We start from the raw sequence: 55,330 nt of genomic DNA, 5'->3' as shown, positions 1-55,330 counted from the left end.
CCCGCCGGCCGGTTGCCGGTGGAGGGGGATCACACGCGTGGGAGAGACGGACTCGATGACGGACCACAACAGCTCTGCTGGCGGGGTCGACGGAGGCCAGACTTCCGGGCAGCAGGCGCAGTTCGGCCCGGCAGGTCACGCCGACGCGCAGCAGGCGCCGTCAGAACGGCCCCAGCAGCCGGCGCCCGGCCCGTACGGCGAGCCCGGCGCGGCGGCCGTACCCTCGCAACCGTTCTCGGACGCCGCGCGCGCCCAGGTGGCCGCCGCGTGGGTGCGCACCGCGCGGCCCGCCAACGTGCCTCCGGGAGAGGCGTCGGTACCGATCCTGCCGCCGCGCGCGCAGCAGTCGGCCGGCGACGCGAAGAAGGACAAGCGGGAGAAGGCGAAGGCCGCCCAGGAAGCGAAGCGGGCCGAGCGCAAGGCTGCGTACGAGAACAAGAAGGCCGAGCGCGAGGCGCGCAAGCAGGGGCGGGGAGGCAAGGGTTCCGCGCCGGTGTCGGGTGTTGCCGCCCCGGTGGCGGCCGCGCCGACGCCCGGTGCGGCCGTCTCCGGCGCCAAGGCCAACGTCCCGCTGACGGCCGCCTCGGCCGTACAGCCCGCCGCTGCCGCTCCCTCCGGCCGCGCCGACGTGGCGTTCGACGTGCCGCGTCCCGGCGGGCGTCTGCCCGCACAGGGTCGGCGTACGCACGTGGCGGTCCGCGTGACGCTCCTGGTCACCACCTGCGCCTTCGCGCTGGGTTCTTGCGGTGTCGCGGGTCTGGTCATCGGCAAGTCGTCCGTCGCGGTGCAGAGCGGTTCCCTGGACGAGAAGGACCTTCAGAAGTACCGGCTGACGGATTTCCCGGCCCAGGCCGCGGCGACCTTCGCCGAGGAGTACGTGACGCTCTGCATGACGTACTCCCCGCAGACTTACGACAAGCGCCGCGAGGCCATGACCCGCTACACCTCGGCCGGCGTGGACCGCGACTGCGGCGTCACCGGCCAGGGCAGTCAAGAGGTCCGCGGAGCGCAGTGGGACGGGACCCTGGAGGAACTCCCCGAGTACGGACCGAACGGCCGCTACTTGGGAATCCAGGTCCAGTTGTCGACCGGCCGCACCACCACTGTCTCCGTACCGGTGTACGTGAAGGACCTGGCCGCCGGGTCCGGACTGCGCATCGCGGGCGACGTCGGTGAGATGCCGCTGCCGGTGCGCGGAATCGTGCCCCCGGTCAAGAAGGACGACGAGGTCGTCGACCAGGCGCTTTCGGATCAGCTCAGGGCGCAGGTCCTGCCCGGCTACTTCAAGGCGTGGGGCGCTTCCGACACGACCGGTCTCGCCCGTTTCACCAGTACCGACGCGACCCAGTCGGCGACGGCCGGTCTGGCCGGCGCGTTGTCGACACCCGAGGTCCAGGCGGTCGTGGCGCTCGCTCCCGTCGGCAGCAAGCCCGGTACCGCGATCGTGTACGGGCCGGGCCAGACGGTGGTGGCCCGGGTGACGGTCGTCTGGGGCTCCGGTGCCGGCGCCGCCAAGGCGACCCCGGCTCCCACGTCCGCTCCCGCTGTGAAGCGTTCCTACCGGGTGACGTTGGTGAACACCGCCCAGGGCTGGTTCATCAGGGACGTCCGCGGCGGGACCCTCGACCCGACGGGCGGCAACGCGGACGCCGGGGCGACGCCGTCGGCCACCCCGGCTCCCGAGGAGAGCCGGCCGGGCCCCTCGCAGAGCGGCGGCCCGGCCCCCTCGCAGAGCGGTGCGGCGCCCGCGCAGAGCACCCCGGCTCCCGGCGGCGCCTCCGGCGCGGCCAAGACTCCCTGACTCGTACGACCTACACATCCCCTCATACACCACAACGAAAGGACCATGCCATGATCCTGGCGGTTTCCCTCCAAGACATGTTCGGCACAGTCCAGTCCATCCTCAGGGGCCTGGGCACCACCGTGGCGATCTGCGCCCTGCTCATCCTGGGCATCCGGATGCTGCTCTCGATGAAGCGCGGCGACGGCATGCGCGAGGCCTTCCAGGGCTTCGGCATGATCGCGCTCGCCGCTCTGATCATCGGCGGTGCGACCGGCCTCGCCGGCGTGCTCATCTCGCTGGGCGAGCAGATCGGCACCGGCAGCAAGAACTGATCCGGGGAGCGGCCGGGACATCCGTCCAGGCCGCACCCGCACCTCGCGGCCCGCGACCACGTCACAGAGGGGGACTGGCTGATGGCACAGGACACACCGAACGCACCCGAGCCGATGGTCGCCTACGACCACACGGATCTGCTCAACCGGCCCAAGCGCATCTGGAACTGGGGCAACATCCCGCTGCCCGGCCTGCTGCTGCCGGCGCTGGGCGCGGCCTTCGGGTTCGGTGTCCTGTGGCTGGTGGCGCTGCTCTCGATCTCCGCGTTCCTGCCGTTCCTCGGAATCTCGATCGTGACGTCGCCCCTCTACATCGGGCCTCCGGTCGGCGTCTACTTCGTGTGGGGCCGGCCGCTTCCCTCCGCCCTCACCCTCAGCCAGCAGCTGGTGGTCTGGGCGGACTACTGGTTCCAGCCGAAGCGTTTGCAGGGGCTGTCCGCGGACCGCGAGCCGAAGGAACTGCACTGGCAGGTCATCCTCTGGCAGCCCGGTTCGCAGCGCTGGCAGCGGCAGTACGCGGAGGCCCTCGCGACGGCCGCCCGGCACGGCTCCTCGTACGCCGCACATCACATGGCCGACCGCCTGGAGGTCGGCCACCCGCAGTCCGCGCACGCACACTCCGAGACCGCAGGATGACTCCTTCATGATCATGATGATCCTTCTGGGCGGGGCGGTCGCCTTCTTCGTGATCGCCATGATCATCGCCTCCGCCGGCTCCAAGAAGGCCAAGGCCGGGCAGGGCTCCGGCGGCACACGACAGCAGGGCGGCTCCGCCGCCCGCAAAAACGCCTCGGGCCGCAATCCATCGAGCCAGTCCACGCGCCGCGAGGACATGCGGCTGCCCTACCGCTACGCCGACGACATGATCTTCGTACACGGTGAATCGGTGTGGACCGGGCTCGTGCTGCCCACCGCCATCGACGAGTACCTCAACGCCACCGAGCTCCAGGCGATGGCCGAGGGCCCCGCCCGAGGGCTGCTCAACCTGGCCCGCGGTGACCGCAACGTCGAGTGCCACTACCGCAAGGTGTACCGGCCGATCACCGCCGTCGAATGGGCCGATCAGCTCAACACCGTGGCGTGGGACCCCACCGAGAACTACAAGGCGTACAACCTCCGCAAGGCGGACTACCAGGAGCGCATCGGCGCCACCCGCGAGCGCAACATCCTGCTGGTCAAATTGGGCTCGCTGAAGCGCGGTTCGAACGGCACGGGGGTGTTGCCCGGCGGGGACGACCCGGTCGAGGACCCGAGCCTGACCGCGGCCATGCGCGGCGCCGCCGACAGGGCGACCGCGACCGCCACCGGCGTGCACGACGAGTACCTGTCCCCCGCCCTGCTGGCCCAGTGGTCCCAGGTCGCGCGGGAGGTCCACGAGAGCCTGGAGGGTCTGAACGGCGTACCGCTGAGCCGGGAGGAACTGGTCTGGCTGATCCGCAAGCCGCTCCACGGCGACCTCGCCGTACCGCCGGAGCCGGTGCTCGGCTCCCGTTCCTGGGGGCCGGACCAGTTCGACCTCGTCGTCGACTTCTCCGGGGAGAACCACAAGACGCACATCGTGCTGAACCAGTACGACGAGGTCACCGGCGAGCAGCACACCAGCTACACGACGACCCTGGTGGCCGCCAGCTGGCCGACGGAGACCCGTTTCCGGCAGTCCACCGCCTGGGCGCGCTACACGTCGCAGCACGTCGACTTCCCGGTCGAGATCGACATGCGGTTCACCCTGATCCCGTACCTGAAGTTCAAGGACCGGGCGAAGAAGATCAGCGGCAACCTCGTCGACGAGATGAACGACATGGCGAACTCCGGCAGGTCGCCCGGCACCCAGCTCGCCAACCAGGTCACGCGCGCCCAGCACCTCCTCGACGACATCGACGAGCACAAGATGCCGGGCATGGAGGCGCAGATCCGCTTCACCATCTCGGCGTCCGACCTGTCCGAGCTGGAGCGGCGGCGCCGCATCCTGGAGATGCAGTTCAAGCAGGACCTGAAGGTCACGCTGCTGCGGCCGACGCGCCAGCAGTGGCGGCTCCTGCAGTCGCAGCTGCCGGGCGACGCGCCCAAGCTGCCCGTGGCGCCGTACCTGCGCCTGCAGGAGGTCGAGCAGCTCGGTGCCGGGCTGCCCACGGCCGGGACGGAGCTCGGTGACAACCCCGAGCACCGGTCGGGCAAGCAACTCGGTTGGGTGGGCAACCTCGTCGGTTGGGCGGGGAAGATGCCGGTCCACTATTCCCTGCACGTCGGGCCGGCCCGTAACGACGGCGGTGGCCTGGCCATCGTCGGCGCGTCCGGCGGCGGCAAGTCCTCGCTCGCGCTGCAGAAGTTCTACGAGGAGTCGGAGTCGGGCGTGCGCTGCCTGGTCATCGACCCGAAGACCGACTTCGCCCAGCTCTGCTACTACCTGGCGTTCGGTTCCCAGGTGAACGACCCGGACTTCGCACAGGACGCGGACGCGGGCCTCCTCGGCTCGGAACACAGCCGTTTCCACCCGGTGAACCCGGAGTTCTGGGCGGAGACCGAGGTCGTCGACCTCCTCAAGGGCCAGGCCGGTGTGCTGGACCCGTGGGTGGTGGCGCGCGACGTCCCGTCGGGCCGTCTGCTCGCCGAGTCGATGCTCCGCGGGTTCCTCGGCGACGAGGACTACCAGCGTGTCCGACTGCCCGTGATCGAGGGCATGGCCACGGTCGTCGGTTGGTACAACTCGGCGATCCGGCAGGCCACCGAGCAGGGTCTGACCGCGCGGGAGGCCGAGGAGAAGGTGCCGAGGCCGACGCTGTGGCAGGTCGTCGACGAGGTCGTCAAGGCGTACGACGAGGCGGTGTCCACCGGGGACCGCGAGGCCGTCAAGGAGCTCAAGCTCGCCCAGATGCTCCTCACCGAGCTGCGCACCCTGCCGTACGCGCGGCTCGCCTTCGCCGAGCGCCCGCAGACCCTGTCCGCGATGCGCAAGCGCCGCACCGTCATCACCCTGCGCGGCTTCCAGTCGCCGTCGTCCTCGGACCCGCGGAACTGGAACCCGGCGGAGCGTCTCGCGGCGACCGCGCTGATGGCGGTCGTCGAGCTGGGCAGTCAGATGCTCGACGTCGGCTACGAGAAGAACCCGGTGACGGGCGAGATCGGGCTGCGTCCGAAGGCGCTCTTCGTCGACGAGGCGTACGTGGTCACCGCGACCGAGAGCGGCCGCGACCTGATGCGGCGCGCCCTCAAGCAGGGACGTTCGTACCTGGCCGTCACCGTGCTGATCACCCAGCAGGCCATCGACCTCGTACAGATCGAGGACTCCGAGGCCCGCAGCGGTGGTGCCAACCAGATCCACACGGTCTTCGCGTTCAAGCAGAAGTCGGCGCAGGAGGCCGCGCTGGTGGCCCCTCTGCTCGGCCGGCCCGAGAACGACGCGAAGGTGATCGGGGCCCTGCAGGAGCTCCGTACGGGTGTCTGCCTTCAGCGCGACGTCGACAAGCGGGTGGGCACGGTCGCGGTGGACCTGGTCTTCAAGGAGATCCTCGCGGCCACGGACACCAACGGCACGACGCGCCCGGCCCGTCAGGGCATCGACCCGCCGCCCAGCGTGTGGGACTGGACCTTCATGCAGGAGGCCGGCCAGGCGGCGGACGCCCCGACGGAGTCAACAGCCGTATAACCGCGCGACATCCCAGCTTTTTCGAACGCCTTGCCGTAGGAGACACCATGCGCCGCCTGTCCAAGACCCTCACCGCCGCCGCCGTTCTGTTGACGCTCGCCTCCCTGACCGCCTGCGGCGGTGACGGGGATACCGGTGGGCTGGACGGGATCGGCGGAATCGGCGGGACCGACGGCAAGGCGAGCCCGCCGAAGGCGAAGGACGTCGCCTCGATGGTGCGCTTCGTCAACGAGCACGCGGTGTGCAAGGACCTGGAGACGGAGGCGTCGGCGGGCGGAGCTGCCCGCAAATCCTTCGCGAAGCTGCCCGAGGGAACCGCGGGCGGGGTCAAGGAGCGGGCGTTCTGCGAGGCAGATCGTGGTGAGCCGATCGTCCTGCTGGTCGTCTCCGACATGAAGAAGTTCACGCAGGGCCTCAAGGCGAAGAAGGCGGCCGGGGAGGACGGGGTTGCCCTGGTCGGGGCGAACTTCGCCGTAGTTCCCGACGACGGTGACACCGCGCGCGCACTGACGACCGCAGGCATGCTCCTCGCGTCGTGCGATGCCGAGTTCAACAGCAAGATCCCGAGCGGGTTCACCAAGAGCAAGGGTGCCGTCGAGGGCTGCGTCCTGACGGACTTCTTCCCCGTGTGATCCGCTCCGTCTCCCCATTCGTCCGTTGCGGTATTCCGGAAGGAACCTGATGTCCGTGCGCCGTGGCGCCACGTCCCCTGGAGACCCCCCCGCCCGCCCCTCCCCCCGTGAACGGGTGAAGGCGGTCGGGCGTGCGGTGCGGGTCTGTGCGTTCGTGCTGTTCGCGCTCGTTTCGCTGACGATGGCAGTGCCCAAGTCGGCCAACGCACTCGACTTCGCTTGTGGCTTCACCGGCGATGACGACTATCAGATGGACAACCCGGGCTTCATCGAGTCGGTCTGGCCCGCTGTCAAGCAGTGGGAGAAGTCGGACCGCGGGAAGGTCAACGACACGACGGGCTTCGTGGACCACCCCACCAAACTGGGGGGTAAGCCCGAGGATTACACGATGTACGAACTCACCGGCATGCGCGGCTTGAACTGGTCCATCACCATGCGCGGTCGGGGAGACGCCTCCCAGCCCGTTAAAGACAAATGGGGAATCAGCAACGGGACCGGCGCCGACCAGTGCTCCATCATTGACTTCGTCAACAACGGCATAGCGGATTTGGTGATCGACGGCACCAAAATGCTGACGCGGGTGGCCATCTCCATCAAGGAGTACGCCTCCAACCCCAGCCCGTTCTCAGGCCTGTACACGGGGCGCGACACCGCCGTGGACAAACTCAGGGACGAGCTCTTCAGGCCTGCGGTCCCTCTCATGATCACATTGACGGGCATATGGGTGTTCGGCAAGTGGCGAAAGAATGAGATGCGAGAGGCCTGGGCGGGCGTCGGCTGGGCCGCACTCTCCACCGTTGCCGTTATCGTCATGCTGACCGGCAAGAACTACAACAACTTCATCGACACGGCGGATTCTGGCATCGCACAGGCGAACAGCGAGTTCAACCGCGTGGTCCTCACACAGGTCGCCGGCGAGATGACACCACCCTGCGACCTGCCAGCAAGCGCCGAAAACTTTGGCGTTCGGGTCAACAGCTGCGCCATTTACGACACACTGGTGTTCCGGCCGTGGGCCTTGGGACAGTTCGGCAGCGTCGGTACCAATTGCATCTTCCGAAATGACGGGGGCAGCATTCTGGAGGACGGCAGATGCAATCCGACGAGCAACGATGACAAATGCGACTGGGGCGTAAAGGGGAGCGCACGCTGCGAGGATCTCCGAATACGCCAGCTGGTTTCCCAGGCCCGGACCAACATGGAACTCGGTAAGGACCTCGACAAGAAGAACGACAACTGGGTTCCCATCCGTTACGACATGGCGGGCGGCTTCAACACCGACGGGAAAAAGCCGGACCAGGCAGTCTACCCCGTCGCTTTCGACGAGTGGGCCGGGAGGAACGCCGGTGACCGAATCGGGATCGCCTTCTACTCGTTGATCGCCGCGCTGATCGTCGCCGTCATGGTGATCGCTCTCAGCGCCCTGACGTTGTTGTGGCACGCCGTAACCCTGATCATGATCATCATGCTGCCGCTGATCGCGACGCTGGGCATCCATCCGTCCCAGCAGAAGTTGCTCAAGGGCTGGTTGGAGACGTTCATCCACAGCTTCGTACTGCGCGCCGGTTTTGGTGTCATCCTCACGGTGCTGCTCGTGCTGTACCAGATGATCCTGCCTTCCAAGGTCTCGCTCGGCATGCAGCTGTTGATGCTCCTACTGGTCACGATCGCCGTCGTGATGATGCTGAAGAAGCTCCTGTCAGGGGCCTACAGCCCGAAGATCGCGGGCGCGGAGGACGGTCTCGGCGTGGGCGACATGGCGAACACCGTGAGCAGCAAGTTGGGTGCGCAAAGCCAGCGCCTCGCGGGCAATGCCGCCGCCGGCACGGTCAGGGTCGCGGGCCGAGCTGCCGGTCGGATCGGCGGGAACGTCGGCCGCGGCGCCGACAAGGTTCTCACCGGGGGCAAGCTGCAGGAGGGCGGCTGGATCGCACCGAGCAACACGAAGCGGAAGCGGCGCCAGAGCGAGCGGATGAGCGGCGAGCTCCAGCAGCAGTACAAGGATATGAAGGAGGGGCGCAACGGGGCGGCCACGCCGGCGCAGCAGCCGGCCGGGCAGGAGGGACAGGAGGGACAGGAGGGACAGACCCCACCCCAGGAGGCTCCCGCGGCCACGACGTCCCCACGCCGTAGCGGTCGGGTCAGCGCGGGCGGCGCCGCCGTGCCGCAACAGGGCACACCTCCCGCAGCGACGGCGCAGACGCCCCAAGCCGCGCCGCAGGCGGCGCCCTCGCCCGCGCCGCACCCGGCACCGGCACCGGCACCGGCGCCCGCACCCCAGCCGGCGCCCCGTACGACCGGACGCGTCAGCGGGGACGACGGGGCCCCGCCGCGAAGCCCCGAGCCGCGCACTCCGCAGCCGCCGAACCCGCCCCACCAGCCCCCGCCGCCGCGCAGCGGCGACCGGATGCCCCGCTAGGAAGCCCTGACCATGGCAAGCGTCATCACGGACCGCTCCCCCCAGGAGCTCGGCGTCGAACTGGCCGCGCTGCTGCGCGTGGACTGGCGGGCGGTATGGCCCGGATACCCGGAGGGTGAGGGCGAGCGCGCCGAGTGGTGCGCGGCCTTCGGGTGGCAGCCGCTCTGGGCGGAGGCGGGTCTGTGGGTCCGTACGAGTGAGGGCGGCCGGCTGCACCTGGCCTCCTCACCCGCGCCGCGCCGGCCGGTCACCCGCGCCTCGTACACCGCCTGGAGGGTCAGGGCGGACGGAACGTCCGACAACGCGGAGGTCACGAAGGTGGCCCTTGACCGCTGGGAGGCGTACCTCGCCCACATGGATTCCCTGTTGGGCCCGCCCGGCTGGCAGGGGGCCTGGGACAGCCCCGACTTCCCGGCGCCGCCCGCTCCCGGCCGGTGGGGCGACGTCGAGGAGCGCCGGGAGCAGCAGGCTCCGTACCGGCTCGCCCGGTGGAGCTACGCCAACCCGCTCGCGCCCGTGTTCGTGCTGGATCTGCACTGCGGACCGGGTACCGCGCGGGGTTGGGGGGCGGGAAGTGGGACGATCTCCCTGACCTGCCACGGCCCGGCGGACCCTGAAGCGGCTGCCGGGCCCGGCTGGCTGCTGTGACGTACGAGACGCGAGGAAGAGACAGCTACATGGGCACGACTGCGTTCGAACCGCCGGTGGACCGCACCCCGCAGGAACTCATCACCGAACTGCGCGGTCTGGCCGACGTGGACTGGGAGACCGTGTGGAACGGCCCGCCCCTCCCGGGTCAGGGCCTGGACATGTGGTGCGCGCAGTTCGGCTGGACGCCTACGCAGTTCGAGTACGTCCTGAACGTGGTCACGGACACGGGCGGCGTGCTGACGCTGAACGCCCGGGGCGGAAGCTGGGCACCCGTGCAGAGCCTCTCGCACTGGGTGTGGGGGTGTGCGGCGGGAACCCCGGAAGGCAATCCCCAGGTACTGGCCGAGGCCGCACGGGTCTGGCCGCTCTACGTCACCGCCGTGTGCTCGGCACTCGGCGAACCGGCCTGGGAAGGCGCATGGGACTCGACCGCCTTCCCCACGGAACTCGGCCCCTACGCGGTCCCTAAGTTGGAGACCCGGCTCCAGCAGAAGCGCCCGTACCGCATCGCCTATTGGGAGCCGGCAGCCCCGGGAGGAGCGCTCACCAGCCTGTACGTCGCGCCCGCCATGGGTACAGCCGATGGATCACGCACTGGAGTGGTGAACATGAGTCTGCGGGTCTACCCGCGCCCGATGACATTTGAGCGCGCATGACCTCGGAACCGATACCGAAGGCGATAGAGCTGGGAGCCCTGCGCCGGGCGCACGCCCGTGCCATGGCGGTTGAGGAGGCGCGGGCCGACCCGGAATCCGTCACCCAGCGCATCACTGATGCCGCGGTGAAGGCAGGGCTGGAAGACCAGGCCGCCGATGGCGCCGTGCCCGCTCGGTCGAAGGAGAGGATCTACATCGACCGGCTGGTCAAGGACCAGTCGAAGCTGAAAGCGCCACCGGGTACCCACCCGATCAGCGCCTTCTGGTCGTTTGGAATCCAACACCCTGAGGCACCGCTGAACAACGATGGGGTTCCGTTTCTCGATCAGCGGTTCATCGCGGAGGAGTGGGCCCACCAGCAGAACCTGCGCGAGCCTGGTTCCGCACAGACCCTGGAGACGAGCCAAGGGGGGCGTGAACTCGACGACATGTTCCTTTGGGAGGACGAGGTCATCGAAGCCCTCGGTGGTGCGAAGGCAGGGTTCGGCCCAAACTACGCGCAGGAGAGCTGGCACGAGATTTCCGGCACCTACGCCGAGGTCGCCGCAGGGGAGGTCTTCGTGTTCGCGGACACCGCGAACACCAGGTCGATCCTGCACAAGAAGGAACTGCGCGCCCTCTGCGACAACGACAAGGTTGGACTGGACAACATCCACTTCGTCTTCGAGCCGCCTGCGACGTGGCCGGAGGTGACCCGGACGGAGGCCGGTACGAACGCGGTCCGAGCCGTTGCCCAGTTCGACAATCCGGCCCTGCCCCAGTACATCGACCCACACGCATACCCGGCCGATGAGCCGGAGATCCGCAAGGCGAAGATCGACGGCTTTTTGGCCCTCGCGACACCGGTCCAGGAGGCTGCGTCCGTCGCGGCGCCCGGGGTCGACGGTCCAGCGATCACGGGGCCAGGAGTCAAACTGCCCGAGGCCGAAGTGCCCGCCGCGGAGACGCCGGCAGTCGCAGCGCCGACAGTCCATGCCCCGGCGGTCGAAGCTCCGAGCGCGGTCGAAGCGCCCGTCGTCCCCGCCGCGCCCGCGAGCGTCCGCAAGCCGCTCTGGCAGGTCGGCTTCGACCACACGCCCACCGCCGCCAAGCCCTCGACCCCAGGGACGACCACCGGCCCGGCCGCCGGGGCCGGGGCCGCCGTCGCGCCTGTCCTCGTCCCCCGCCCCACCGGAACCGGAATGGACGGTCCGTCATGACCCGACCCTCGCGCACCGACTTCGCCACCACGGCCGCGAACGTCCTCGGCGCCGTCCGTCGCCTCATCCGCCAGGAGCGGGACGACGCCTGGGCCGTACGGCTGCTGCGTCGGATCGTCTTCGGACTGGCCGCCGCCTATACGATCTTCATCCTCGCCTCGACCAGCATGGCGTCGTTCATCGTGGTCAGCGCGCTCCTGGTCCTCGCCGGACTGCTGTGGTTGATGCGCCGGCGAGGGCAGTTGCTGCTCGCGCTCGCCTCGACGGTCGTCACCGCCGCGGTGGCCGGGTTCTTCGCGGCGACGGTCGAGATCGCCACCCGATCGAGCAGCGGAATGCTCGGTGGGCAGGCGGTGTTCGGGTACTGGGCACTCGCCGCCATGGCCCTGCTCGGGGCCTGGATGGTGAAGGAGCACCCGGGTCGTCGGGGCGTCACCGTGGTGATGGCCGACGCGGTCCTCCTCGTGACTTCCGGTGTGGGAACCGTCCTTCCGGAGGTCGCCGTGCCACTCGGGTTCACCGGGGTGGTCCTGGTCCTGGCGTTCCGTGGGGGCGGCGCCACAGCGCTGCGGCGCCGCGGCGCGGGGTTGAGGAGACGTTTCTCGCGACGCGCTGTGTCGGCCGCCGGCACACGGCGTTAGTTGACTGATGAACCGTCACGTCCGGCGGGCAACCGGCACGCAGATGCGACTGAGACGACTTTGCCGTCGCCAACACGCCTGTTCTAGAGTCCCCGTGTGCTTGATCGCTTCGGGGGATATTTTCATGGTCATGACCATACGCGGAATGCCGTCGGCATCCGTTCAGGCAGCCACTGCCTCCACACCTCTACCCTGCCAGCGGCGACCGGACATATTCGGCCAGCCCCTGCTGACGGACCCGACTGCGGACAAGACGGGAGTTCCGCTCCAGACGCGCAGGCGCCAGGCCCTCACACGGGCCGCGCGGCAGCTCTGCTCGTCCTGCCCCCTCTGGGCGCAATGCCTGTGGGATTCCGTCGCCCAGTCCGATCCCGGCGGCTACGCCGCGGCCACCACCCGACAGGACCGGCGGTGGATTCGCCGCCGGATCGGACTCGGTGACGCACAGGGGCGACTGACGGGCACTCAGGAGTACGAGGACCCTTCGTCGGACGTCCATGTCGTGCTCGACGCGTTCGACGCGCTCCAGGAACACAGGTCCGGCCGGACGAGCCGGACGATTGCTCCGGCGTCGGCCTGCACCGGAGCGTGGGCGGCGCAAGGCCCCGGGACGCAAGGGGAACACCGAGTCTTGGCGGGCATCCCACCACAGGCCGGTCAACAGGAAGCCCACACACGCGAGGTATCGATGGCGGCACCGACGAGCCAACGGATCACCTTCTCGCTCGACGATCCGGCCCGCGCCATCCAGGAGGCCGTGCTCGGCCCCCTGGTCCACGCGACGCTGCCCACCCTCGACACCACCCGGCAGATCGCAGCGATGCTGCTCCGGGCACCCACCGGTGGACTCACACCGCAGCTCCTCGACGGCCTGCGCCTGGCGCACCGGTCTCTTGAGGCCTGGCGGGCGGCTGCGGGCGACGCCTTCTCGGACCGGCCGCCGGTCCCGGGTCTCACCGGATCGGTCGGTGTCGAGCTCGCGACCAGCGATCCGCTGGCCGCGCTGCGGCAGGACATATTCGAGCCACTGCTGCACCGGCTTGCCGAATCGATTCGCCGCATCAAGGTGCTCACCGCGATGCTGAGCGACGCCCCGGACGGCGGCGACTCGGACCGTTCGCTCCCGAACGGGCGTGAGGTGACTGCCATGTATGTTGCGCTGTGCGAACTCGATGTCCGCATAGAGGAATACACTGCCGTCGCACCGCCACGGGCGCAGCCTCAGACCGGACCCGCTGACGCCGTTCGACGCGCCTCGCCCCTGCGGTCCGTGCCCGACACCGCTCCGGCCGGAGCGGTTCCGCCCGCCTCGTGGAGCGCACCGAGTCTGCGGCAGGCCGTGGAGCAGGCGGTCGCCTCCTTCCCGGGGCCGTTTTCCGGTCGGGACGTCCTCTCGGCGCTGCCCCCGGGGACTTACCAGGATCCGGCGAAGTCGGTCAGCAACGCCCTGTCCGCGATGGCCAAGTCCGGTCGTCTGCTCCGCATATCCCGCGGCACCTACGCCGTCGCATCCCCGTCCACCGGCGCCATCGCCGCAAGCTCCTGAGGGCCTTGCCATGCACCCGACCCACCCGGTCACCGAAGTCCGCGTCTTCTCGCAGAACGCGGGCCTGATCGACGGTGTTCCCGTGACGGCTCCGCCGTTCGTGGACATCGAGGACGTCGTCATCTCCATCCTCCAGCAGCGCGCCCAGGACATGGGCGGTCCGACGACGGCGACCATCGCCGACGACCGCTACGGCGGTGCGATCCGGCTGCTGATCAACCCGGACGGGAGCACCGAGTCGTTGGACTGAGCACCGCGCTCACCGATTCCACGACCCCCCGCCCATCGGGTCGTCTCCGCTCCGGCGGGCGCCGGAGCGGAGACGACTCCGCCGGGATCGTCAGGCGGCCTTCTTGATCAGGTCGACCTGGACCTTTGCCGCGTTCGACAGGTCCTCCTTCCTGGCCGCGCTCACGTAGGCGACCACGTTGCCGACACGCAGGATCACGTCGGCCCTGCCACCGCTGATGTTGAACACCTCTGTCTCGTCCGCGCCGATCTCCAACGGCAAATCCCCAACGGAGTCCTTGCGCGCGAAGGTCCTGTTCACCAGGGCGGTCGACGCCGCCTCCGCGGCCTCCTGGGCCCCGAACGAGTAGAGGGTGAACTCGATCTGCCTGTCAGTCGCATCCTTGGCCACGACCAGCTTGCGGCCCACGCCCACCAGCCCGTCGCACGGGGTACTGGTGCCCTCCTCGCACGGTTGGCGTGCCTGATCGCCCTCCAGCACCACCGCGTCCTCACCGCCGAAGCTGACGAGGCCGTTGCTGACGCTCTTGTTGGTCGGCATCGCCGACCGGAGCTTATGGGCTCCGGTCGACTCGTCCTTCTTGCCCACGCCGTCGAGTCCGACCTTGGCCGCGTCCTCCGTGTCACCACCACAGGCGGTCAGCAGCGTCATCAACGCCACCGCACACACGGTGCCCCGCACAAGGCTCTTCACTTTGAACTCCATTCACATCCGACTGGCTTGGAGACCCCACCCAATCACCCGGGCCCGTCCCATCCGTCCTCGGGGTGGGAACGGGGCGGCGGGTGCGGAGCGATGGCTTCCGCACCTCGGGGCAGCTGGACCTCGCGGGGTTGCGGCCGGTGTCTGGGCCGGACGCGAGAGGGGCGGCGTGCTCCGACGGGGTGTCGGGGTACGCCGCCCCTGGGGCGGAGGCCGCGGGGAGGTGGCCCGCGCTGTCACTGCGGTTACTTCGGGTCGCGCTTGAAGGAGGCGGTGGACCAGCGGTAGCCGAGGGCGGCCAGGGCGAGGGACCAGGCCAGGGCGAGCCAGCCGTTGTGGCCGATCTCGGTGCCGAGCAGGAGGCCGCGCAGGGTTTCGATGGCGGGGGTGAAGGGCTGGTACTGGGCGATCGGTTGGAACCAGCCCGGCATCGCGTCGATCGGGGTGAACGCGCTGGAGATGAGCGGCAGCAGGATCAGCGGCATCGCGCTGTTGCTCGCGGCCTCGGCGTTCGGGCTGACCATGCCCATGCCGACGGCGATCCAGGTGAGGGCCAGGGCGAAGAGGACGATCAGTCCGAAGGCGGCGAGCCACTCCAGAACCGTGGCGTCGGTGGAGCGGAAGCCGATGGCGACGGCGACGATGCCGACGAGGACCACGCTGGCGACCGACTGCATGACGCTGCCGATGACGTGCCCGATGAGGACCGAGCCCCGGTGGATGTTCATCGTCCGGAAGCGGGCGATGATGCCCTCGGACATGTCGGTGGAGACGGACACGGCGGCCCCGATGACGGTGGAGCCGATGGTCATGAGCAGGATGCCGGGGACGACGTACGCGATGTAGGCGGAGCGGTCGGCGCCGCCGCCGAGGCCGGCGCTCATCACGCCGCCGAAGATGTAGACGAAGAGCAGGAGCAGCATCACCGGGGTGAGCAGCAGGTTCAGGGTGAGGGAGGGGTAGCGGCGCGCGTGCAGGAGGTTGCGGCGCAGCATGGTGGAGGAGTCGCGCACGGCGAGGGAGAGGGTGCTCATCGGACGTTCTCCTTGGACTGGGCGGGCTGGGCGGGCTGGACGGGCTGGGCCGGCTGCGTGTGCGGGGCGGGGACGGTGGTGTTGCCGGTGAGGGCGAAGAAGACGTCGTCGAGGTCCGGGGTGTGGACGGTGAGTTCGTCGGCCTCGATGCCGGCCGAGTCGAGCCGGTCGAGGATGGCGCGCAGGTCGCGCTGGCTGCCGTCGCTGGGGAGCTGGAGCGCGAGGGACTCGTCGTCGCGGGTGGCGGCGTGGAGGGTCGCGGCGGCGGACCGGTAGCCGGCCGGGTCGGTGAAGCGGAGGCGGACGTGGCCGCCGGGCACGAGGCGCTTGAGTTCGGCGGCGGTGCCCTCGGCGGCGATCCGACCGTTGCTCAGGACCGCGATCCGGTCGGCGAGTTGGTCGGCTTCCTCCAGGTACTGGGTGGTGAGGAAGACGGTGACGCCGCCGGTGACCAGTTCCCGGATGATCTGCCACATGGTGTGGCGGGAGCGCGGGTCGAGGCCGGTGGTCGGCTCGTCGAGGAAGATGATCCGCGGGCTGCCGACCAGGGTCATGGCGATGTCGAGTCGGCGCTTCATGCCGCCGGAGTAGGTGGAGGCGGGCTTCTTCGCGGCTTCGGTGAGGTCGAAGCGTTCCAGCAGTTCGGTGACGGTGCGGCGGCCCTCGCCCCTGGGGAGGTGGTGGAGGTCCGCCATGAGGAGCATGTTCTCCTCGCCGGTGATCAGGCCGTCCACGGCGGAGAACTGGCCGGTGACGCCGATCGCGTCGCGCACGGCCCCGGGGTCGACGGCCAGGTCATGGCCCGCGACGTGCAGGGCGCCGGCGTCGGCGCCGATGAGGGTGGAGAGGATCTTGACGGCGGTGGTCTTGCCGGCGCCGTTCGGGCCGAGCAGGGCGAAGACCGTACCGGCCGGAACCGTCAGGTCGATGCCGTCGAGGACCGTCCTGTCGCCGTAGGACTTGCGCAACCCGTGCGCCACGATGGCCAGGTTCGTCATGAGGGGTGTCGCTCCTTGTGAGGGCTTGCGGATTACAGGGGTTGCGGGTGGGAAAGGGGGGCGGGAGATCGCGGGCGGTCAGAGGCTGCGGGCCGTGATGTCGCCGTACGAGGTCGTCGCGTGGATGTGCAGGTCGGCGGCGCCGGTGGTGTTCCTGAGCCCGTTGTGGATCCGGCCGTACGAGGTGTCGGCGTCGAGGCAGGCGCTGACCCCGGCGGCGGCCTCGATCGACAGGTCGCCGGCCTCGGTGCGCAGCGTGACCGTGCCGCTCGTGGCTTCGCCGACCTTGACGTCGCCCTTCCGTGTGCTGATCTCGGCGGGGCCGCCCAGCCGGCCGACGGTGATGTCCCCGGCGGCGAGGACGAGGCGGGCGCTCGCGGTCTCGTCGAGCTCGATGGAGCCCTGCGCGCCCTCGAAGCCGACGTCGCCGAGCCGCCCGACGCCGCGGAACTCGGCGGCCGCCGCCTTGGCTTCGACGCGGGAGCCGGCCGGCAGGTGGACGATCACCTCGACCGCGCCCGTGTTCCCGAGGAGCTTGCCCTTCGGCGCCGGGGCCGCGATCCGCAGGACGCCGTCGCCGTACTCGACGGTGGCGTGCTGCGCGGCCTCCAGGTCGCGGCTCTTCGAGCCGTCCGCGGGCAGGACCTCGACCGTGGTGTCGGCGCGCTCGGCGGCGACGAACCGGATGCGTCCGGCGGGGATGTCGAGGACGGCGGAGACGGCGGCGGGGGTGGCGAACTTCTGCATGTTGACTTCCTTCGACTCGTTGTTTCCGATGAAGGAAAAGCTACGTTGCCTTCATCAATACGGCAACAACTTCGTTGCTCAAGTCAGCAATAATTACAGGTCAGATGCCAGTAATCGTTGCAATGATTCGAAGGAGCAATGCAACACGACTGCGGCGTGCGTTGCATTGAACAGACGTGAACGCTCGGATCGGGTGCTGGAGCCGGGGCGTCGGCGGGCCAAGGACCGGTGAGCCGGGAGCCATGGGTCGGTGTGGGCGGCCCGGACTGACGGGGAAAGCGGGGCGAGCAGCTCGGTCGCCGTCGCGCCGTCGGCCCCGTCCAGCATCCAGGGCAGCAGGACGGCCGCGTGCGCGTCGATCAACCGGGCGTACGACCGGCTGAAGTTCGTCCACTGGTCGGGGGCGAGCACCCACGGCGTCGCGACGGCCGACCGGCCGGCCGCCCGGATGACGCCGAAGCAGGAGGGGCGCTACGGCGTCCTGGTCAGGGCGAACAACCGGTTGATGGCCTCGGGCACCGCGTCGGGTCCGACCGCCGGCGCCGCCGCTCTGGTCATCGCGAAGGCCGTGACGGCCCGCAGGCCCCGTACCCGCTACACCGCGGGCCGCGACGCCGCGCCGGTCACCCGTCTCGTCCGGGTGCTGTCCAACCGCACGCCCGACCGTGTGTTCGCCGCCAACCTGCGCCACCTCCACCTTCGGGGCCGTCGCCTGACGGGCACGTCGCCTGACGGGGACGGACGCGGGAAGCGGGCCCGTCCCGCCGGGGCCCGCCGCACGGAGTCGGGGTCGGGGTCGGGGCGGCGGTAGCGGGGCGCTACGGGGTGTGCCAGGTGGCGGGGCCGCCGCCGCGCCAGTCGATGAGGCCTTCGCCGTAGGGGGCGACCTCCTCCGGGTCGCGCCCGGCCCGACGCAGGAGTTCCAGGACGTCGGCGGGGCCGAAGGCGCGGCCGGGGATCTCACCGTCGACGCGGACGCGGCGCCCGCCCTGTTCGTCGGGCGGGTAAACGATCACGGGGAGCGGGTCATCCATGGTTCAAGGGTGCCGCCGGCCGGTCACTCCAGCACCCCGAGGGCGGTGTCCGGCCGGCACTGGGGGCAGGCGGAGACACCCTCGGCGAGCGCTCGCCGGACGGCGTCCCGGTCGGCGGGCCGGCAGCGCGTACGGGTGTCCCAGCAGGTGCCGACGTGTACGCGGACCGCCGGCCGGCCGGTCCCGATCCCGTGCTCGACCAGCCATTCCGCGGGCGCCGGCGGCGGCGCGGGCGGCCCCTGCGCGGCCTCGTACGCCGTACGCCGCTCCTCGGCGGCGATCCAGTCGCGCGTGCGTTGCAGGTCTCTGACCTGGACCTTCTCCAGGAAGCGGAGGAGATCGAGACGCGATGACTTATTTTCGGACACAAGTTCGATTATAGGCCAGGGTGAGGCCGCCCGATGGGTACCGGGAGCGCCCCCGCGGCACGCCGTGCCCGGCCCGCCGGGGTGCTCGCCCGGACGGGTTCGAGAAGAATTCGGCGGCGATGTCGAGAACCCGTGGGCGGCTCCGTCCCCGTGGTGAGAGCGACCGGCGACCACAAGGGGTCGCACCAGTGAGGAGAACGAAGATGGCCAAGTACCTGCTGCTCAAGCACTACCGCGGCGCCCCGGCTCCGGCCAACGACGTGCCGATGGACCGCTGGACGCCCGAGGAAATCTCGGCGCACGTGCAGTACATGCACGACTTCGCGGGCCGACTGGAACGGACCGGCGAGTTCGTCGACGGTCAGGCGCTCGCCCCCGAGGGGGCGTGGGTCCGCTCCGACGGCGAGGGGCGCCCGCCGGTCACCGACGGACCGTTCGCCGAGACCAAGGACCTCATCGCCGGCTGGATGATCATCGACGTGGACAGCTACGAGCGGGCCGTCGAGCTGGCCGGGGAACTGTCGGCCGCGCCGGGGGCCGGCGGCAAGCCGATCCACGAGTGGCTGGAGGTGCGCCCCTTCCTGTCCGCGCCGCCCACCATCACGGAGTGACGTCACCGATGGACGAGCTCCTGCTCAGGCGGCTGACGCCGAGCGTGCTCACCGTCCTCGTCCGCCGCGGAGCCGACTTCGCGGCGGCCGAGGACGCGGTGCAGGACGCCCTGGTCGAGGCGCTCCGGGTCTGGCCGGCCGACCCGCCGCGGGACGCCAAGGGTTGGCTGGTCACCGTCGCCTGGCGCAAGTTCCTCGACGCGACCCGCGCCGACGTCTCCCGGCGTCGGCGCGAGGACCGCGTCGAGGAGGAGCCCGCGCCCGGACCGGCGGTCGCGGCGGACGACACGCTCCGGCTCTACTTCCTGTGCGCGCACCCGTCGTTGACCCCGGCGTCCGCGGTGGCGCTCACCCTGCGCGCCGTCGGCGGGCTCACCACCCGCCAGATCGCCCGGGCCTACCTGGTGCCCGAGGCGACCATGGCGCAGCGCATCAGTCGGGCCAAGCGGACCGTCTCCGGCGTGCGCCTCGACCGGCCCGGGGACGTCGCCACCGTGCTGCGCGTGCTCTACCTGGTCTTCAACGAGGGCTACTCCGGCGACGTCGACCTCGCCGCGGAAGCGATCCGCCTCACCCGGCAGCTCGCGGCCGCCGTCGACCACCCGGAGGCGGCGGGGCTGCTCGCCCTCATGCTGCTCCACCACGCCCGGCGTGCCGCCCGGACCGCGCCCGACGGCAGCCTCGTACCGCTCGCCGCACAGGACCGGGGCCGGTGGGACACCGTGATGATCGCCGAGGGTGTCGGGATCCTCCAAGCGGCCCTCGCGCGCGACCGGTTGGGCGAGTTCCAGGCCCAGGCCGCCATCGCGGCGCTCCACGCGGACGCGCCCGCCGCCGAGGAGACCGACTGGGCGCAGATCGTCGAGTGGTACGACGAGCTGGCGCGCCTGACCGACAGCCCGGTCGTACGGCTCAACCGGGCGGTCGCCGTCGGGGAGGCCGACGGTCCGCGCGCGGGGCTGCGGGCGCTCGCGGAGCTGGACGCCTCGCTCCCCCGCCACACCGCGGTGGCGGCGTACCTCCACGAGCGCGACGGCGACCGGGCGACGGCGGCCCGGTTGTACGCCGAGGCCGCCCACCAGGCGCCCAACCTCGCCGAGCGCGACCACCTGACGCGCCAGGCGGCCCGGCTCAACGCGGGCCGGGGTCAGTGAGGGACGGGGCATCGTCAGGAGTGCGCCACCCTCCACCAGGCGATCGAGGACTGAATCCCGCTGTACGAGGCAGGTCACGCCCGGCCGCCCACTCGGCGCGGTAGCTGTCGCCGGCACTGCCGCTGCCGCCTCCCGTACGACCAGGTCACCGCGGTCATCAGGGGCGGGATGGCGAACAGTGGTGCGAAGACGAAGGCCCAGACGGTCCGGGCCGTACCGCCCGACATGTACGTCTGGCTCTCGACGGTGAAGGCGACCACGAGTTGCCACAGTGCCACCAGGACCAGGAGGGCCGAGGCCGTCCGAGCGAGCGCGGCAAGGGTCCGGGGTCGCAGCGGCTGCCACCGGTCGCTGACGAGGAGCAGCGGAAACAGGGCGGCCAGTTCGGCGAGGACGGAGAGGCCGACGACGTACGCGATGCCCCAGCCGGGGATGTCGAAGACGTCCCGCAGAACCTGGTCGCTGTAGCCGACGTGGATCCCGGATGCCATGGCGATGCGCCACAGGCCGGACGGGAGGGCGCACAGGGCGATGGCGTGGGCGGCCCGGCGGGCCCAACGGGGAGCGGGTACGGGGCCGGAGGCGGGCAGCGGAGCGGTCGCTGTGGTCATGCCCCCATGCTGGCCGTGGACACGGCAGTCACGCGTCGTCCGCCACGGCGGACCGTCTCCGCCGTGCGGCGGACGCACACCCCGCTCGGGTCATACCTCAGCGGGGCGCGCGTCCGTGGTCCGTCAGGGAAGGATCTCGACGTACCCGTCCGTGCCGTGCACGCGGATCCGCTGCCCGTCCCGGATCAGTCGGGTGGCACCTTCCACGCCCACCACGGCCGGCAGGCCGTACTCCCGGGCGATCACCGCGCCGTGCGTCATCAGGCCGCCCACCTCCGTCACCAATCCGGCGATGCCGACGAACAGCGGTGACCAGCTGGGGTCCGTGAAGGTCGTCACCAGGATGTCGCCCGCTTCGAGGTCGGCCCGCGCCATGTCCAGGACGACGCGGGCCCTGCCCTCCACGGTCCCCGCGGAGACCGGTACGCCGACCAGGGCGCCGGCCGGCACGTCGTCGCGGCGGTAGGACCCGGTGAGGCCTTCACCGTCCGAGGTGAGCACCCGGGGCGGCGTGAGCGCGTGGTGCGCCCGGAACGCCTCCCTGCGCCGCTGGACGAGACGCGGGTCGACCGGCCGATTGACGCGCACGACCTCGTGCAGTTCCTGGAAGGTGAGGTGGAAGACGTCCTCCGGCTCGGCGATCGCGCCCGCCGCCACCAGACGCTCGGCCTCCTCCAGCAGAGCCCGCTTGTAGACGGAGTAGCGGCTGATGATGCCGTACTTCGGGTACTCCCGGTATCCGATGAAGGTGCGGACCTGGTCGATCATCCGCCGGGTCTCGTCGGCCTTGCGGTCCCCGTCCGGCAGGGCGCGCAGGCGTGACAGCACGTCCTGTTCCTTCCGCAGCGCCTTCTGCCGGCCCTCCTCGAAGCGCCGTTCGGCGGCGCCGGGACCGAAGTTGCGCACGTTGTCGAGGATCGCGGGGATCAGCGTGGTGGGGCGCTCGCGCCAGCGCGGCCGGGTGATGTCGATCTCGCCGACGCAGCGCATGCCGTACCGGTCGAGGTAGCCCTCGATGGCGTCGCGCGCTTCGGTGCCGCCCGCGAGTTTCGCCAGTTCGTCCAGGAAGCCCTCGTCCTCGACGCCTTGCAGGAACGTCACCACGTCCGGCCGTGGACGGATCACGTCCGCGACGTCGAGCAGCGCCAGCCCCATCTCCGACGTGATGTTGTCGGGGGCGGACAGGGTGAGCGTGTCGGCCGCGTTCTTCTCGCCCAGCCACTCGTACAGGTTGTCGTTGAGCCACCAGGTGGCCTCCATGCCGGCCATGATCGCCTGCATGCTCAGCGGATCACTGAGGACGCGTTTGTGCTCCTCGAAGGCCTCCAACAGGTAGTCGAAGAGCTCCGGTCCGGTCTTCGTCCGGATGTCGCGCTCCAGCGCGGCGATGGACGTCCGGCTGCGTTCGATCAGCGCGGTGACGATCGCCGGGTCGGTCTCGATCGGGTCGGGCGCGCCGGGGGCGGGGGGTCCGCCGGGAGCCGCGGCCGGGGTCGTCTCCGGAGGCGACGGGAGGAAGTCGTCGCGGCCGAGGACGGTCTCCAGGGCGTCCCTGATCAGCGGATCGGCCTTGCCCACGGCGTCCAGGAGGCCGGCGCGGCTCTCGGGCGCGCTCAGGCGCGGGGTGACGTCGACGAACAGCCGGCCGCCCGCCTCGTGCATCGGCACCATGGCGGTCAGCTGCCACATGGAAAGCCCGAGGGCCTTCATGGGGTCGGTCATCATCTGCCCGTGACCGACGGAGACGTAGACGCGGTTCTCCCGGTCGTCGCGCTCCGGGACGGGGAACAGCGTCGTGATCGGACGGCTCTGCACGATCCGGAAGCCGTCGTCGACCAGACACCATTCGATGTCCTGCGGACGACCGAAGTGCGCCTCGATCCGCCGCCCGAGTTCCACCAGCCGCACGACCTGCGCGTCCGTCAGCGACGGCTCCTCCTGCCGGCGCGGGTCGATCGGCACGTCCCCCGTACCGCCGGCCGGCAGGGCGCGCACCGCACGCCGCTTGACGGCGATCGCCCTGTCGACGACCTCCCCCTCGCGCACCCTGAAGACGTCCGGGTTCACCAGCCCGGAGACCAGGACTTCACCGAGGCCGAAGCCGGCGTCGACGGTGGCGACCTTCCGGTTGCCCGTGACGGGATCGGCCGTGAACAGGACGCCGGCCGCGTGCGGGAAGACCATCCGCTGCACGACCACGGCCATGTCGACCGTACGGTCATCGATGCCGTTCCGGCGCCGGTAGCTCACGGCCCGCTCGGTGAACAGCGAGGCCCAGCACCGGCTGACGTGTCGAAGGACCGCCGCCGGGCCCACGACATTCAGGTACGTGTCCTGCTGACCGGCGAACGACGCCGTCGGCAGGTCCTCGGCGGTCGCGCTGGATCGGACGGCGTACGCCGCTTCCTCACCGAACCGGGCGAGCGCGCCGGTGATCGCCGCGGCGAGATCGTCCGGAACGGGGATCTCCTCGATGGTCCGGCGGATCTCCGCGCTGAGCGTACGGATCGCCTCCCGGTCGTCCGCGTCCAGGCGCGACAGTCGGTCGAACCGGTCGTCGATCGACGGCGCCTGCGCCATGACGCGCCGGAAGGCGCTCGTCGTCACGCAGAAGCCGTCCGGCACGCGGATTCCCTCGACCCGTGACAGTGCGCCCAGTTGCGCGCCCTTGCCGCCGACGACCGCGAGCTGCGTCTCGTCGACCTCGCGCAGATCCCGTACGTACGGCTCGCTCTGCCGGCTCTCCCGGCTCTGCTGGCCCGGCTGCTCGTTCCGCTTGTTCTGCTCGCTCATCGCGATCCCTCCGCAACGGTGCCTGTTCCGGCGTCATCGCGTCCCTCGTACGCCGACAGCAACACACGCACGTCGTGCCCTCATTTCCGCAGGTGGTGGCCTAGACCGAGGATTCTCCGCCACCACCGGGGCCTTGCCGCAAGCCCCCCTGTGCGCTATACCTTGGAAGTGCGGGGAGAGCGATCTCCCCGCTTTTCGTTTTCCCTGCTTCTCGTTTTCCCCCGCGGTCCGGGACCTCGCGCGCCGGTCGGCGCGTGCCGCGCCGTACGGATCGGCCGCGTCCGGACGTCAGCCCTCGTTCGCGGCGGCGAGTGCCTCGGCGATCAGGCGGGTGGCGAAGTCACGGTCGGCGGTGATGCGGTTGATGTGCTCCGCGAGGAGGAAGGCGGTGGCCTCCAAGGGGTTCATCTCGGCCTGGGTCCACTCCCCGTACTGCCGGCGCCACAGGTTCGGGCTCAGCTCGATGCCCGCCGCGATGACCATGCCGGCCATGGTGGGGATGGTCTCGGGGCGGACGCTCCTGGGCATCGCGCGCATGGAGGCGACCAGGCTCGGGACGACGTACTCGACGACGTCCTTGTCCTGGGCCTCGTGCGCTTTCCGCAGCCACGTCATGAACATGTAGATGAGCGTGCACGCGCCGTCCAGGAGGTCACGGACCGCTTCGGCGTCCATGGAACCGGCGAGTTGGTCGACGAGCTCCCGCTGCTCGGGGTCGGTCTCGGTCCTGCCGTCGTAGACGGCCTTGAGCCGTGAGTCGATCATCATGAGCGCCGCGCCGACATCTCCGGGGGAAGCGTGCTCGGGGTCACAGGGCGATGACACAGGTTCCTCCTCGTGTGGCTGCCGCGGGCAGCACCTGATCCGTACGTTAGGCCGCCGATCGGCCACCGTCCGGCAAATGCCGATGGGCGTCCCCTGGTTCGTTGGGCACGCCGACCATGTCGCGGCGATGGATCGCGGTGCACCGGCTGGTTGGACACCCGGCCGCAGCCGCGGCCGTCGACAAATGCCTCGACACCGGTCGCACCGATCGGCAACCCTTCGGGCGATGACCAGAATCGATGACACGCCGCCCGCGTGGGACGAGCGCACCCAGCTCACCACGTTCCTCGACTACGCACGCGACACCGCCCGCGCCAAGTGCGACGGCGTCTCCGCCGAGAACGCGGGCAGGGCGCTCCTCCCGCGCTCACCGCTGATGACCATGAGCGGGTTGATCAACCACCTCCGCTGGGTCGAGTACTACTGGTTCCAGGTGGTCTTCCTCGGAGAGGAGGACCAGGGTCCCTGGACCGACGAGGACCCCGACCGCGAGATGCGCATCGCCGTGGACTTCCCGCTCACGCGGTTGCTCGACGAGTACGCCGCCCAGAGCGCCCGCTACCGCGAGCTGGTCGCCGACAGCGGCCTGGACGAGAAGGCCCGGCGGGCCCGCCATGGCGGCGTGCACGTCGACCTGCGCTGGATCCTCCTCCACCTCACCGAGGAGACGGCCCGCCACAACGGCCACCTGGACATCCTGCGCGAGCTGCTCGACGGTACGACCGGCGACTAGGTTCCGGCCCTTGGCCGGCGCCGGACCGGATGCCGCTGCTTCGGGGCCGGCCGTGTCCGGGTGTGGTGCACCCGGGCAACGCCGGCGGCGGCCGCTTAGCCTGACGGGGTGACCAGCAACGATCTCGGAGATTTCCTGCGCGCCCGCCGTGCCCGGCTGCGTCCCGGCGACGTCGGGCTGGCCTCCTACGGTGCCCGCCGGGTGGCGGGGCTGCGGCGGGAGGAGGTCGCCGTCCTGGCCGGGATGAACAGCGACTACTACGCCCGTCTCGAACAGGGCCGCGAACGCGGGCCCTCCCCGCAGATCCTCGAAGCCATCAGCAGCGCCCTGCGGCTGGACGACGAGGCGCGGGAGCACCTGTTCCGACTGGCGGGCACCGCGCCGGAAGGCGGGCGGCCCTTCCCGAGGGAAACCGTCGGTGCCGCGCTGCGGCAGTTGCTGGACGGGCAGTCGAACGCCGCGGCGTTCGTGCTGAACCCGGCGACCGACCTCCTAGCATCGAACGCGTTGGCCGACGCGCTGTTCTCACCGTTCGCTCGGCCGGACAACCTGGCGCGGATGACCTTCCTCGACCCGGCCGCCCGGGGCTTCTTCGTCCGGTGGGAGCGGGCTGCCGAGGCGGTCGTCGCGGCGTTGCGCCACGCCACGGGCCTCGACCCGCACTATCGGCACCTGCGCGATCTCGTCGGCTCGCTGGTCGAGGAGAGCGCGGAGTTCGCCGCACTGTGGTCCGCGCACGCCGTGCACGGCAAGACCCGTGACGGCAAGGAGTTGCTCCACCCCGACGTCGGGCGGCTCTCGCTCACCTTCCAGACCTTCGACGTGCGCGGCGCGTCGGGTCAGCAACTGGTGGTCTACCAGGCCCAACCGGGCAGCCCCGACGCCCGGGCCTCGCCCTGCTCGGGAGCCTGCACGCCACGCGTCACCAGGAGTCCGCCACGGAGGGCCGAGCCGGCGCGTGAAGCGGGGACGGGAGTGCCCGCGCAGTCGGTGACGGTCAGGCCGCCACGGGGGTGGTGAGTACGTACTCCCGCGAGGCGTGGACCTCGTCGCGCAGGGCGGGCAGGTCGACGTCGAGGACGTGGCCGTTCCATTTGCGGACCGCGCCGTTGATGAGGACGGCGCTGATGTTGCGGGCGTCGGAGCCCAGGACGACGGTGCCGATCGGGTCGTTGAGCGGCATGTTGTTGAGGTCCTCGGCGCGGATGACGAGCAGGTCGGCCTTCTTGCCCGGGGTGAGCGAGCCGGTGACGTGCGCGAGGCCGTTGGTGCGGGCGCCCTGGAGGGTGGCGAAGTCCAGGACGTCATGGGTGGTGATGCGGGTCGGCCGGCGGTCGGTGCCGTGGACGGCGTTGACCGCACGCATCCGCTGGATGGTGTGCAGGGCCCGCATCTGGGTGAACATGTCGCCGGCCAGGGCCACTTCGACGTCGATGCTGAGGCCCGGGCGCACCCCGGCGGACAGGGCCTCGTCGATCGCGGGGATCGCGGTCTCCAGTCCGATCTGGGCGTCCGAGGTCGGGGCGAGGGCGATGGTCGTACCGCTGTCCCCGATCGCCCGCCATGCCGCCGGGGTCAGGCCGGTGGCGTGGATGAGGGTGAGGTCGGGGCCGAGGACGCCCTCCTTCGCCCACCTGAGGACGGCTTCGGAGGAGGCGGCCCCGAAGACGGCGTCGACGCTCACGCCGATCCCCAGTTCGGCGGCCGTGCGGGCGAGTTCGGGGCCGTGGGCGAGGGCGGGACCGGCTATCGCGTCGGTGGCGAGGGCTGCCAGCCGCAGCGTCAGCAGTTGGTCCTCGTGGCCGAAGTACCGTTCCTTGAGGCGGGTCAGGTCGCCGGGCCACTGCCGGTCCCAGTCACCGAAGTGCGGGCCCATGGAGGCGTGCACGCCTCGGATGCCGGTGTCGACGAGGGCTTGGACGGCGGCGTCGGAGTGCTCGGGGGTGCGCGCGTTGTGGGAGAAGTCGAGCATGCAGGTGATGCCGCTGTCGATCGCCGTGAGCGCCGCCAGTTTGGTGCCGACGTACATGTCGTGCGGCCGGTAGACGGTGGCGTGGCCGGCGAGGGTGGACATCACGTAGGTGCCGAGGTCGTCGACGTCCGGCATGGTCCGGCGCAGCTGGGTCTGCCAGGCGTGGCGGTGCGTGTCGACGAAGCCGGGGGTGAGGACGGTCGCGGTGGCGTCGACGACCACGGCGCCGTCCCGGCTCAGGTCGGGGCCGATCGCGGCGATGGACTCGCCCTCGACGAGCAGGTCCGCGCCGTGCAGGACACCGAGGTCGGGATCCATGGTGACGATCGTCGCGCCGGTGAACAGGATGCGGCGCCGCTCGCGGCCGGCGGCCGGGCGTGGGAGCCGGAGCTGTTCGAGTACGGCGGGACTGGTGGTGTCGGGGGGAGTCACGGGAGGTCCGTCCGTTCCGTCGTACGTGCGCGGGGCGGAGGGAGGAGGGCCCGTGCGTTCGTGCGGTCGTGCGGTACGCCTACGCCGCCCCTGCGGAGTGGTGGGTGACCCCAGCCTCGGTCCGTCGCCCCGCGACAACCAGGCCGCCGCTTGCCCGGGTGCGGCGCACCCCGGCTGCGACGGCGTTCGTACGCGGTGTGCCGCGCGGGGACCGGGCGAGCGCGGCGGGGCGGGACGGGGTTCGATCGGCGCGGGGCTCCGGGGCGGACGAAGCTCGCGGGCCGGGGTACGGCAGAGGGCCGGGGCGGCAACCGTGTGTGGTTGCCGCCCCGGCCCCGGCGCTCGGGCCGCGCGTCGTCAGATGCGGTTCGGGCCGCCGTAGTGGCCGCCGACCTGGCGGTGGTAGTCCTCGTTGCCGAGGTGCTTGTCCTTGTCGAACTCCGGAGCGGCCTTGATCTGATCCTTGGTCCGGTCGACGTAGACCTTCTGCTCGTCGGCGTCGACGCGCTGGACCGTACCGGCGGGAAGGAGCACTTCCTTGCCGAAGATCCACGGGCCGGTGTCGACGACCAGGTACGCGGACCCGACCTCGTCGGAGTGCTTGTCGACCTTGCCGATGGAGCCGTCCGTGGCCTCGACCTTGTAGCCGGTCAGGTCCGTACCGGCCAGGTGGCCGGACGTCTCGCGGTAACCCCATACGTTCTCAGTCATACCAACAACTCCTTCATTGATTTCGGTGATTGCTTTCCCGGAGTTCTTTTTGGGAAGACCCCGGGATGCCACACCGTCAGAAATTCGCCTGCCCCGGAAATGCCGATCGACACTCCCCCGGGCCGGGTGTTTCACATGTGGGGCGGGTACGTCGCCGGTCTACCAGCGGTACCAGCGGCCGCTGCCGCCCTTCGGGCGGGCGACGAATCCGACCAGCCACAGCACCAGTACGGCGATGGCGACCCACCAGAGGATCTTCACCGCGAAACCGGCGCCGAAGAGGATCAGAGCGAGCAGAAGAACAAGCAGCAGGGGAACCATAGTTATTACCTCCGAGGCTCCTTCTGTCCGGCGTCCGGCGAAGCATGCGCACAAATCTTATTTGTTTCTTATCGGCGCAGGCGGGAAGCCGAGGGGTCCTCAAAAAGCGCTACGCGTAGGGCTCGTCGTCCTCGGCGGCGGCCAGCCGGGGCGCGATGTCGTCGGCCCAGGACCGGGCCCAGGCCCGGAGGGTGGCGATGGCGTCGTCGTCGAGGCCGTAGGCGGCGAACTCCTCGTCGTCGTACCAGTCGGCGCCGCCGAGGCGGGCGTGCAGGTCGTCGAGGCGGAACTCGTCGCGGCCGTGCCGGGCGCCGAGCCGTTCCAGACCCGCGAAGGGGTGGTGGCGGTGGGCGGCGTGGACGTCGATGAGGTCGCGCACCGCTCCCCGGTCGGCCAGGGCCCGGACCTTGGTGCCGATGACGTCGTCGAGCGCGAGGACCGGCCCGTACTCGGTGTCCTGCGGCGCGGACCAGAGGTTCTCCTTCAGGACGTCGACCTCGCAACGCCCGCCGCCGCGGAGGTCGGTGACCATCAGGCGGGCGGACAGCGGGTCCACGCCGATGACGTCGACGCCCCAGCCGCGCTTGGTGAGCTCGTGGACCAGGTCGGCGGCGATGTCGTCCATCGGGGCCGGGTTCTCGGTGGCGACGTCGAGGTCCTGGCTGAGGCGGTCGACGAGACCGTGGGCCTGGACGGCGTAGCCGCCGGTGATCACCAGGGGGTACGGGCTGCCGATGGCGATGACGTCGGCGAGGAGCCGGCGGTGGAGCGCGCTGAGGTTCACGCGGCGGGGCTCACGCGGCCGGGAAGGTCGCCCGGGGGGCGAGCCGCGGGAAGGCGTCCTCCCAGACCTGCCGGACGTGGCGGCTGATGAGGGTGCGCAGGACGGGCCACTGCGCGATCAGCAGGTGCTGGTCGAGGAGGCCGGTCAGGTCCTCGCGCAGGCCTTCCGCGAGGACGGTGCGGTAGAGGCTCATGCGCTGGCGCGGCCGGTCCAGATCGTACGTGCGCAGCCCCGACCAGGCGATGTGCGGGGGCAGCGTGACCGGGCCGGAGGTGGGGCCGGTCAGCTCGCCGAGGGAGGCGGGCAGCCGGTCGGCGTACCGGGTGCGCAGGACCTCGCCGGCCTTGGTCGGGGGGACGGGAGAGGAGAGCTGCTGCGCCATGGGGCCAGTATCGCGCGTCCCACCCGCCCCCGGCACCGCGGACGTGACATCCCGCTCCGGGTGCGGTCAGCACCTGCGACCGCCGACCCGAGCCCCCGGCCCGGCGGACGCGACGGTGCGGTGGGCGGGCGGGGCGTGCAATCGGGCGAGGTAGTCGTGGGCCGTGGGGAGGGTTTCCAGGAGGGTGCGCTGGTGGCGCTCGATACGGCTGAAGTGCTCCTCGGCGGCGCGCAGGGCGCCGGGATGACGGGCGAGGGCCGCGGGCGGGGCGGCCGTGCGCGGGCTGAAGGCGGTCAGCAGGGCGCGCAGCGGCAGTTCGTCGGGGGCCGGTGCGAGGCCGGCGCGGTGGGTTTCCAGGGCCGCTCGCGCGGTGTCCGAGAGGACCGGCGTCCGCCGGGCCGGGTGCCGCAGCCGCACGAGGTCGAGGGCCCGCTCGTGGTGCGCCGCGGCCGCCCGGTTGAACCGGGCCGCGGGGGCCTCCGGGGTGTCGGCGGCGGGGAAGTCCCGGATCAGGCGGTCCAGCAGGTCCAGGGTGACGGCGTGGTCCTCGGCCAGGGGATCGGTGAAGCCGGCGGCCGTACCGAGGGCCACGCAGTTGTTCACCCAGGAGCGCCGGGGCCGTCCCGGGCGGTGGCGGGTGTGGGTGAGTCGCGGGGGCGTCCCGCGCGGGTCGAGGGCGCCGGTGAGGTCCCGGGCCGCTTCGTCGGGGGTGGTGCGGCAGCTCGCGTAGGCCGCGCCGGCGCCTTGGCGGCCGAGCAGGGGCAGGCGCCAGGTCCAGCCGCCGCGTACCGCGGTGGCGGTGGTGTACGGCTCGACGCCGTGCAGGGCGCTGTCGTGAGGGACCGTCATGGTGACGCTGCTGTCGGTGGGGACGAGGTCCGTCTCGTCGGTGAAGGGTTCGGCAAGCACACCGCCGATCAGCGAGCGGGACTCGCCCGTGCAGTCCAGGACGAGGTCGGCGTTCAGGGTGCCGCGCGTGGTGTGCAGGGCCGTCACCCTGCCGCGGGTGTCGCGGTCGGCGCCGAGCAGGTCACCGGTCAGGAGCCGGACCCCGCAGGTCCGGACAGCCCTCGCGCGCAGGAAATGGGTCAGCATCGTGGTGTCCGCGTGCCAGCCGTAGGGAATTGCGGCCCAGCCGTCCAGCCAGCGCGGTGATTTCTTCGCGTCCATGAGCGGGGGCTCGCGGAAACAGGCGTGGTCGGAAGGGGCGACGGTCCGTCCGGAGGTACGACGCAGGGCCCAGGCGTCGGAGAGCGGAAATCCCTCGCAGTCCGGGATCGGGCTGCTCCGCGGAATGTAGACGTGCGTGTGCGGGGCCGACCAGTCCACGTATTTGACGGCCGCGGAGAAAGAGGCGTCGGCGGCCCGCATCCATGCGTCCTCCAGGACGCCGAGCGGGTCGAAGAGGGTGCGCTGCGCGGTCGGCGCCAGCACTGTGACCTGCCCGGACGGCCGGTACGGGGTTTCCAGGACGGTGACGCGGACCGTGCCGGGGAAGGCGGAGGCGAGCCGAGCGGCGGCGATCCAGGCGGTGAGGGTACCGCCGGCGATCACCACGTCCGTGCGGGGGGCGGGGGCGGTCCGTTCCGCGCTCTTGTCCATGGGAAAAGGGTGGGGAGCTGCTCTGCATTCCATCCATATTCCATCCATGGAACAGCTGTATTCGGGGCGCAAGCCGGAAAGGAGATCGCCCATAGGGGCTGATTCCAATCTGTTGGTGCGGGACCTGAACGGGGCCCGGAACCGACAGGAGGAAATCGGAAATGTTCGAGCTGCCCCAGGTCCAGCATCCCTTGGACATCCTGACCGAGATCGAGAACACCGCGGCGGTGGATCAGGAACTGCTGCTGCGCGACGGCGCCACCCCGTGGGCCGATCTGCTCGCGGACTACGTCGACGCGCTGAACGAGCTGGCCGTGCGGGGCACCGCGGAGAACGGCTGGATCGCGACGTACGGCCTGGACGAGGGGCACGCGGGAGGCTGCGGCTGACGGCGCCGGAACACAGCGCCGGCGGCCCGGTGGGATCCACCGGGCCGCCGCGGGAAGGGACGGGACGCCGAAGGCGCCTCGGGACGTCGCGAGGGACGTGTCAGCGGACGAGCACGCGGGTCCGGGCGAAGAGCATGACCAGGGAGGCCAGGTGGTAGCGGGGGACGGCGCCCTCGGTGTGCCGGCCCGGTTCGAGGAGGCGGGCGTCGGCGAGGCGGTCGAGGACGTCCTCGGCCTCGTGGTGCGGGAGGTCGAGGACGGCGGCGGCGTCGGCCGGGGTGAGCACCCGCAGGCCGGTGGCGGTGAGCGCGTCGAGGGCTGCCGCGGTGGGGCCGTCGAGGCCGTCCAGGGTCGGGCGCAGCGTGGTGGCCAGGTCGAGGCTGCCGATGCGGAGTTCGGCCAACCGGCCGTCCTCGGCCGCGAGCCGGGCGGCGAGCCGGGACACGGGCCAGTGGGGGCGGTCGGCGAGCCGGGCCGCGGCGATGCGCAGGGCGAGCGGGAGGCGGTCGCAGTACTCGGCGACCCGGGCGACGGATGCCGCGTCGGCGGCGAGCCGCTCGGGGCCGACGATGCGGGCGAGGAAGCGGGTCGCCTCGGCGGGGGTCATCGGTCCCAGCCGGACCAGGCGGGTGCCGGCGAGGCCGGCGAGGCCGGGACGGATGCCGGTGACGACGGTACGGGAGTCCCCGCCGCCCGGCAGGAGGGGACATACCTGGGTGTCGTCGGCGGCGTTGTCGAGGACGACGAGCACGCGGCGGCCGGCGAGGAGGGTGCGGTAGAGCGCGGTGCGCTCCTCGACGCCGTCGGGGATGCGGTGTTCGTCCACCCCGAGGGCGCGCAGGAACCACCCGAGGGCCTGGCGGGGCGGGCACGGCGTGCCGTCGGCGGTGCGCAGGTCGGCGTAGAGCCGGCCCCCGGGGAAGTCACGGCGGACGCGTTCGGCGGCGTGCAGGGCGAGGGCGGACTTGCCGGTGCCGGGGGCGCCGGTCACGACCACGTCCTGGCCCGCGCCCAGCGCGCCGAGCACCTCGCGCAGTTCCGTCCCGCGCCCGGTGAAGTCGCCGGGGGCGGCGGGGCAGCCGTCCGGGATCGGGTAGGGGGGCGTCGCGGGCGCGGTGGCCGTGGCGGGCAAGGGGTCCGTCGCGGGCACGGCGGTCGGCGCCGGCGCCACGGCCCTTGCCGCCGACACCGGCAGGGCGGGCACGGCGGTCGGCGCGGCCACTGCCGCTGTCGCGGACAGGGCAGGCAGCGCGGTCGTCGCGGTAGTCGCGGTAGCCGCGGTAGTCGCGGGCGGCACGGTCGTCGTGGTCGTCGCGACCGGGTCTCGGGGCGGGGCCGGGGCCGGGAGCGCAGTGGCGCGTCGCGGGGGCGTCGGGCCCGGCAGGGTCCCGGTGAGGATCTGCTGGTGCAGGGTGCGCAGTTCGGGGCCGGGGTCGATGCCGAGTTCTTCGGCGAGGAGGCGGCGGCCCGCTTCGTACGCCGCGAGGGCGTCGGGTCGGCGGCCGCAGCGGTCGAGGGCCGTCATCAGCTGCGCGCGCAGCCGTTCGCGCAGCGGGTGGCGGGTGACCTCGCGGGTCAGGACCGGAACGAGCGTGGTGTGCTCGCCCAGCGCCAGGGCGGCCTCCGTGTGGTGTTCCACGGTGGCCAGGTGGGTCTCGGTCATGCCGGGGCCCTCGGCGGTGGCGAGGTGGTCGGTGACGTCGCTGAGGGCCGGGCCGTGCCACAGGGCGAGGGCGTCGGCGAGGCGGCGTTCGGCATCGGCGTGCCGGCCCGCGCGGAGGTCGGCGCGGCCGGCGTCGGCGAGCTGCTGGAAGGTGTGCCAGTCGACGGTGCGGGCGCCGGTGTCCATGCGGTAGCCGGCGCCGTGCCGCTCCAGGCCGTGGCCCGGCCCGAGCCGGGTGCGCAGCCGGGAGACGTACGTGTAGAGCTGGCTCGTGCTCGTGGGGGGCGGTTCCTCGCCCCACAGGAGGGCCGTGAGGCGCTCGTCCGTGACGACCCGGCCGTTCGCGAGGAGCAGGGCGGCCAGCGCGGTGCGCTGCTTGGCGCCGTCGAGGGCGACCGGACGGCCGTCGAGCTCGGCCGACACCGGCCCGAGGAGCGTGAAGTCCATGGTCTCCTCCGCGTTTGCCGGGCGGGCCCGGACTGTCCGGGCCGCGTCCCGCCAAAAGCTAGTGACCTGCGATTTCTCATCACCCTCGGATCGATTTCAGTGAAGCGAAAGCGCTTTGAAAGCGCGGAAAAACGACGTCTTCCTAACGTGGTGGACATGCCGAAGGGCAGCGCCGAGACCGACCCGAAGGAGACCATCGTGAACCGCATCGCCCGCACCGCCCGCCGCACCGCCGCCACCGCCGTTCTCGCCCCGATGGGCCGGGTCGCCGCCACCACGGCGGTCCTGGTGGCCGCGCTCGGTGCGGCCGCGATCCCGACCGGGGCCGGTGACGACCCGTGGGTCTCGGTCGGCGCCGCGGCCCCCTCGGACGATCCGTGGGTCTCCGCCCCGGCCACGACCCTGCAGGACGACCCGTGGGTCTGAGACGACACGACTGCCGCGCGAACGCCATGAACGCCATGAAGGCCAGGAACGCCTTGAAGGCCGGCAAGGCCGGGGACCCCGCCGACGTCAGGGTCGTACGAGCGCGAACAGCTGCGGTGAGCCGACCGGTTCGCCTTCCGCGAGCACCACCAGGATCCGCTCCACCCGATCCCGCCACACCGGCGAACCGACCTCCGTGAACAGCTCCGTCGCGGCCCGCAGGCTGCCCGCGGCGCCGGCCCGGTCCCCTCGCAGCATCAGTACGCTTCCCAGCACTCCGGCCGCCCGCGCCTCCAGGAACGTGTCCGGGACCTCCGACGCGGTCCGCACCGCGCCGCGCAGCACCGACTCGGCCTCGTCCAGCCGGTCCTGGCACCACAGGGCCTCGCCCAGGGCGCGCAGCACATGGGCCTCGCCCCGCCTATCGCCGCTGCCCAGCACCAGTTCCATCGCCCGCCGGCAGGCCTCCTCCGCCCGCACGCCGTCCCTGCTCTGCAGCAGCGCCTCGGCCAGCCGCACCGTGCTGTGCGCCTCCGCCCGTACGGTGCCCAGCCCGCGGCTCTTGGCCACGGCCTCCGAGGACAGCATCAGCGATGCCTGCGCGTTGCCGCGCTCCAGCTCGATCTGCGCCAACATGCCCAGCACATGGGTCTCGGCGTAGTGGTCGCCGACCTCCCGGAAGATCTCCAGCGACAGCCGGCCCCGCTCCACCGCACCGTCCAGGTCGCCCCGGTGGCGTTCGCACAGCGCCAGGTTCCGGAGCACCAGGGCGCGGCCCTGGGCCTGGTCCAACTCCTCGAACAGGTGGAGGGCCAGGTTCAGGCGTGCGTACGCGCTGTCGTGGTCCCACCGGATGATCTCCAGGGTGCCCAGCGACTGCTGCATCGCCGCCTCCCCCAGCCGGTCGCCGGTGCGGCGGGCGGCGTCCAGGGCGGCTTCGGCGGACTCGCGCCAGTCCTCCAGGTAGTTGCGGCTCTGGAAGAGCGTCACGCTGGACATCGTCAGGTCCCAGGCGTAGCCCGACTCGTCGTCCCGGGCCGCCTGCTGGATCAGCGCGGTGAGGGAGAGGCGTTCCGCTTCGAGCCACTCCATCGGGTCCTCCAGCAGGTCGGCGGCCAGGTGGTCCGGCAGCTCGCGCACCGGGGCGGTGCCGGGTACGACGGTGTAGTCGCCGCCGTAGATGCGCCGGTGCGCCGCCTTCGCCAGGCCCAGCCACACCGCGCAGGCCCGGCGCAGGGCGGCGCGCAGTTCCGCCTCGCCGTCCTCGGCCACGGCGCATTCGCGGGCGAACAGGCGCAGCAGGTCCTGGAAGCGGTAGCGGACGTGGCCGCCGCCCGCACTGAGGGGTTCCAGCAGTTGGGCGTCGACGAGGTGCTCGATGAGGTCCTCGGCGTCGACGGGGTCGATGTCGAGGAGGGCCGCGCCCGACCAGGCCGAGAACTCGGTGATGTTGAGCGAGCCCAGCAGGCGGAACATGCGGGCGGTGTCGGCGGGCAGGTCGCGGTAGCTCAGTCTGAAGCCCGCCCGGACGCCGCGCGAGTCGAGGCTGAGCTCGTCCAACCGGCGGCGCTGGTCCTCCAGGCGGGCGACCAGGGTACGGACCGTCCAGTGCGGTTTCGCGGCGAGCCGGGCGGCGGCGATGCGCAGGGCGAGGGGCAGCCGGTCGCACAGTTCGCTCAGCCGGTTGGCTCCCACCGGGTCCGCGGTGAACCGGTCGTCGCCCGCGACCTTGGAGAGCAGGGTGATGGCCTCGTCCTGGCCGAGCGAGGCCAGGTGCAGCGGCACGAAGGCGTAGTCGCCGGCCAGCGCCCCGCCCATGTTGTCGCGGCTGGTCACCAGCACGCAGCAGCCCGAGGTGCCCGGCAGCAGGGGGCGGATCTGCTGGAAGGAACGGGCGTTGTCCAGCACGATCAGGACCCGGCGGCCGTCCAGGACGCTCCGGAAGAGGGCGGTCCGTTCGGCCTGTTCGTCGGGGATCTGGGGGCCGGGGACGCCGAGTGCGCGCAGGAAGCGGTCCAGGACGGCGCCCGGTCGGCGGGGGGCCTCCTCGTCGTAGCCGCGCAGGTCGGCGAAGAGCTGTCCGTCGGGGAAGCGGGACGCGACCTGGTGCGACCAGTGCACGGCCAGGGCCGTCTTGCCCACGCCGCCGGTGCCGACGATCGAGCCGACGGGCAGGGAGGGGCCGCCCTGGTGTTCCAGCAGCCGGTCCAGGGAGGCGAGTTCGGTGGCGCGTCCGGTGAAGGAGGCGGGCGCGGGCGGCAGGTGGGCGGGTACGGCGGCCGCGGCGACGGCCGGGGTGACGGTCCCGTCGGCCGGGGTCAGCCGGGGCGAGTCGGCGAGGATGTCGTCGTGCAGTTCCCGCAGGGCGGGGCCGGGGTCGATGCCGAGTTCCTCGGCGAGCAGCCGGCGGCCGACCTGGTAGGCCTCCAGGGCCTCGGCGCGGCGCCCGGAGCGGTACTGGGCGAGCATCAGCTGGCCGAGCGCCTGTTCGCGCAGCGGGTGTTCGCGGACGAAGCCGGTGAGTTCGCCGATCAGTTCGCGGTGCCCGCCCTGCTCGAGGCGGATCGCGGTCAGCTGCTCGTGGACGCCCAGGCGCAGTTCGGTCAGTCGGGCCGCCTCCGCCTCGACCCGTTCGGCGGTGACGCCGGCCAGGGCCGGGCCCCGCCACATGGCGAGGGCCTCCTCGAAGTGGGCGCGGGCCTCTTCGCCGCGGCCTCGGCGGGCCGCCTCCCGGCCCTCGGCGGCCCGTTCCTCGAACTCGACGGCGTCGATGCGGTGCTCGCCGGTGTGGAGCATGTAGCCGGGGTGGCTGGTGACCAACAGGTCGTCGAGGCCGACGGCCGTCTTGAGGGTCTTGCGCAGCGCGGAGACGCAGATGGCGATCTGGTTGCGGGCGGTGGCGGGCGGGTTGCCGTGCCAGACGGCGTCGGCGAGGGTGTCGACGGAGACCACGCGGCCCGGTCTGAGCAGCAGCATCGACATGATGGTGCGCTGTCGGGCTCCCTGGAGGGCGACGGGGCGGCCCTCCGCGCTGATGTCCAGGGGGCCCAGGATCCGGAACACCAGCTGGAGCACGGCTGCCCTCCTCACTCGGCCGCAGCCGTACCCGGCGACCGGTGGGCCGCCTTCTTCTGGGGTACAGGTCGCGCCAGGGGCGGACAACGCGGGCGGCAGCAAGCTGCCAGGGCCCGGCCCCGGCGCAGGTCAGCCGCCTGCCTGCCAGGAGGCGGGCGGGAGCAGTCCGGAGGGCTGCCAGGGCGCGGCCCGGTCGGCCGCCGGCCGGGCGGGGCCGTCGTGAGCGGCCGTCAGGGCGGCGATCAGGGCGGCCACGGCGGCGAGTTCCTCGGGGGTGGGGCGGCCGTTGATGACCTTGAAGAGGGCGGGGGCCAAGGGGCCGTCCAGTACCGGGGTGGCGGGTCCGGCGGGCAGCGGCGCCCGGGCCGCGGTGGGCGGTGTCGTGGGCGGTGCCGCGGGGGGTGCCGCGGGCAGGGTCAGGGGCATGGAACCGTCCTCACATCGGGGGGTTGCCGTGCTTGCGGGTGGGGGTGACGGCGTGCTTGGTGCGGAGCATGCCGAGGGCTCCGATCAGGGCGGAGCGGGTGTCGGCCGGGTCGATGACGTCGTCCACGAGCCCGCGTTCGGCGGCGTAGTAGGGGTGCATCAGCTCGGCCCTGTACTCCTTGACGAGCTGCCCGCGTACGGCCTCCGGGTCGTCGGCGGCGGCGATCCGGCGGCGGAAGACGACGTTCGCGGCTCCCTCGGCGCCCATCACCGCTATCTCGTTGGCCGGCCACGCGAAGGAGACGTCGGTGCCGATGGAACGGGAGTCCATGACGATGTACGCGCCGCCGTACGCCTTGCGCAGGATGACCTGGACGCGGGGGACGGTGGCGGTGCAGTACGCGTACAACAGCTTGGCGCCGTGTCGGATGATGCCGCCGTGCTCCTGGTCGACGCCGGGCAGGAAGCCGGGGACGTCGACCAGTGTGACGAGCGGGATCGAGAAGGCGTCGCACATTTGGACGAAGCGGGCGGCCTTCTCGGAGGAGTGGATGTCGAGGACTCCGGCCAGGGACTGCGGCTGGCTGGCGACGATGCCGACGACCTGGCCGCCCAGCCGCGCGAGGGTGGTGATGACGCTGGTGGCCCAGCGCTCGTGGACCTCCATGTGATCGCCGTCGTCGACGATCTCCGTGATGACCTCGCGCATGTCGTAGGGGCGGCTGCCGTCGAGCGGCACCAGGTCGAGCAGGCGCTCGCAGCGCCGGTCGACGGGGTCGTCGCAGGGCGCGGGGGGCGGGGTGGAGCGGTTGTTGGAGGGCAGCATCGTGATGAGGTAGCGGACCTCGGAGATGCAGGTCTCCTCGTCGTCGTACGCGAAGTGCGCGACGCCGGAGGTCTCGGCGTGCACGTCGGCGCCGCCGAGCCCGTTCTGGGTGATCTCCTCGCCGGTCACCGCGCGGACCACGTCCGGACCGGTGATGAACATCTGCGAGGTCTCACGGACCATGAACACGAAGTCCGTCAGCGCCGGCGAGTAGGCGGCGCCGCCGGCGCAGGGACCGAGCATCACGCTGATCTGCGGGATGACGCCCGAGGCCCGCGTGTTGCGCTGGAAGATGCCCCCGTACCCGGCCAGCGCCGAGACGCCCTCCTGGATGCGGGCGCCCGCGCCGTCGTTGAGGGAGACCAGCGGGGCGCCGGCCGCGATGGCCATGTCCATGATCTTGTGGATCTTCGTCGCGTGGGCCTCGCCCAGCGCCCCGCCGAAGATCCGGAAATCGTGCGCGTAGACGAAGACCGTGCGGCCCTCGATCTCGCCCCAGCCGGTGATGACGCCGTCGGTGTGCGGCCGTCTGTCCTCCAGGCCGAAGCCGGTCGCGCGGTGTCGGCGCAGCTGCTCGACCTCGTGGAACGACCCCTCGTCGAGGAGCAGCGCGATGCGCTCGCGGGCCGTCAGCTTGCCCTTGGCGTGCTGCGCCTCGGTGGCGGCCGGAACGCCGTCGAGCACTTCCCGGCGGATGCGGACGAGTTCGGCGACGCGTTCGGCCATGGTCATGGGCAGCGGCTCCTTGCGGTTCAGCTGGTGCGGAGGGCGACGTAGTCGCAGAGGGCGAGCAGGGCCCGCCGGGCGGGCAGGGCGGGCAGGGAGGCGAGGGCGGTACGGGCGCGGTCCAGTCGACGGTGCATCACGGCCTCGGTCTCGGCCGGTGCCTGCGAGCGCTCGAACAGGTCCAGGGCGCGCGGGAGGGCGGCGGCCGGGACGGGGCCGGCGTGGAGGAGGTCGCGCAGTTCGGCATCGGCCGGATCGGTGCTCTCGCGGGCCAGCAGCACCGGCAGGCTCTGTACGCCGGCCAGCAGGTCCTTGCCGCGTTCCTTGCCGGTGAGTTCGGCCGGGGAAGTCAGGTCCAGGAGGTCGTCGGCTATCTGGAAGGCGATGCCGAGCTGCTCGCCGCAGTCGGTGAGGGCGGCGACGGCCGCGGCGGGGGCGCAGGCCTGGGTGGCGCCGATGCCGAGCGACATCGCGAGCAGGGCGGCGGTCTTGCCGGCGGCCACGTGGAAGTAGTGGGTGACCGGGTCCTCGTCGGGGCCCGGACCGGCGAGTTCTCGGAGCTGGCCGGCGACGAGCCGTCCGGCGGCCCGGGCGTTGAGGTGCACGGCGGCGGGTCCGAGGTCGGCGGCGAGCTGGGCGGCGCGGGCGAGCAGCCAGTCCCCGCCGAGGACGGCGGCGCGCTCGCCCCAGCGGGCGTGGGCGCTGGGTACCCCGTGGCGAGTGGCGGCGCCGTCCATGACGTCGTCGTGGTAGAGCGAGGCGATGTGGACGAGTTCGGAGATGGCGGCGGCCTGCGTCACCCCGGGGGTCCACGGATCGCCGAACTCGGCGCCGAGCAGGACCAGCAGGGGCCGCAGCCGCTTGCCGCCGGCGTCGGCGAGGTGGCCGGTGAGGGCGGCCACCCGGGGGTCGAGGGCGTCGTGCGCGGTGGCCTGGAGCCACTTCTCGGCCCGGGTGAGGGCTTCCCGCATCCGGGTCTCGAACTCGGGTTCGTCCAGGGCGAGTCGGCTCAGTAGCCCGGCCGCGGGGAGGCCCGGCGACACGGACGCGTCGGCCCCGCGCAATTGTCCCGCACCCACAGCACCCATGGGGAATCCCCTTCGCGAACGGACGAACCAGTGACGTTCAGATATGCGCTCGGACCAGCCTCGGTCGCGCTCCCGTTGCCGGACAACAGCACTGACATGAAGGTGCCAGTACGACGGACACCGGCGCCGACCAGCGGTTTGTCAACTTCCTGCCGACGTGGCGCCGTCCCGGTCCGACGAGGCGGCGGGCCCCCGGCGGGAACGGCGCCCCTGGTGGGGGCCGACCGTGATCAGTCGGGACCAGCTCTCGTAGCGGCCCTTCTCGCCGACCAGCCCGCCCTCGGCCTCCACCCAGGCGTGCGCCGTGAACGGTGGCGCGGCCCGTACGCCGACGCACCAGGTCGGCCAGACGCCCCGGCTGCGGCAGAGCAGCGCGACCGCGACGGAGCGCGGCAGGCAACTGCGCATGCCGTTCATGGCGAGGCTGGCCTCCAGTACGGCGCCGCGGGCCCGCAGCGCCTGCGCGGCCGTCGCCGGGGCGGCCCCGCGGCTCAGGAACGTGAGCGCCCGCCGCAGGCGGTGCGGTGCGAGGAGGACCAGCAGCCGGGCCGCGCCGACCAGGGTCCGGATCCACAGCCGCCGTCGCAGCGGCAGTCGGGCGCCGCGGTCTCGCGGAAGGGCGGTGGTCAGGCTCATTCCTGCACCACCCCGGCGGCCCGCATGGCCGCGAGGAGCGCGTGCACGTCGGCGGCGGCCCGTTCCTCGTCGACCTCGAAGGCCTCGGTCAGGCGCAGCACCGCTTCCGTGGAACCGCCCCCGTCCAGCAGGGTGCGGGCGATCACCGCGGCGCTCGGGTTGAGCTGCCAGTACTCACCGCTGCGGCCGTCCAGGAGCACTCCTCCGTACTCGGTGTCGGCGACGCTGAGGTGCTCGCGGTTGCGGAGTTTCATGCCGTTCTCCCACTGGGTCGGGTGGATGCCGTGCGTGCCGTGCCTGCCGTGCCTGCCGTGCGCAGCCAGGACTCGCAGGCGAGCGTGGAGTAGAGGGCGTTGTCGGCGAGTTCGGGCGAGCCGGGGGCCAGGCACAGCCGGCGCAGCGCCGCGGCGTCCACCAGCCCGGCGTCGGCGAGCGCGCTGTCCTCCCAGAGGGCGGCCAGCTCCTCGCGGTGGCGGTACAGGCCCGCCACGGCGTCCGGGGTTCCGTCGCCCTTGGTGCTGCGGCTCAGGTTGCGGGCGGGCACGATGCCTTGCATGGCCCGGGCCAACAGTGGTTTGTACGCCCACGGGGTGACGCGGTCCTCGGGCCGTACGGACAGGGCCGCGTCGACCACCCGGTCGTCGAAGAACGGGTGGGCGACGGGTACGCCCGCCTGCCGCGCGGCGTCGTCGTAGGCCCGCACGTCCTGGGTACCCGCGTACACGGCCGCGAGCTCGACGTGGCGGGCGCGGTCGGGCGCGTACGGTCGTACGGAGCCCGCGGCGTCGGCCAGGACGCGTTCGGCGATGTCGAGGCAGTCGGGGGTGAACCAGGGGGCCACCACCGGCGGGTGCGTCCAACCGAAGCCGGGCCGGCTGAGGGACAGCGAGCCGGAGGTGCGGACGGTGAGTCGGGCGAAGGCGGCGTGGTGGCCGCGGCGGTCGGCCAGTTCGCGCAGCACCTCGCGCCGGGGCCAGGCGTAGAGGGTGCGGTAGCCGCGCAGGCGGGACAGTGCGAGCAGGGGCCTGCGGGTCAGCAGGGAGTGGTAGTGCCCCGCGCCACCGAAGAAGAGGTGGTCGCCGCCGATGCCGGTCAGGTGCAGTCGGGAGCCGCGTCCGGCCATCCGGGCGACCAGGGCGGTGGCCCGGTGGCGGCTGACGGCGAACGGTGAGGGCGCGTCCCAGCGGTCGCGGGGATCGAGCACGCCGCTGTAGAACAGCGGTAGTTCGTCCTCCGGTTGGACGTAGTGCTCGGTGCCGGTCAGTTCCCGCGCGGCGAGTCGGGCCCAGTGGCCGTCCTCGTTCTCGCTCTCGTCGCCGGTGGAGGTGCAGGCGATCAACCGCGCCCCCCGGGATTGCCGGGCGGCGAGGAAGCAGATGGAGGTCGAGTCCAGGCCGCCGGAGAGGTCGGCGCTGATCAGGCCGCCACCGTTCGTACGTACGGACACCGCGGCGAGCAGGGCCGACCGCACCGCTGCGGCGCCCTCGGCGATCTTGAGGTGGGGCTCGGGTGGCCGGTGCCATCGGTGTTCGCGGGGAGCGCCTCCGTCGGGGACGACCAGGCACGAGCCGGGCGGCACCGCCTCGACGCCGTGCCACAGGGCGCGCTGGTCGAGGGGGGCGGGTACCGGGTGGAACAGGCGCAGCGCCAACTGCGCCGTGTCGGGTCGCGCGCCGAGCAACGCGGCGAGCTCGGCTGCCCGGTCGGCGGCGACGACGGTCCCGTCGGCGCGGCCGTGGAAGACCCGGCGGGTGCCGTACGCCGTGCCCTGCACCCGTAGCTGCCCGGCGACGGCGGCGATCAGGTGGAACTGACCGGGCAGGGCGCCGGCCAGGGCGTCCAGGTCGGTGGGGATGCGGACGTGGCGGGTGCGCTCGCGCAGTTCGTCGCCGTCGGCGGCGAAGGAGCCGACGAGGGCGACGGCGGTGTCGCGGTGCCGGGCGACCAGGGGCGCGCCGTCGGGCCAGTGGCCGACGATCCAGGGCCGTCCGGAGCCGTGCGGGACCACCCCGAGTCCGGGGCGGTCCTCGCACAGGCGCCGGGCCACGGCGTCCGCGGCCTCGCAGTCGGGGAACGCGAAGAAGAAGGGCATGCCGTGGCCTGACATCACATCACTCCAGGGTGTCCGCTCAGACCATCGCGTACGGCGTGAACCAGTCGTTGCCGCGCGGGCCCCACAGTCCGGTCATCTCGCGGAAGGAGCCGGCGGCGGAGAAGAGCGGTGCCTCGTAAACGGCCTTCTTGGCCATGATGATTTCCCTCTCGAATGGATGGGTCGAACGAAAGTGCGCCCGTGGAATCGTGTGCGCTTCCGTGCGCTTCGTGTACTTCCGGGAAACAACGTCGCATCGATATGGCCACGCGGACGTCGGACTGTCAGGATCGTGCCACGGGGCCGGGAGCCCGGGCAGCCTGCTGACAGCGGCTCCGCGGAGCGCCTTCCGACGGCCTGACCAGAGCTGTGTCAGCTTCCTGCCAAACCTTTCCCGGGCCGGTTCGCCCCGCGGCCGGGCCCTTACGCTCCCTCACGGAAATCTCCGAGGAAGGCTTGAGGAATTGCGTAGGAAAATGATGCTCGGCGCCGCCGTATTCGCCGCCGCGACCCTGTCGTTGACGGTCTCTTCGGCTTCGGCCGCCCCGATGGCCGACCCGGTGCCCGCGCCGTCCGTGCGCGCGTGCGGTGAGGTGCGGCTGACCGGGTCGCTGCCCGCGCCCCCGGCCGGCATGGCCGTGCGGCAGCAGGTCACCATCGGGGCCGACTGCAAGCCGGTGTTCGGCGAGGCGCGGCTGGTCCCCGCGCCTCAGGACGGCGCCGCTCAGAAGGCGGCCGGGAGCCGGCCGGCCGCCGCGGCCGGGGACGCCCCGGCGACCGAGCGCCGGTTGAGGAGCTGGAACGAGATGTACGACTGCTGCAACATCCGGATGACCGGCCTCTACACCACCTCCCGGTGGACCCCGGGGGACGGCCGGATCAGCACCGCGTCCACCGCGGTCACACAGGGCTGGAACCGGGAACCGTGGAACGCCGGTTGGTCGCTGAAGTCCGCCGTGCACAACACCGACTGCACGACCGACTGCGGCGCCTCGCGCACCGAGGCGCACGCCGATTTCACGTACAAGGGAATCTTCGACTTCTCCGGAAACACCTACGCCAACGCGCACCACTCGTACGTCGACCTGAATGCGGACGGCACCGCGAACTGCCGCTTCGACGTACAGCTGCGCAACACCTTCATCGGCTGGAACTGGCAGCGCGGCTGTTCCTGAGGGTGGCGGGGGCGTGACAGCAACCGGACACGGTCGCAGCGCTCCGCGCCCCCGCTCCCTAGCCTCGTGGGACATATTCCTGACGTCCCACGCTTGTGAAGGAGTCTCATGTTCGGACGGATCGGACGCTTCGTCGTCCTCCGGCCCTGGGTGACCATCTCGGCCTGGCTGATAGCGGCGGTGGCACTGGCCGTACTCGCCCCCCAGCTGAAGTCCACCAGTGACCAGGCCGAATTCCTGCCCTCCCATTACGAGTCCGTCCAGGCGGCGAAGGCACAGGAACGCGCGTTCCCCCAGCATGAGCAGCCGGCTGCCATCGCCGTCTTCCGGCGCGGCGACTCCAAGACGCTCACCGACGCCGACAAGACCGCCGTGGCCAAGGTCGCCGCCGGTCTCCAGGCCAAGGGCCTGGACCTCATCAAGCGGGTGGAGAGCAGCCCCGAGGCGGTTTCCCCCGACGGCACCGTCGCGCTGGCGCAGGTCGTCGCGACCGTCAAGGACCCCTACGACCCGGCGCTCGGGGAGTCGGTCAAGAAGCTGCGCGAGGAGGCGAAGTCGCTCCTCGTCGGTACGGACCTCTCGCTCGGTTTCACCGGGCAGGCGGCCAGTGCGGTGGATGCCAAGGAGGCTTCCGGCGACACCGACGCCATGATCATGTCGGCCACGCTGCTGCTCATCGTGGTGCTGCTGCTGCTCATCTTCCGCAGCCCGCTCATCGCCGTCCTGCCGGTGGTGATCATCGGTATGGCGTTCGTGGTGGCCACCGGACTGATCTCGACGGCGGTCGAGCTCTTCGGGCTCAAGGCGGACGGCTCCATATCCGCGATCCTGATCGTGGTCCTCTTCGGCGTCGGCACCGACTACATCCTCTTCCTGCTGTTCCGGTACCGCGAGTTGCTGCGCGGCGGCCAGGACCCCAAGCAGGCCATGATCAGCACGGTGGCGCTGGTGGGCGAGACCATCGCGTCCGCCGCGGGTGCGGTCATCGTCGCGTTCCTGGCGCTGCTGCTGTCCACGATGGGCATGCTGCGCACCATGGGCCCCTCGCTGGCGATCTCGGTGGCGGTCGCCCTGGTGGCCGGTCTGACGCTGGTCCCGGCGGTCTTCTCGCTGCTGGGCGCCAAGGCGTTCTGGCCGTCGAAGGCTTGGCGCAAGGAGCCGAAGAACGTCCTCGCCGGCCGGATCGGCGGGCTCGCCGCCAAGCGTCCGGGCATCGTCGCGGGCGTCACCTCCGCCGTGCTCGCGGTGCTCGCCGTGGGTGTCCTCAGCTTCCACGCGGAGTTCGACGGTGACAGTTCGCTGCCGCAGAACACCGAGTCCGTGCAGGCGATGAAGGACCTCCAGCGCGGCTTCTCGGCCGGGCAGACCGACCCGACCACCGTCTACCTGGAGCAGCGCGACGGCTCCGCCCTGGACCCGGCCCGGCTGGAGGCGTTCCGCACCGCGCTGGGCGCCGTCGACGGCGTCGACTCCGTCTCCCCCGCCACGCCCGGGGCCGGCGGGGGCATCGCCCAGTACAGCGTGGTGCTGAAGTTCAAGCCCACCGAGGACAAGGCGCTCTCCCTGGTCTCGGGTCCGCTGCGGGACGCCGCCCACGAGGCCGCACCCGAGGGCGCCAGGGCCCTCGTCGGTGGCACGTCCGCGGTGCTCGCCGACATCAGCACGGCCGTCAACCGCGACTACAAGGTGGTCTTCCCGGCCGCCGGCCTGGCCATCATGCTCATCCTGGGCCTGCTGCTGCGCAGTCTGGTCGCCCCGCTGTACCTGATGGTGTCGGTCGCCCTCGGCTTCGCCGCCACCCTCGGCGCGACGGTCTGGCTCTTCCAGAACGGCGCGGGCGAGAAGGGCCTGCTGTTCACCTTGCCGATCATCGTCTACCTCTTCGTGGTCGCCATCGGTACGGACTACAACATCCTGATGGTGGCCCGGCTGCGCGAGGAGATAGGGGCCGGACGGAGCCCGCGCGAGGCGGTGCGCCGGGCCGTCACGGCCACCACGCCGACGATCAGCGCCGCCGCGGTCATCCTGGCCGGCACCTTCGGCGTGCTGATGCTCGCCAAGAACTCGATGCTCCAGCAGATGGGCTTCGCCGTGGCGTTCGGCATCCTGCTGTCCGCCTTCGTCATGGCGATGCTGCTGGTCCCGACGCTGACCAGCCTGCTGGGTCGGCACGCCTGGTGGCCCGGCCACCGGACCACCCTGCCGACCACCGCCGGCGATCGGGGCCCGGGCGCGGGCCCGGACGGCCCGGGGAGCGGGACAGCCGGGCCGGGAACGTCCCGTACCGACGACCGAACGCTGGTCTGAGCCGTATCCACCGTGTGACCTGTGCGAGAGGAGGGCGCCGCCCGGTCCGCGCTTCCCGAGGGGGGCGGGGACCGGGCGGCGCACGCCCATGGAGCTGACCGTTTTCCTGTTCATCGCCACCATCACCCTCGTCCTGACCGTGGCACTGCTCGCGGTCGGCGCCCGCCGCCTCCTGGGCCTGCGGATCGGCAAGGTGCGGGCGGCACTCACCGGACTGGTCGCCATGGGGGCCGGCGGCCTGATCGGAGCCGCGATGGGCGAAGCCCGTCGCGGCGCCCTCGTTTCCGTGCACATCGGTCTGACCGTGCTGGTCGCGGTGGTCTTCCTCGCCCTTTCCGAGATGGTGGTGCCCTCCGGGTCGCTGGCGGAGGTGGTGCGCTGGCCGCAGGCCCTGCGCCGCCGGGTCGCCCGGACCCGCCGGTACACCCAGCTGAGCCGGATCGCCGTACGGCACGGCCTGGGCGGGGCGCTGCGCGGCCGGGGGCGGAGCGGGCCGGAGGCGACGGCCGACCGGGAGCAGCTGGCGGCCGGCGTACGGCTGGCCCTGGAGGAGGCCGGCGCCACCTTCGTCAAGCTCGGCCAGGTACTGTCCACCCGCTACGACCTACTGCCGAGCGAGTTCGTGGAGGAGTTGACGAAGCTCCAGCACCAGGTGGCCGCGGATTCCTGGGACGAGGTGGAACACGTGCTGACGCAGGAACTCGGCAAGGAACCGGAGGTGTTCTTCGCCGAGTTCGACCGCGAGCCGCTCGCCGCGGGTTCGATCGCCCAGGTGCACCGCGCCCGGCTGACCACCGGCGAGAAGGTGGTGGTCAAGGTGCAGCGGCCCGGTGCCCGGCCCGTCGTCGACCGGGATCTGGACATCCTGTTCCGGATGAGCCGCAAGTTCGAGGAGCACACCTCCTGGGGCCGGGACCTCGGTGCGGTCGACCTCGCCGTGGGCTTCGCCAACTCCCTCAACGAGGAGTTGGACTTCCGGATCGAGGCCCGCAACATGGCCACCATCAGGGCCGCGAACGAGCGTCCCGACATGGCGTCCACGGTCCGCATGCCCTTGGTGCACGAGGAGCTGTGCACCCGCCGGATCCTGGTCCTGGAGTGCCTGGACGGCGTACCGTTGAACGCGGCCGGGGCGGTGATCGACGAGCGGGGGCTGGACCGTACGGAGATGGCCCGGCAGCTGCTGGAGTGCGTACTGGAGCAGATCATGATCGGCGGGGTGTTCCACGCCGACCCGCACCCCGGCAACATCATGCTGCTGGACGACGGCAAGCTGGGCCTGCTCGACTTCGGGTCGGTGGGGCGCATCGACCGGGTGCTGCGTGCCGCGCTGCGCAACCTGCTGCTGGCCATCCATCGCAGCGACCCCGTGGCGCTGTCCGACGCGCTGCTGGAGCTGGTCGACCGGCGCGAGGACATCGACGAGATGCGTCTGGAGCGGGCGCTCGGCCGGTTCATGGCCCGGCACCTGACGCCGGGGGTGCGGCCCGACCGGGAGATGTTCGCGGACCTGTTCCTGCTGGTGGCCCGGCACGGGTTGACGGTGCCTCCGGAGATCGCCGCGACCTTCCGGGCGCTCGCCACCCTGGAGGGGGCGATGGAGCAACTGGTCCCGGGTTTCGACATCGTCGCGGAGGCCAGGGAGTTCGCCGCGGGGCAGCTGGAGCGCAAACTGACCCCGAGCTCGATCGGCCAGGTCCTCTCGGAAGAGGCGCTCGCGCTCGCGCCGATGCTGCGCCGGCTGCCGCGCCGGTTGGAGCGGATCACGAACGCGCTGGAGCACGGCCGGTTGGGGGTGCAGGTCAGGCTGCTCGCCGACGAGCGGGACCGGCGGTTCGTGCGCTCCCTCGTGCACGACGTGCTGCTGGCGTTCCTGGGCGGGGTGACGGGTCTGATCGGCGTCCTGCTGCTGGACACGGACCACGGGCCGCCGCTGAACGACTCCCTGACGCTGTTCCAGCTGATCGGCTACAACCTGCTGGTGGTCAGTTGCGTGCTGGTGATCCGGGTGGTGTTCGGCATCTTCAAGGCCCAGCGGCGGCTTCCCGGCAGGTGACCGGCGGCAAGGGTGCGGGGTGGGGCCGGGGTGTGGACCCCGGCCCCTTCGTTCTGTGCGCCGCCCGGTCCGGTGCGCGTTCTCAGGCCGCCCGGAAGGCGACGGGCAGACTGCTGTGGCCGTGGAGGAAGTTGGAGTACACCCGGCGGGCCTCGCCGCGGGACTCGATCGAGGCGACCATGTCGCGCAGGGCCGACAGCAGGGCCTTCAGTTCCTCGCGCCCCAGGAACGCGCCCAGGCAGAAGTGCGGGCCGAAACCGAAGGTCACGTGCTTGTTGGGGGTGCGGGCCAGGTCGTAGCGGCGGGGGTCGGCGAAGACGTTCTCGTCGAAGTTGGCGGAGGTGTTCCACAGGGTGACGATGTCGCCGGCCGCGATGGTGTGGCCGTCGATCTCCACGTCCACCAGGGCGCGGCGGCCGAAGTGCATGGCCGGGGTGGTCCAGCGCAGCACCTCCTCGGTGGCGCTCTCCACGCTCACCCCGCCGGCCTTGAAGGCCTGCCACTGGGCGGGGTGTTCGATGAAGGCGAGCACCGCGCCGATGGAGGCCATGCGGCTGGATTCGTCGCCGCCGATGATCAGGCTGTAGCAGTTGAAGATGATCTCTTCCTCGCTGAGGGGACGCCCCTCGACCTCACCCGTCGCCAGCGCGCTGATGACGTCGTCGCCGGGGTTGCGGCGGCGGGCGCGGGCCAGGTCGGAGAAGTACAGCAGGATCTCGTTGCGCGCCAGCCACGCCTCGTCGGCGGTGCCGTCGCTGCTGTCGGCGCTGAGCACCTGCTTGTTCCAGTCCAGCAGCCGCTGGCGGTCCTGCGGCGGTACGGCCATCAGGTCGCAGATGGTGCCCATCGGGATGTGCTCGGCGATGGCCTCGGCGTAGTCGAAGCCGCCGCGGTCGACGACCTGGGAGAGCAGGTCGCGGGTGCGGGTGTTGACCTGCTCGACCACGTGGCGCAGGGCCCGCGGGGAGAAGGACTTCAGCATCAGGTTCCGGATGGCGCGGTGGCGGGCGCCGTCGCTGACGGCGAGCATCTTGCCGGCCGCCGAGTCACCGCCCTGGAGCAGGGTGGAGAGGACGTTGCCGCGCTCGGAGGTGAAGTGGGTGGTGTCCTTGTAGACGGCCATCACGTCGTGGTGGCGGGTGAGCGCCCAGAAGCCGGGCAGGCCCGCGGTGGCACGGTGGTGGTGGACGGGCCGCTCGGTGCGGAACCGCTGCCACAGGTCGTGGATCGCGGCGGGGTCCTCGGTGACGAAGGTCCGGGGGTCCGTGAGGTCGACGGCGTCGAGGTCGCCGGGTATGCCGGGGCCGGTCCCGATGGTCTCGGTCGTAGTGGTCATGTCCGCTCTCAGTTCGGTCCGTGCGCGACGCGCACGCGGTCAGGGGGTCCGGTCCGACGGGGATTCGGCGCGGCGGCGGATGCCGTGCAGCCACTCGCGGCGGATCAGGCCGCCGGGCAGCCGGATCAGCGTCCAGTAGCGGGCGAAGCTGCGCCGGGTCGCCTCGTCGGTGCTGAGCACGCGCGTCTCGGTGATCAGCCGGCCGTTGTCGTAACGGAAGTTGAAGGCCACCTTGTAGTGGCCGGGGCGCTCGAAGGCGGCGAAGGACTCGCCGGCCGGTTCGGCCAGTTCGGCGGGCCCCTTGGGCTCACGGACGGACACGGCGGCGCCGACGACCAGTTCGCCGGGGCCGCGGTGCAGTTCGGTGAAGCCGCCGCCGGTCATGGAGCCGAGGAAGGGCTCCTGGGCCTTGTCGCGTTTGGTGCCGAGGGAGCCGACCACCATCATCGCGTGGAAGAGGGGGACGTCGCGCCAGCGGGTCTCGTCCACGGCCCGCAGCACGCTCTCGCGCGGTGCGCGCACCGCGACGGAGTGCCGCTCGTGATGGTCGTAGCGCGGCAGCAGCCGCTCCAGTGCCGTGGTGTCGGTCTTCATGTCGGTCAGGCCTCCTCGGGCCGGGGCGGGCGGGTGCGCCGCTGGAAGGCCACGGCGAGTGCGGTGAACAGCAGGCCGCCGAGCATCCAGTAGGGCTCGTAGAGCAGGACGGCGAAGCGGTCCATGCCCTCCAGCGGCCCGGTGCGCCTGCCGGCCAGGTAGACCGCGAGGTCGACCATGGCGGGCAGGGCGTGGAAGACCATCAGCAGGGCGCAGCCCCAGGCCCCGAACAGGACCAGCTTGCGCGGGAAGAACAGGCCCCAGCGCTGGACCAGGGCGAGGGCGAGGGCGGCTCCGCCGAGGTTCATCGGGATGGCGATCAGGTCGATGATGAACAGGGGCTTGTTGTCGACGAGGGACTCGCCCGGCGGCAGCCCGTAGGTGCCGCCCAGGGCCCAGTAGGCGTGGAAGGCCGCGAAGAGGACCATCCAGACGCATGCGGCGGCGCCCGTCGCTCTCTGCCGGGCCGTGGCTGCGGGGTGGAGGTCGGCGCGGGCCGCCAGGCGGCTCGTCCTACGGCTGGCGTCGGCGGGTGCGGTGCGCATGCGGTTCCTATCGCGGTAGGGGTGTCAGGAGGAGGGGTCCGGGCCGTAGCCCATCGGGCATCCGTAGACGACGTCGCCGTCGCCCTCGGCTGTGGTCTCCCCCGTGGGCGCCGCGTGAACCTGGCTGCGCGCCTCGTGCAGTTCGGGGAAGAACCATTTGTCCAAAGTGGTGCGCAGGAACTCCGATCCGGCGCTGCCTCCGCTGCCGGGGCGGGTTCCCAGCGCCCGTACCACCAGCATCCAGTGCTGGTAGCGCCACTGGTGGAACAGGGCGTCGTAGGCGAGGAGGTCCTCGGCCGTGTCGCGCAGTTCCTCGTCGGGCGCGCCCGGCGCGAACAGCTTCTCGACGCTCAGGCCGCGTCGCTCCAGCAGGGCGTGGAAGGCGTCGTTGAGGGAGGGCTCGTGGAAGCGGCGCAGCAGCCGTTCCCGTTCGTCCACGGTGGCGCCCGGCAGGTTCAGGTAGCGGCGGTCGCGCAGGCCGGAGAGCATTTCGAGCTCGCGGAACTGTACGGACTGGAAACCGCTGGACTCCCCCAGCGCGCCGCGGAACTCGTTGAACCCGGCCGGGGTCATGGTGGCGAGCACGTCGAGGTGGCCGAGCCACAGGGAGTTCATCCGGGTCAGCCGGCGCAGGCCCCAGCGGGCCCGGCTGAGCAGGTCCTGGTCCAGGCAGACGCGGACCTGCTCCAGTTCGTGCAGGGCGCAGGAGAACCACAGTTCTATCGCCTGGTGGGTGACGATGAACAGCAGTTCATCGTGGGCGTCGGTGCGTGGGCGCTGGAGTTCCAGCAGGCCGGGCACCTCCAGGTAGGTGCCGTAATTGAGCGGCTGGGGCGTGACGTCGGCGGCGGGGGCCGGGACGGCGGTGGCGGTGAGCGGCTCGGCGATCGTGTCGGTCATGACGTGGTGTTCCCCCTAGGTGGAGCGTCAGCGGGCGACGGCGGTGCGGTACTTGCGGGTCGCCAGCGGTGCAGCGACGGCCAGCAGCAGCGCCATCCAGATCAGGCTGAGCGCGATGGGATGGTCGTTCGGGAAGGAGTGGCCCGCGGTCGCGGCCGGGTTGCCCCACAGTTCGCGGCAGGCGCCGACCACGGAGCTCAGCGGGTTCCACTCGGCCGCCACGCGGAGCCACTCGGGCAGCCCGGTGAGCGGGATGAAGGCGTTGGACAGGAACATCACCGGCATCAGCAGCAGCGCGGGCACGGACGAGGCCGTCGACGGGTCGCCCACGGAGAGGCCGATCAGCGCGCCGAGCCAGGCGACGGTGAAGCCGAAGAGCAGCAGGATCCCGAAGCCGGCCGCGACGCTCAGCGGGCCGGTATGGGTGCGCCAGCCGATGGCGAGGCCGACAAGGGCCATCGCCAGGCAGCTGATCGCCCGCAGTGCGGTGTCGCCGACGGTGCGGCCGATGAGTACGGCGGCACCCGACATGGGCAGCGACCGGAACCGGTCGACGAGGCCGTTGCGCAGGTCCTCCACGGCGCCGACCGAGGTGTCCGGTACGGCGGTCAGGACGCTCTGGACGAAGATGCCGGCCATGATGAACTCGGCGTAGCCGCCGTCCGGGACCTCGATGACGCTGCCGAACAGCACGCCGAAGAGCAGGACGAACACCATGGGCAGCAGGACGGCGTTGACCAGCCGGCCGGGGGCCCGTCGCAGGTGCCGCAGGTGCCGTTCGACGCAGACGGCGCCGTCCTGGACCGCTTCGACCGCCGCGCTCATGCCGCGCTCCGTTCCGTGTTCTTGGTGCCGCCGTGGCCGGTGAGGTGGAGGAAGACGTCGTCCAGGGAGGGCCGGCGGACGGCGAAGTCGACCACCTCGACACCGGCGGCCCGCAGGGCCAGCGCCGCTTCCGCGATGTCCTCCATGCCGGTGGCCAGCTGCACCGACAGGCTCCGGCCGTCGTCGTCCGCGACCGGCGCGACGCCGACCGCGCGGGTGAGCGCGGCGGCGGCCGCGGGCCGCTGGGAGGGGTCGGCGAGGCCCACGTCGAGGCGTTCGCCGCCGACCTTGTTCTTCAGCTCGTCGGCGGTTCCCTCGGCGATGACCTGCCCGCTGTCCACGACCGCGATCCGGTCGGCGAGTTGGTCGGCCTCTTTCAGGTACTGGGTCGTCAGCAGGACGGTGACGCCCGCGTCGACCTGCTCGCGGATCATCGCCCACAGGGCGATCCGGCTGGCCGGGTCGAGCCCGGTGGTCGGCTCGTCGAGGAAGAGCACGGCCGGATCGCCGATCAGGCTGACGGCCAGGTCGAGCCGGCGGCGCATGCCGCCGGAGTACGTGCCCGCCGGTCGGTCGGCCGCCTCCACCAGGTCGAACTTCTCCAGCAGTTCCCGGGCCCGCGCCTGGGCGGCTGCCCTGGACAGCCGCAGCAGCATGCCCACCATCCGGAGGTTCTCCCGGCCGGTGAGCTGCTCGTCGACCGCCGCGTACTGGCCGGTGAGACCGATCGCCCGCTGCACCCGGCGGCGTTCGCGGACCACGTCGAACCCGGCGACCCGCGCCGTGCCCGCGTCCGGTTCCAGCAGCGTCGCCAGGATGCGGACGGTCGTCGTCTTGCCCGCGCCGTTCGGGCCGAGCACCCCGAGCACCGAGCCCGCGGGGACGGCGAGGTCGACACCGCGCAGCGCCTCGTGGGCGCCGTACCGCTTGCGGAGTCCCTCCGCCTGGATTGCCAGCTCCACTGTCAACTCCTCTTTTCCCCGCGGATGCGGTCCGCGAGCCGCCGGCCGATCTGCGTGACCGGTTCGGGCCGTGTCATGTCTTCATGGGCACAGGCGATGTCGTGGACTTCGATCCGCCCGTCGACGTGGGGCTCCCACGAGGCGACCGACGGCGCGTCCTCGCCCCGGCCCTCGGTGGCGAAGAAGTACAGGACGTCGCCCCGGAAGCGGCCCAACCCTGAGGTGTCCGCCTGGAGCCGGCCGTTGTTGGCGGCGACCCGCTCGACGGCCGCCAGGTGCCGTTCCTGAAGGCCCGCGAACCCGTCGCCGCCGCCCCGCAGGGCCTCTGCCAGCTCGCGGCGGAACTCCTCGGCGTCGTGGTCGGCCTGCCGCGTGCCGCTCGCGTAGGCGTCGAGCATGGCCAGGAGGGCGACCTCGTGACCCTGTTCCTGGAGCCGGGTGGCGATGAGGTGGGCGACCACGCCGCCGAAGGACCAGCCGAGGAGGTGGTAGGGGCCGGACGGCTGGACGTCGAGGATCCGCGCGACGTAGTCCTCGGCCATCTCGGCCGAGGTGGCGGGGAGTTCGTCCTCGCCGGTCAGGCCGCGGGCCTGGAGCGCCCAGACGGGGCGGTCCGGCTCCAGCGCCGGGACGAGGCCGGAGTACACCCAGCCGATGCCCAGGCCCGGGTGGACGCAGAACAGCGGGGGCAGCGAGCCCTGCGGGCGCAGCGGCAACAGCACCTCCAGCGCGTCGTCGACGGTGTCGGTGCCGAGCCGCTCGGCGAGCCGGGCGACGGTGGGTGCCTCGAACATGCTGCGGACGGTGAGTTCGGCGCCGCAGGTCTCCCTGATCCGGCCCGCGAGCCGCATGATCAGCAGCGAGTGGCCTCCCAGGTGGAAGAAGTCGTCGTCGATGCCGACCCGCTCCAGGCCCAGTACCTCGGCGAAGAGCGCGCACAGCAGCTCCTCGCGCGGGGTGCGCGGGGCCCGGTCCGAGACCCCGGCCGCGAGGTCCGGGGCGGGCAGGGCCTTGCGGTCGAGCTTGCCGTTGGTGGTCACCGGCAGGGCGTCGAGGGCGAGGAAGGCGGCCGGCACCATGTGCTCGGGCAGCAGCTGCCCGAGGTGCGCGCGCAGCTCGTCGGCGCCCGGGGCCGCCGTCCCCGGCTCGGATACGACGTACGCGGCGAGCGCACGGTCGCCCGGGGTGTCCTCGCGGGCCACGACGGCGGCGTGGGCGATGTCGGGGTGGCGGTCGAGGGCGGCCTCGATCTCGCCGAGTTCGATGCGGA

At 71.7% G+C, this 55,330-nt stretch carries 52 protein-coding genes and 1 pseudogene; 22 read left to right on the top strand and 31 right to left on the bottom strand.

Annotation, left to right across the window (positions count from 1 at the left end):
* Nucleotides 1–37 precede the first annotated feature (37 nt).
* The 12 genes from AB0D46_RS28550 to AB0D46_RS28495 all read left to right on the top strand — a co-directional run bounded on the left by AB0D46_RS28550 (nt 38) and on the right by AB0D46_RS28495 (nt 13,752).
* Nucleotides 38–1,801 carry a conjugal transfer protein gene (locus AB0D46_RS28550; RefSeq protein ID WP_362881621.1) on the top strand — a complete coding sequence of 588 codons (1,764 nt, stop codon included), beginning with the start codon at nt 38–40 and terminating at the stop codon, nt 1,799–1,801.
* A 77-nt stretch (nt 1,802–1,878) separates the two neighbouring features.
* On the top strand, nt 1,879–2,115 hold the full coding sequence (locus AB0D46_RS28545; RefSeq protein WP_362881619.1) for a hypothetical protein: 237 nt from the start codon (nt 1,879–1,881) through the stop codon (nt 2,113–2,115).
* 81 nt (nt 2,116–2,196) lie between these two features.
* The gene (locus AB0D46_RS28540; protein ID WP_362881618.1) at nt 2,197–2,751 is read left to right on the top strand and encodes a hypothetical protein; all 555 of its coding nucleotides are present in this window, start codon (nt 2,197–2,199) and stop codon (nt 2,749–2,751) included.
* Between the two features lie 7 nt (nt 2,752–2,758).
* Nucleotides 2,759–5,758 (top strand): ATP-binding protein, encoded by a 3,000-nt coding sequence (locus AB0D46_RS28535; protein WP_362881616.1) that lies wholly within the window; start codon nt 2,759–2,761, stop codon nt 5,756–5,758.
* A gap of 47 nt (nt 5,759–5,805) precedes the next feature.
* On the top strand, nt 5,806–6,390 hold the full coding sequence (locus tag AB0D46_RS28530; RefSeq protein WP_362881614.1) for a hypothetical protein: 585 nt from the start codon (nt 5,806–5,808) through the stop codon (nt 6,388–6,390).
* A 115-nt stretch (nt 6,391–6,505) separates the two neighbouring features.
* Nucleotides 6,506–8,809, top strand: a complete 2,304-nt coding sequence (locus AB0D46_RS28525) for a hypothetical protein (protein ID WP_362881613.1) — start codon at nt 6,506–6,508, stop codon at nt 8,807–8,809.
* Nucleotides 8,810–8,821: 12 nt separating this feature from the next.
* Nucleotides 8,822–9,457 (top strand): hypothetical protein, encoded by a 636-nt coding sequence (locus AB0D46_RS28520; protein ID WP_362881611.1) that lies wholly within the window; start codon nt 8,822–8,824, stop codon nt 9,455–9,457.
* Nucleotides 9,458–9,486: 29 nt separating this feature from the next.
* Complete coding sequence (locus tag AB0D46_RS28515; protein ID WP_362881610.1) at nt 9,487–10,116, top strand: hypothetical protein; 630 nt, start codon at nt 9,487–9,489, stop codon at nt 10,114–10,116.
* Nucleotides 10,113–11,315, top strand: coding sequence for a hypothetical protein (locus AB0D46_RS28510; protein ID WP_362881608.1), 1,203 nt, complete (start codon nt 10,113–10,115; stop codon nt 11,313–11,315). The genes AB0D46_RS28515 and AB0D46_RS28510 overlap by 4 nt, the downstream gene beginning before the upstream one ends.
* Nucleotides 11,312–11,956, top strand: coding sequence for a hypothetical protein (locus AB0D46_RS28505; RefSeq protein ID WP_362881606.1), 645 nt, complete (start codon nt 11,312–11,314; stop codon nt 11,954–11,956). The genes AB0D46_RS28510 and AB0D46_RS28505 overlap by 4 nt, the downstream gene beginning before the upstream one ends.
* Nucleotides 11,957–12,056: 100 nt before the next feature.
* Nucleotides 12,057–13,502 (top strand): hypothetical protein, encoded by a 1,446-nt coding sequence (locus AB0D46_RS28500; protein WP_362881605.1) that lies wholly within the window; start codon nt 12,057–12,059, stop codon nt 13,500–13,502.
* Between the two features lie 10 nt (nt 13,503–13,512).
* Nucleotides 13,513–13,752: a hypothetical protein gene (locus AB0D46_RS28495; RefSeq protein WP_362881603.1), complete on the top strand. Its 240-nt coding sequence runs from the start codon at nt 13,513–13,515 to the stop codon at nt 13,750–13,752.
* A gap of 90 nt (nt 13,753–13,842) precedes the next feature.
* Here the strand turns inward: AB0D46_RS28495 and AB0D46_RS28490 are convergent, their stop codons facing one another.
* The 4 genes from AB0D46_RS28490 to AB0D46_RS28475 all read right to left on the bottom strand — a co-directional run bounded on the left by AB0D46_RS28490 (nt 13,843) and on the right by AB0D46_RS28475 (nt 17,233).
* Nucleotides 13,843–14,403: a hypothetical protein gene (locus tag AB0D46_RS28490; protein WP_362881601.1), complete on the bottom strand. Its 561-nt coding sequence runs from the start codon at nt 14,401–14,403 to the stop codon at nt 13,843–13,845.
* A gap of 296 nt (nt 14,404–14,699) precedes the next feature.
* Nucleotides 14,700–15,488 (bottom strand): ABC transporter permease, encoded by a 789-nt coding sequence (locus tag AB0D46_RS28485; protein ID WP_362881600.1) that lies wholly within the window; start codon nt 15,486–15,488, stop codon nt 14,700–14,702.
* Nucleotides 15,485–16,486, bottom strand: a complete 1,002-nt coding sequence (locus tag AB0D46_RS28480) for an ATP-binding cassette domain-containing protein (RefSeq protein WP_362881598.1) — start codon at nt 16,484–16,486, stop codon at nt 15,485–15,487. Before AB0D46_RS28480 ends, AB0D46_RS28485 begins: the two co-directional genes overlap by 4 nt.
* A gap of 78 nt (nt 16,487–16,564) precedes the next feature.
* Nucleotides 16,565–17,233 carry a DUF4097 family beta strand repeat-containing protein gene (locus AB0D46_RS28475; RefSeq protein ID WP_362881597.1) on the bottom strand — a complete coding sequence of 223 codons (669 nt, stop codon included), beginning with the start codon at nt 17,231–17,233 and terminating at the stop codon, nt 16,565–16,567.
* A gap of 250 nt (nt 17,234–17,483) precedes the next feature.
* Here AB0D46_RS28475 and AB0D46_RS28470 point away from each other — a divergent pair, with 250 nt between their 5' ends.
* On the top strand, nt 17,484–18,044 hold the full coding sequence (locus AB0D46_RS28470; RefSeq protein ID WP_362881595.1) for a hypothetical protein: 561 nt from the start codon (nt 17,484–17,486) through the stop codon (nt 18,042–18,044).
* 7 nt (nt 18,045–18,051) lie between these two features.
* Here the strand turns inward: AB0D46_RS28470 and AB0D46_RS28465 are convergent, their stop codons facing one another.
* Nucleotides 18,052–18,267 carry a hypothetical protein gene (locus AB0D46_RS28465; RefSeq protein WP_362881594.1) on the bottom strand — a complete coding sequence of 72 codons (216 nt, stop codon included), beginning with the start codon at nt 18,265–18,267 and terminating at the stop codon, nt 18,052–18,054.
* A gap of 23 nt (nt 18,268–18,290) precedes the next feature.
* Nucleotides 18,291–18,635 (bottom strand): DUF6233 domain-containing protein, encoded by a 345-nt coding sequence (locus AB0D46_RS28460; protein ID WP_362881592.1) that lies wholly within the window; start codon nt 18,633–18,635, stop codon nt 18,291–18,293.
* Between the two features lie 203 nt (nt 18,636–18,838).
* Here AB0D46_RS28460 and AB0D46_RS28455 point away from each other — a divergent pair, with 203 nt between their 5' ends.
* The gene (locus tag AB0D46_RS28455; protein ID WP_362881591.1) at nt 18,839–19,246 is read left to right on the top strand and encodes a YciI family protein; all 408 of its coding nucleotides are present in this window, start codon (nt 18,839–18,841) and stop codon (nt 19,244–19,246) included.
* 8 nt (nt 19,247–19,254) lie between these two features.
* Complete coding sequence (locus AB0D46_RS28450) at nt 19,255–20,400, top strand: DUF6596 domain-containing protein (protein ID WP_362881638.1); 1,146 nt, start codon at nt 19,255–19,257, stop codon at nt 20,398–20,400.
* Between the two features lie 74 nt (nt 20,401–20,474).
* Here the strand turns inward: AB0D46_RS28450 and AB0D46_RS28445 are convergent, their stop codons facing one another.
* The 3 genes from AB0D46_RS28445 to AB0D46_RS28435 all read right to left on the bottom strand — a co-directional run bounded on the left by AB0D46_RS28445 (nt 20,475) and on the right by AB0D46_RS28435 (nt 24,629).
* Nucleotides 20,475–21,011, bottom strand: coding sequence for a hypothetical protein (locus AB0D46_RS28445; RefSeq protein WP_362881589.1), 537 nt, complete (start codon nt 21,009–21,011; stop codon nt 20,475–20,477).
* 123 nt (nt 21,012–21,134) lie between these two features.
* Entirely contained in the window at nt 21,135–23,804 is a 2,670-nt protein-coding gene (gene rph / locus AB0D46_RS28440) for a rifamycin-inactivating phosphotransferase (RefSeq protein ID WP_362881587.1), read from the bottom strand.
* 288 nt (nt 23,805–24,092) lie between these two features.
* Nucleotides 24,093–24,629 (bottom strand): hypothetical protein, encoded by a 537-nt coding sequence (locus tag AB0D46_RS28435; protein ID WP_362881585.1) that lies wholly within the window; start codon nt 24,627–24,629, stop codon nt 24,093–24,095.
* 226 nt (nt 24,630–24,855) lie between these two features.
* Here AB0D46_RS28435 and AB0D46_RS28430 point away from each other — a divergent pair, with 226 nt between their 5' ends.
* Together AB0D46_RS28430 and AB0D46_RS28425 are read left to right on the top strand one after the other, a co-directional pair.
* On the top strand, nt 24,856–25,362 hold the full coding sequence (locus tag AB0D46_RS28430; RefSeq protein WP_362881583.1) for a DinB family protein: 507 nt from the start codon (nt 24,856–24,858) through the stop codon (nt 25,360–25,362).
* Nucleotides 25,363–25,470: 108 nt separating this feature from the next.
* Nucleotides 25,471–26,324 (top strand): annotated as a pseudogene (locus AB0D46_RS28425) (helix-turn-helix transcriptional regulator).
* A 35-nt stretch (nt 26,325–26,359) separates the two neighbouring features.
* On the opposite strand, the gene AB0D46_RS28420 reads toward AB0D46_RS28425, so the two are convergent.
* The 6 genes from AB0D46_RS28420 to AB0D46_RS28395 form a co-directional block, all read right to left on the bottom strand.
* Nucleotides 26,360–27,766, bottom strand: a complete 1,407-nt coding sequence (locus AB0D46_RS28420) for an amidohydrolase family protein (RefSeq protein ID WP_362881581.1) — start codon at nt 27,764–27,766, stop codon at nt 26,360–26,362.
* 357 nt (nt 27,767–28,123) lie between these two features.
* On the bottom strand, nt 28,124–28,477 hold the full coding sequence (locus AB0D46_RS28415) for a PRC-barrel domain-containing protein (protein WP_362881579.1): 354 nt from the start codon (nt 28,475–28,477) through the stop codon (nt 28,124–28,126).
* A gap of 159 nt (nt 28,478–28,636) precedes the next feature.
* The gene (locus tag AB0D46_RS28410) at nt 28,637–28,798 is read right to left on the bottom strand and encodes a hypothetical protein (protein ID WP_053676175.1); all 162 of its coding nucleotides are present in this window, start codon (nt 28,796–28,798) and stop codon (nt 28,637–28,639) included.
* 109 nt (nt 28,799–28,907) lie between these two features.
* Complete coding sequence (locus tag AB0D46_RS28405) at nt 28,908–29,582, bottom strand: nucleotidyl transferase AbiEii/AbiGii toxin family protein (protein ID WP_362881578.1); 675 nt, start codon at nt 29,580–29,582, stop codon at nt 28,908–28,910.
* Nucleotides 29,583–29,592: 10 nt separating this feature from the next.
* Nucleotides 29,593–29,964, bottom strand: a complete 372-nt coding sequence (locus AB0D46_RS28400) for a hypothetical protein (RefSeq protein WP_362881576.1) — start codon at nt 29,962–29,964, stop codon at nt 29,593–29,595.
* 66 nt (nt 29,965–30,030) lie between these two features.
* Complete coding sequence (locus tag AB0D46_RS28395) at nt 30,031–31,566, bottom strand: tryptophan 7-halogenase (RefSeq protein ID WP_362881574.1); 1,536 nt, start codon at nt 31,564–31,566, stop codon at nt 30,031–30,033.
* Nucleotides 31,567–31,727: 161 nt separating this feature from the next.
* Between AB0D46_RS28395 and AB0D46_RS28390 the strand changes: the two genes are divergently transcribed.
* Complete coding sequence (locus AB0D46_RS28390; RefSeq protein ID WP_362881572.1) at nt 31,728–31,955, top strand: DUF6269 family protein; 228 nt, start codon at nt 31,728–31,730, stop codon at nt 31,953–31,955.
* Between the two features lie 100 nt (nt 31,956–32,055).
* On the opposite strand, the gene AB0D46_RS28385 is transcribed toward AB0D46_RS28390, so the two are convergent.
* Complete coding sequence (locus AB0D46_RS28385; protein ID WP_362881571.1) at nt 32,056–34,065, bottom strand: transcriptional regulator; 2,010 nt, start codon at nt 34,063–34,065, stop codon at nt 32,056–32,058.
* Between the two features lie 156 nt (nt 34,066–34,221).
* Between AB0D46_RS28385 and AB0D46_RS28380 the strand changes: the two genes are divergently transcribed.
* The gene (locus AB0D46_RS28380; RefSeq protein WP_362881569.1) at nt 34,222–34,491 is read left to right on the top strand and encodes a hypothetical protein; all 270 of its coding nucleotides are present in this window, start codon (nt 34,222–34,224) and stop codon (nt 34,489–34,491) included.
* Nucleotides 34,492–34,578: 87 nt separating this feature from the next.
* Here AB0D46_RS28380 and AB0D46_RS28375 read toward each other — a convergent pair whose 3' ends face one another.
* From AB0D46_RS28375 to AB0D46_RS28340, 8 genes are all read right to left on the bottom strand, one after another.
* Nucleotides 34,579–37,566, bottom strand: coding sequence for a BTAD domain-containing putative transcriptional regulator (locus AB0D46_RS28375; protein ID WP_362881567.1), 2,988 nt, complete (start codon nt 37,564–37,566; stop codon nt 34,579–34,581).
* A gap of 129 nt (nt 37,567–37,695) precedes the next feature.
* Nucleotides 37,696–37,992, bottom strand: a complete 297-nt coding sequence (locus tag AB0D46_RS28370) for an acyl-CoA carboxylase epsilon subunit (protein WP_362881565.1) — start codon at nt 37,990–37,992, stop codon at nt 37,696–37,698.
* Nucleotides 37,993–38,002: 10 nt separating this feature from the next.
* Nucleotides 38,003–39,550 carry an acyl-CoA carboxylase subunit beta gene (locus tag AB0D46_RS28365; protein ID WP_362881563.1) on the bottom strand — a complete coding sequence of 516 codons (1,548 nt, stop codon included), beginning with the start codon at nt 39,548–39,550 and terminating at the stop codon, nt 38,003–38,005.
* Nucleotides 39,551–39,570: 20 nt separating this feature from the next.
* Nucleotides 39,571–40,632, bottom strand: coding sequence for a polyprenyl synthetase family protein (locus AB0D46_RS28360; protein ID WP_362881562.1), 1,062 nt, complete (start codon nt 40,630–40,632; stop codon nt 39,571–39,573).
* Between the two features lie 141 nt (nt 40,633–40,773).
* Nucleotides 40,774–41,268, bottom strand: a complete 495-nt coding sequence (locus AB0D46_RS28355) for a lasso peptide biosynthesis B2 protein (protein WP_362881560.1) — start codon at nt 41,266–41,268, stop codon at nt 40,774–40,776.
* The gene (locus AB0D46_RS28350) at nt 41,265–41,522 is read right to left on the bottom strand and encodes a lasso peptide biosynthesis PqqD family chaperone (RefSeq protein ID WP_362881558.1); all 258 of its coding nucleotides are present in this window, start codon (nt 41,520–41,522) and stop codon (nt 41,265–41,267) included. The genes AB0D46_RS28355 and AB0D46_RS28350 overlap by 4 nt, the downstream gene beginning before the upstream one ends.
* Nucleotides 41,519–43,375, bottom strand: a complete 1,857-nt coding sequence (locus AB0D46_RS28345) for an asparagine synthase-related protein (RefSeq protein WP_362881556.1) — start codon at nt 43,373–43,375, stop codon at nt 41,519–41,521. Before AB0D46_RS28345 ends, AB0D46_RS28350 begins: the two co-directional genes overlap by 4 nt.
* A 22-nt stretch (nt 43,376–43,397) precedes the next feature.
* On the bottom strand, nt 43,398–43,517 hold the full coding sequence (locus AB0D46_RS28340; protein ID WP_362881555.1) for a keywimysin-related RiPP: 120 nt from the start codon (nt 43,515–43,517) through the stop codon (nt 43,398–43,400).
* Between the two features lie 319 nt (nt 43,518–43,836).
* Between AB0D46_RS28340 and AB0D46_RS28335 the strand changes: the two genes are divergently transcribed.
* The 3 genes from AB0D46_RS28335 (at nt 43,837) to AB0D46_RS28325 (ending at nt 48,898) form a co-directional block, all read left to right on the top strand.
* Nucleotides 43,837–44,535 (top strand): hypothetical protein, encoded by a 699-nt coding sequence (locus AB0D46_RS28335; protein ID WP_362881553.1) that lies wholly within the window; start codon nt 43,837–43,839, stop codon nt 44,533–44,535.
* A gap of 108 nt (nt 44,536–44,643) precedes the next feature.
* Nucleotides 44,644–46,842 carry an MMPL family transporter gene (locus tag AB0D46_RS28330; protein ID WP_362881552.1) on the top strand — a complete coding sequence of 733 codons (2,199 nt, stop codon included), beginning with the start codon at nt 44,644–44,646 and terminating at the stop codon, nt 46,840–46,842.
* Between the two features lie 88 nt (nt 46,843–46,930).
* The gene (locus tag AB0D46_RS28325) at nt 46,931–48,898 is read left to right on the top strand and encodes an AarF/UbiB family protein (RefSeq protein WP_362881550.1); all 1,968 of its coding nucleotides are present in this window, start codon (nt 46,931–46,933) and stop codon (nt 48,896–48,898) included.
* Nucleotides 48,899–48,980: 82 nt separating this feature from the next.
* On the opposite strand, the gene AB0D46_RS28320 is transcribed toward AB0D46_RS28325, so the two are convergent.
* From AB0D46_RS28320 to AB0D46_RS28290, 7 genes are all read right to left on the bottom strand, one after another.
* A complete protein-coding gene (locus AB0D46_RS28320; RefSeq protein WP_362881548.1) occupies nt 48,981–50,234 on the bottom strand; it encodes a cytochrome P450 in 1,254 nt (417 codons plus the stop codon).
* A gap of 39 nt (nt 50,235–50,273) precedes the next feature.
* Complete coding sequence (locus AB0D46_RS28315; RefSeq protein WP_362881546.1) at nt 50,274–50,828, bottom strand: hypothetical protein; 555 nt, start codon at nt 50,826–50,828, stop codon at nt 50,274–50,276.
* Nucleotides 50,829–50,833: 5 nt separating this feature from the next.
* On the bottom strand, nt 50,834–51,373 hold the full coding sequence (locus AB0D46_RS28310; RefSeq protein ID WP_362881544.1) for a DUF3995 domain-containing protein: 540 nt from the start codon (nt 51,371–51,373) through the stop codon (nt 50,834–50,836).
* Between the two features lie 24 nt (nt 51,374–51,397).
* On the bottom strand, nt 51,398–52,273 hold the full coding sequence (locus AB0D46_RS28305) for a tryptophan 2,3-dioxygenase family protein (protein ID WP_362881542.1): 876 nt from the start codon (nt 52,271–52,273) through the stop codon (nt 51,398–51,400).
* A gap of 27 nt (nt 52,274–52,300) precedes the next feature.
* Entirely contained in the window at nt 52,301–53,098 is a 798-nt protein-coding gene (locus tag AB0D46_RS28300; protein ID WP_362881540.1) for an ABC transporter permease, read from the bottom strand.
* A complete protein-coding gene (locus AB0D46_RS28295) occupies nt 53,095–54,060 on the bottom strand; it encodes an ATP-binding cassette domain-containing protein (RefSeq protein ID WP_362881538.1) in 966 nt (321 codons plus the stop codon). Before AB0D46_RS28295 ends, AB0D46_RS28300 begins: the two co-directional genes overlap by 4 nt.
* A 2-nt stretch (nt 54,061–54,062) precedes the next feature.
* The coding region (locus tag AB0D46_RS28290; protein ID WP_362881536.1) for an alpha/beta fold hydrolase at nt 54,063–55,330 on the bottom strand (1,268 nt) is incomplete at its 5' end.

Origin of the sequence: Streptomyces sp. NPDC048383, assembly GCF_040651775.1 — a bacterium.
In the GTDB taxonomy this organism is placed as follows: Bacteria; Actinomycetota; Actinomycetes; order Streptomycetales; family Streptomycetaceae; genus Streptomyces.
This window is presented reverse-complemented; position numbering and strand designations above follow the sequence as displayed.

Excerpts from the sequence above, each read along its gene's own strand:
- AB0D46_RS28385 (WP_362881571.1), bottom strand. The coding sequence starts at position 34,065 with ATGGACTTCACGCTCCTCGGGCCGGTGTCGGCCGAGCTCGACGGCCGT.
- AB0D46_RS28305 (WP_362881542.1), bottom strand. The coding sequence starts at position 52,273 with ATGACCGACACGATCGCCGAGCCGCTCACCGCCACCGCCGTCCCGGCC.
- AB0D46_RS28545 (WP_362881619.1), top strand. The coding sequence starts at position 1,879 with ATGTTCGGCACAGTCCAGTCCATCCTCAGGGGCCTGGGCACCACCGTG.
- AB0D46_RS28315 (WP_362881546.1), bottom strand. The coding sequence starts at position 50,828 with ATGAAGACCGACACCACGGCACTGGAGCGGCTGCTGCCGCGCTACGAC.
- AB0D46_RS28390 (WP_362881572.1), top strand. The coding sequence starts at position 31,728 with ATGTTCGAGCTGCCCCAGGTCCAGCATCCCTTGGACATCCTGACCGAG.
- AB0D46_RS28505 (WP_362881606.1), top strand. The coding sequence starts at position 11,312 with ATGACCCGACCCTCGCGCACCGACTTCGCCACCACGGCCGCGAACGTC.
- AB0D46_RS28475 (WP_362881597.1), bottom strand. The coding sequence starts at position 17,233 with ATGCAGAAGTTCGCCACCCCCGCCGCCGTCTCCGCCGTCCTCGACATC.
- AB0D46_RS28300 (WP_362881540.1), bottom strand. The coding sequence starts at position 53,098 with ATGAGCGCGGCGGTCGAAGCGGTCCAGGACGGCGCCGTCTGCGTCGAA.
- AB0D46_RS28310 (WP_362881544.1), bottom strand. The coding sequence starts at position 51,373 with ATGCGCACCGCACCCGCCGACGCCAGCCGTAGGACGAGCCGCCTGGCG.
- AB0D46_RS28360 (WP_362881562.1), bottom strand. The coding sequence starts at position 40,632 with ATGGGTGCTGTGGGTGCGGGACAATTGCGCGGGGCCGACGCGTCCGTG.
- AB0D46_RS28510 (WP_362881608.1), top strand. The coding sequence starts at position 10,113 with ATGACCTCGGAACCGATACCGAAGGCGATAGAGCTGGGAGCCCTGCGC.
- AB0D46_RS28415 (WP_362881579.1), bottom strand. The coding sequence starts at position 28,477 with ATGACTGAGAACGTATGGGGTTACCGCGAGACGTCCGGCCACCTGGCC.
- AB0D46_RS28320 (WP_362881548.1), bottom strand. The coding sequence starts at position 50,234 with ATGACCACTACGACCGAGACCATCGGGACCGGCCCCGGCATACCCGGC.
- AB0D46_RS28400 (WP_362881576.1), bottom strand. The coding sequence starts at position 29,964 with ATGGCGCAGCAGCTCTCCTCTCCCGTCCCCCCGACCAAGGCCGGCGAG.
- AB0D46_RS28330 (WP_362881552.1), top strand. The coding sequence starts at position 44,644 with ATGTTCGGACGGATCGGACGCTTCGTCGTCCTCCGGCCCTGGGTGACC.
- AB0D46_RS28340 (WP_362881555.1), bottom strand. The coding sequence starts at position 43,517 with ATGGCCAAGAAGGCCGTTTACGAGGCACCGCTCTTCTCCGCCGCCGGC.
- AB0D46_RS28480 (WP_362881598.1), bottom strand. The coding sequence starts at position 16,486 with ATGACGAACCTGGCCATCGTGGCGCACGGGTTGCGCAAGTCCTACGGC.
- AB0D46_RS28365 (WP_362881563.1), bottom strand. The coding sequence starts at position 39,550 with ATGACCATGGCCGAACGCGTCGCCGAACTCGTCCGCATCCGCCGGGAA.
- AB0D46_RS28515 (WP_362881610.1), top strand. The coding sequence starts at position 9,487 with ATGGGCACGACTGCGTTCGAACCGCCGGTGGACCGCACCCCGCAGGAA.
- AB0D46_RS28370 (WP_362881565.1), bottom strand. The coding sequence starts at position 37,992 with ATGCCCCTGACCCTGCCCGCGGCACCCCCCGCGGCACCGCCCACGACA.
- AB0D46_RS28490 (WP_362881601.1), bottom strand. The coding sequence starts at position 14,403 with ATGACGCTGCTGACCGCCTGTGGTGGTGACACGGAGGACGCGGCCAAG.
- AB0D46_RS28520 (WP_362881611.1), top strand. The coding sequence starts at position 8,822 with ATGGCAAGCGTCATCACGGACCGCTCCCCCCAGGAGCTCGGCGTCGAA.
- AB0D46_RS28445 (WP_362881589.1), bottom strand. The coding sequence starts at position 21,011 with ATGACCACAGCGACCGCTCCGCTGCCCGCCTCCGGCCCCGTACCCGCT.
- AB0D46_RS28430 (WP_362881583.1), top strand. The coding sequence starts at position 24,856 with ATGACCAGAATCGATGACACGCCGCCCGCGTGGGACGAGCGCACCCAG.
- rph (WP_362881587.1), bottom strand. The coding sequence starts at position 23,804 with ATGAGCGAGCAGAACAAGCGGAACGAGCAGCCGGGCCAGCAGAGCCGG.
- AB0D46_RS28530 (WP_362881614.1), top strand. The coding sequence starts at position 5,806 with ATGCGCCGCCTGTCCAAGACCCTCACCGCCGCCGCCGTTCTGTTGACG.
- AB0D46_RS28465 (WP_362881594.1), bottom strand. The coding sequence starts at position 18,267 with ATGGATGACCCGCTCCCCGTGATCGTTTACCCGCCCGACGAACAGGGC.
- AB0D46_RS28450 (WP_362881638.1), top strand. The coding sequence starts at position 19,255 with ATGGACGAGCTCCTGCTCAGGCGGCTGACGCCGAGCGTGCTCACCGTC.
- AB0D46_RS28535 (WP_362881616.1), top strand. The coding sequence starts at position 2,759 with ATGATCATGATGATCCTTCTGGGCGGGGCGGTCGCCTTCTTCGTGATC.
- AB0D46_RS28350 (WP_362881558.1), bottom strand. The coding sequence starts at position 41,522 with ATGAAACTCCGCAACCGCGAGCACCTCAGCGTCGCCGACACCGAGTAC.
- AB0D46_RS28380 (WP_362881569.1), top strand. The coding sequence starts at position 34,222 with ATGCCGAAGGGCAGCGCCGAGACCGACCCGAAGGAGACCATCGTGAAC.
- AB0D46_RS28540 (WP_362881618.1), top strand. The coding sequence starts at position 2,197 with ATGGCACAGGACACACCGAACGCACCCGAGCCGATGGTCGCCTACGAC.
- AB0D46_RS28355 (WP_362881560.1), bottom strand. The coding sequence starts at position 41,268 with ATGAGCCTGACCACCGCCCTTCCGCGAGACCGCGGCGCCCGACTGCCG.
- AB0D46_RS28495 (WP_362881603.1), top strand. The coding sequence starts at position 13,513 with ATGCACCCGACCCACCCGGTCACCGAAGTCCGCGTCTTCTCGCAGAAC.
- AB0D46_RS28455 (WP_362881591.1), top strand. The coding sequence starts at position 18,839 with ATGGCCAAGTACCTGCTGCTCAAGCACTACCGCGGCGCCCCGGCTCCG.
- AB0D46_RS28485 (WP_362881600.1), bottom strand. The coding sequence starts at position 15,488 with ATGAGCACCCTCTCCCTCGCCGTGCGCGACTCCTCCACCATGCTGCGC.
- AB0D46_RS28335 (WP_362881553.1), top strand. The coding sequence starts at position 43,837 with ATGATGCTCGGCGCCGCCGTATTCGCCGCCGCGACCCTGTCGTTGACG.
- AB0D46_RS28325 (WP_362881550.1), top strand. The coding sequence starts at position 46,931 with ATGGAGCTGACCGTTTTCCTGTTCATCGCCACCATCACCCTCGTCCTG.
- AB0D46_RS28395 (WP_362881574.1), bottom strand. The coding sequence starts at position 31,566 with ATGGACAAGAGCGCGGAACGGACCGCCCCCGCCCCCCGCACGGACGTG.
- AB0D46_RS28410 (WP_053676175.1), bottom strand. The coding sequence starts at position 28,798 with ATGGTTCCCCTGCTGCTTGTTCTTCTGCTCGCTCTGATCCTCTTCGGC.
- AB0D46_RS28345 (WP_362881556.1), bottom strand. The coding sequence starts at position 43,375 with ATGTCAGGCCACGGCATGCCCTTCTTCTTCGCGTTCCCCGACTGCGAG.